The sequence below is a fragment of the Brevibacillus sp. Leaf182 genome (genome assembly GCF_001423865.2).
Classification (GTDB): domain Bacteria; phylum Bacillota; class Bacilli; order Brevibacillales; family Brevibacillaceae; genus Brevibacillus; species Brevibacillus brevis_C.
In genome coordinates, this window is the sequence record NZ_LMPN02000031.1 from 285,948 (window position 1) to 342,947 (window position 57,000).

General features: G+C 42.4%; 67 protein-coding genes and 2 pseudogenes (2 of these 69 running past the window's edge). 55 read left to right on the top strand and 14 right to left on the bottom strand.

Going from position 1 to position 57,000, the window contains the following annotated elements; genetic code table 11:
- The 28 genes from fabG to ASG16_RS31030 form a co-directional block, all read left to right on the top strand.
- Nucleotides 1-418: the 3' portion of a 3-oxoacyl-[acyl-carrier-protein] reductase gene (gene fabG, locus ASG16_RS22865; RefSeq protein ID WP_047068008.1), read on the top strand. Its footprint begins 323 nt before the window's first position; the window shows 418 of its 741 coding nt (coding positions 324-741); its start codon lies beyond the left edge, outside the window; the stop codon is at nt 416-418.
- Nucleotides 419-499: 81 nt separating this feature from the next.
- Nucleotides 500-733, top strand: a complete 234-nt coding sequence (acpP, locus tag ASG16_RS22870; protein ID WP_005834336.1) for an acyl carrier protein — start codon at nt 500-502, stop codon at nt 731-733.
- Between the two features lie 136 nt (nt 734-869).
- Nucleotides 870-2,111, top strand: coding sequence for a beta-ketoacyl-ACP synthase II (gene fabF / locus ASG16_RS22875; protein ID WP_048033575.1), 1,242 nt, complete (start codon nt 870-872; stop codon nt 2,109-2,111).
- A gap of 54 nt (nt 2,112-2,165) precedes the next feature.
- Complete coding sequence (gene rnc, locus ASG16_RS22880) at nt 2,166-2,852, top strand: ribonuclease III (RefSeq protein ID WP_026043146.1); 687 nt, start codon at nt 2,166-2,168, stop codon at nt 2,850-2,852.
- A gap of 259 nt (nt 2,853-3,111) precedes the next feature.
- Nucleotides 3,112-6,684: a chromosome segregation protein SMC gene (gene smc / locus ASG16_RS22885; RefSeq protein ID WP_056486456.1), complete on the top strand. Its 3,573-nt coding sequence runs from the start codon at nt 3,112-3,114 to the stop codon at nt 6,682-6,684.
- A gap of 45 nt (nt 6,685-6,729) precedes the next feature.
- A complete protein-coding gene (gene ftsY, locus ASG16_RS22890) occupies nt 6,730-7,737 on the top strand; it encodes a signal recognition particle-docking protein FtsY (protein ID WP_048033573.1) in 1,008 nt (335 codons plus the stop codon).
- A 143-nt stretch (nt 7,738-7,880) separates the two neighbouring features.
- On the top strand, nt 7,881-8,219 hold the full coding sequence (locus ASG16_RS22895) for a putative DNA-binding protein (protein WP_048033572.1): 339 nt from the start codon (nt 7,881-7,883) through the stop codon (nt 8,217-8,219).
- A gap of 10 nt (nt 8,220-8,229) precedes the next feature.
- Nucleotides 8,230-9,642, top strand: a complete 1,413-nt coding sequence (gene ffh / locus ASG16_RS22900) for a signal recognition particle protein (RefSeq protein ID WP_048033571.1) — start codon at nt 8,230-8,232, stop codon at nt 9,640-9,642.
- A gap of 113 nt (nt 9,643-9,755) precedes the next feature.
- The gene (rpsP, locus tag ASG16_RS22905; RefSeq protein WP_047067992.1) at nt 9,756-10,028 is read left to right on the top strand and encodes a 30S ribosomal protein S16; all 273 of its coding nucleotides are present in this window, start codon (nt 9,756-9,758) and stop codon (nt 10,026-10,028) included.
- Nucleotides 10,029-10,051: 23 nt separating this feature from the next.
- A complete protein-coding gene (locus ASG16_RS22910) occupies nt 10,052-10,279 on the top strand; it encodes a KH domain-containing protein (RefSeq protein WP_007719711.1) in 228 nt (75 codons plus the stop codon).
- Nucleotides 10,280-10,365: 86 nt separating this feature from the next.
- Nucleotides 10,366-10,803, top strand: a complete 438-nt coding sequence (locus tag ASG16_RS22915; protein WP_048035885.1) for a YlqD family protein — start codon at nt 10,366-10,368, stop codon at nt 10,801-10,803.
- Nucleotides 10,800-11,327, top strand: coding sequence for a ribosome maturation factor RimM (gene rimM, locus ASG16_RS22920; protein WP_048033570.1), 528 nt, complete (start codon nt 10,800-10,802; stop codon nt 11,325-11,327). Before ASG16_RS22915 ends, rimM begins: the two co-directional genes overlap by 4 nt.
- Nucleotides 11,328-11,340: 13 nt before the next feature.
- Complete coding sequence (trmD, locus tag ASG16_RS22925; RefSeq protein WP_056486459.1) at nt 11,341-12,072, top strand: tRNA (guanosine(37)-N1)-methyltransferase TrmD; 732 nt, start codon at nt 11,341-11,343, stop codon at nt 12,070-12,072.
- A 166-nt stretch (nt 12,073-12,238) separates the two neighbouring features.
- Entirely contained in the window at nt 12,239-12,586 is a 348-nt protein-coding gene (gene rplS, locus ASG16_RS22930; protein ID WP_015891886.1) for a 50S ribosomal protein L19, read from the top strand.
- 135 nt (nt 12,587-12,721) lie between these two features.
- Entirely contained in the window at nt 12,722-13,285 is a 564-nt protein-coding gene (lepB, locus tag ASG16_RS22935) for a signal peptidase I (protein ID WP_056486462.1), read from the top strand.
- A gap of 28 nt (nt 13,286-13,313) precedes the next feature.
- Nucleotides 13,314-14,207 carry a ribosome biogenesis GTPase YlqF gene (gene ylqF, locus ASG16_RS22940; protein WP_056486465.1) on the top strand — a complete coding sequence of 298 codons (894 nt, stop codon included), beginning with the start codon at nt 13,314-13,316 and terminating at the stop codon, nt 14,205-14,207.
- A gap of 85 nt (nt 14,208-14,292) precedes the next feature.
- Nucleotides 14,293-15,069, top strand: a complete 777-nt coding sequence (gene rnhB / locus ASG16_RS22945; RefSeq protein ID WP_056486468.1) for a ribonuclease HII — start codon at nt 14,293-14,295, stop codon at nt 15,067-15,069.
- A 40-nt stretch (nt 15,070-15,109) separates the two neighbouring features.
- Complete coding sequence (locus tag ASG16_RS22950) at nt 15,110-17,002, top strand: TP0910 N-terminal domain-containing protein (RefSeq protein WP_056486471.1); 1,893 nt, start codon at nt 15,110-15,112, stop codon at nt 17,000-17,002.
- Nucleotides 16,999-17,289 (top strand): EscU/YscU/HrcU family type III secretion system export apparatus switch protein, encoded by a 291-nt coding sequence (locus tag ASG16_RS22955; RefSeq protein WP_056486474.1) that lies wholly within the window; start codon nt 16,999-17,001, stop codon nt 17,287-17,289. The genes ASG16_RS22950 and ASG16_RS22955 overlap by 4 nt, the downstream gene beginning before the upstream one ends.
- Entirely contained in the window at nt 17,289-17,666 is a 378-nt protein-coding gene (locus tag ASG16_RS22960; RefSeq protein ID WP_056486477.1) for a YraN family protein, read from the top strand. Before ASG16_RS22955 ends, ASG16_RS22960 begins: the two co-directional genes overlap by 1 nt.
- A gap of 322 nt (nt 17,667-17,988) precedes the next feature.
- Nucleotides 17,989-19,833, top strand: a complete 1,845-nt coding sequence (locus tag ASG16_RS22965; protein WP_056486480.1) for an Ig-like domain-containing protein — start codon at nt 17,989-17,991, stop codon at nt 19,831-19,833.
- A 96-nt stretch (nt 19,834-19,929) separates the two neighbouring features.
- Nucleotides 19,930-20,706, top strand: a complete 777-nt coding sequence (locus ASG16_RS22970; protein ID WP_056486483.1) for a nucleotidyltransferase domain-containing protein — start codon at nt 19,930-19,932, stop codon at nt 20,704-20,706.
- Nucleotides 20,707-20,749: 43 nt separating this feature from the next.
- Nucleotides 20,750-21,304, top strand: coding sequence for an NADAR family protein (locus ASG16_RS22975; RefSeq protein ID WP_056486486.1), 555 nt, complete (start codon nt 20,750-20,752; stop codon nt 21,302-21,304).
- Entirely contained in the window at nt 21,301-21,630 is a 330-nt protein-coding gene (locus tag ASG16_RS22980; RefSeq protein ID WP_056486490.1) for a low molecular weight protein tyrosine phosphatase family protein, read from the top strand. The genes ASG16_RS22975 and ASG16_RS22980 overlap by 4 nt, the downstream gene beginning before the upstream one ends.
- A gap of 104 nt (nt 21,631-21,734) precedes the next feature.
- On the top strand, nt 21,735-21,926 hold the full coding sequence (locus tag ASG16_RS22985; RefSeq protein WP_007719678.1) for a hypothetical protein: 192 nt from the start codon (nt 21,735-21,737) through the stop codon (nt 21,924-21,926).
- Nucleotides 21,927-21,941: 15 nt separating this feature from the next.
- Nucleotides 21,942-22,097, top strand: coding sequence for a hypothetical protein (locus ASG16_RS31025; protein ID WP_198674257.1), 156 nt, complete (start codon nt 21,942-21,944; stop codon nt 22,095-22,097).
- A gap of 35 nt (nt 22,098-22,132) precedes the next feature.
- A complete protein-coding gene (locus ASG16_RS22990) occupies nt 22,133-22,678 on the top strand; it encodes an RNA 2'-phosphotransferase (protein WP_056486493.1) in 546 nt (181 codons plus the stop codon).
- Between the two features lie 101 nt (nt 22,679-22,779).
- The gene (locus tag ASG16_RS31030; RefSeq protein ID WP_198674258.1) at nt 22,780-22,926 is read left to right on the top strand and encodes a hypothetical protein; all 147 of its coding nucleotides are present in this window, start codon (nt 22,780-22,782) and stop codon (nt 22,924-22,926) included.
- A gap of 100 nt (nt 22,927-23,026) precedes the next feature.
- On the opposite strand, the gene ASG16_RS22995 is transcribed toward ASG16_RS31030, so the two are convergent.
- Nucleotides 23,027-23,335 carry a hypothetical protein gene (locus tag ASG16_RS22995; RefSeq protein WP_056486496.1) on the bottom strand — a complete coding sequence of 103 codons (309 nt, stop codon included), beginning with the start codon at nt 23,333-23,335 and terminating at the stop codon, nt 23,027-23,029.
- Nucleotides 23,336-23,539: 204 nt separating this feature from the next.
- Here ASG16_RS22995 and ASG16_RS23000 point away from each other — a divergent pair, with 204 nt between their 5' ends.
- Nucleotides 23,540-24,127, top strand: coding sequence for a magnesium chelatase domain-containing protein (locus tag ASG16_RS23000; protein ID WP_241970814.1), 588 nt, complete (start codon nt 23,540-23,542; stop codon nt 24,125-24,127).
- A 194-nt stretch (nt 24,128-24,321) separates the two neighbouring features.
- Here ASG16_RS23000 and ASG16_RS31365 read toward each other — a convergent pair.
- From ASG16_RS31365 to ASG16_RS23020, 5 genes and pseudogenes are all read right to left on the bottom strand, one after another.
- Nucleotides 24,322-24,480, bottom strand: a pseudogene (locus ASG16_RS31365) (recombinase family protein); the annotation flags it as partial.
- A 5-nt stretch (nt 24,481-24,485) separates the two neighbouring features.
- On the bottom strand, nt 24,486-24,968 hold the full coding sequence (locus ASG16_RS31370) for a recombinase family protein (RefSeq protein ID WP_241970815.1): 483 nt from the start codon (nt 24,966-24,968) through the stop codon (nt 24,486-24,488).
- Nucleotides 24,969-24,997: 29 nt separating this feature from the next.
- Nucleotides 24,998-25,231: a recombinase family protein gene (locus tag ASG16_RS31375; protein WP_241970816.1), complete on the bottom strand. Its 234-nt coding sequence runs from the start codon at nt 25,229-25,231 to the stop codon at nt 24,998-25,000.
- A gap of 1,437 nt (nt 25,232-26,668) precedes the next feature.
- Complete coding sequence (locus ASG16_RS31755; RefSeq protein WP_483296480.1) at nt 26,669-26,824, bottom strand: DUF7660 family protein; 156 nt, start codon at nt 26,822-26,824, stop codon at nt 26,669-26,671.
- A gap of 82 nt (nt 26,825-26,906) precedes the next feature.
- Nucleotides 26,907-28,523 carry a hypothetical protein gene (locus ASG16_RS23020; RefSeq protein ID WP_056486505.1) on the bottom strand — a complete coding sequence of 539 codons (1,617 nt, stop codon included), beginning with the start codon at nt 28,521-28,523 and terminating at the stop codon, nt 26,907-26,909.
- Nucleotides 28,524-28,971: 448 nt separating this feature from the next.
- On the opposite strand from ASG16_RS23020, the pseudogene ASG16_RS23025 reads away from it, so the two are divergent.
- Nucleotides 28,972-30,039 (top strand): annotated as a pseudogene (locus ASG16_RS23025) (YifB family Mg chelatase-like AAA ATPase); the annotation flags it as partial.
- On the opposite strand, the gene ASG16_RS23030 reads toward ASG16_RS23025, so the two are convergent.
- Together ASG16_RS23030 and ASG16_RS23035 are read right to left on the bottom strand one after the other, a co-directional pair.
- Nucleotides 29,987-31,627 (bottom strand): recombinase family protein, encoded by a 1,641-nt coding sequence (locus tag ASG16_RS23030; RefSeq protein WP_056486508.1) that lies wholly within the window; start codon nt 31,625-31,627, stop codon nt 29,987-29,989. The pseudogene ASG16_RS23025 and the gene ASG16_RS23030 overlap by 53 nt on opposite strands.
- Before the next feature lie 36 nt (nt 31,628-31,663).
- Complete coding sequence (locus tag ASG16_RS23035; RefSeq protein ID WP_056486511.1) at nt 31,664-32,155, bottom strand: ImmA/IrrE family metallo-endopeptidase; 492 nt, start codon at nt 32,153-32,155, stop codon at nt 31,664-31,666.
- 318 nt (nt 32,156-32,473) lie between these two features.
- Between ASG16_RS23035 and ASG16_RS23040 the strand changes: the two genes are divergently transcribed.
- The 6 genes from ASG16_RS23040 (at nt 32,474) to ASG16_RS23065 (ending at nt 41,112) form a co-directional block, all read left to right on the top strand.
- Entirely contained in the window at nt 32,474-33,106 is a 633-nt protein-coding gene (locus ASG16_RS23040) for a hypothetical protein (RefSeq protein ID WP_056486514.1), read from the top strand.
- A gap of 17 nt (nt 33,107-33,123) precedes the next feature.
- Nucleotides 33,124-34,323, top strand: coding sequence for a 7-cyano-7-deazaguanine synthase (locus ASG16_RS23045; RefSeq protein WP_056486517.1), 1,200 nt, complete (start codon nt 33,124-33,126; stop codon nt 34,321-34,323).
- Entirely contained in the window at nt 34,289-35,056 is a 768-nt protein-coding gene (locus tag ASG16_RS23050; RefSeq protein WP_241970817.1) for a TatD family hydrolase, read from the top strand. The genes ASG16_RS23045 and ASG16_RS23050 overlap by 35 nt, the downstream gene beginning before the upstream one ends.
- Nucleotides 35,057-35,234: 178 nt before the next feature.
- Nucleotides 35,235-36,617, top strand: coding sequence for a KAP family P-loop NTPase fold protein (locus ASG16_RS23055; RefSeq protein ID WP_056486526.1), 1,383 nt, complete (start codon nt 35,235-35,237; stop codon nt 36,615-36,617).
- A gap of 498 nt (nt 36,618-37,115) precedes the next feature.
- Nucleotides 37,116-38,471, top strand: a complete 1,356-nt coding sequence (locus tag ASG16_RS23060; protein ID WP_056486680.1) for an AbiJ-related protein — start codon at nt 37,116-37,118, stop codon at nt 38,469-38,471.
- A 112-nt stretch (nt 38,472-38,583) separates the two neighbouring features.
- Nucleotides 38,584-41,112, top strand: a complete 2,529-nt coding sequence (locus ASG16_RS23065; protein ID WP_056486529.1) for a DEAD/DEAH box helicase family protein — start codon at nt 38,584-38,586, stop codon at nt 41,110-41,112.
- Between the two features lie 322 nt (nt 41,113-41,434).
- Here ASG16_RS23065 and ASG16_RS31380 read toward each other — a convergent pair whose 3' ends face one another.
- Complete coding sequence (locus ASG16_RS31380; RefSeq protein WP_082517157.1) at nt 41,435-41,812, bottom strand: helix-turn-helix domain-containing protein; 378 nt, start codon at nt 41,810-41,812, stop codon at nt 41,435-41,437.
- Between the two features lie 153 nt (nt 41,813-41,965).
- Between ASG16_RS31380 and ASG16_RS23080 the strand changes: the two genes are divergently transcribed.
- From ASG16_RS23080 to ASG16_RS23135, 13 genes are all read left to right on the top strand, one after another.
- Nucleotides 41,966-42,202: a helix-turn-helix transcriptional regulator gene (locus ASG16_RS23080; RefSeq protein ID WP_056486532.1), complete on the top strand. Its 237-nt coding sequence runs from the start codon at nt 41,966-41,968 to the stop codon at nt 42,200-42,202.
- Nucleotides 42,203-42,218: 16 nt separating this feature from the next.
- Complete coding sequence (locus ASG16_RS31035) at nt 42,219-42,377, top strand: hypothetical protein (RefSeq protein WP_198674259.1); 159 nt, start codon at nt 42,219-42,221, stop codon at nt 42,375-42,377.
- Between the two features lie 184 nt (nt 42,378-42,561).
- Nucleotides 42,562-42,774 carry a hypothetical protein gene (locus tag ASG16_RS23085; RefSeq protein WP_056486535.1) on the top strand — a complete coding sequence of 71 codons (213 nt, stop codon included), beginning with the start codon at nt 42,562-42,564 and terminating at the stop codon, nt 42,772-42,774.
- A 443-nt stretch (nt 42,775-43,217) separates the two neighbouring features.
- Nucleotides 43,218-43,850: a helix-turn-helix domain-containing protein gene (locus ASG16_RS23090; RefSeq protein WP_056486538.1), complete on the top strand. Its 633-nt coding sequence runs from the start codon at nt 43,218-43,220 to the stop codon at nt 43,848-43,850.
- Complete coding sequence (locus tag ASG16_RS23095; protein WP_056486541.1) at nt 43,847-44,038, top strand: hypothetical protein; 192 nt, start codon at nt 43,847-43,849, stop codon at nt 44,036-44,038. The genes ASG16_RS23090 and ASG16_RS23095 overlap by 4 nt, the downstream gene beginning before the upstream one ends.
- Nucleotides 44,035-44,187, top strand: a complete 153-nt coding sequence (locus ASG16_RS30725) for a hypothetical protein (RefSeq protein WP_157966781.1) — start codon at nt 44,035-44,037, stop codon at nt 44,185-44,187. Before ASG16_RS23095 ends, ASG16_RS30725 begins: the two co-directional genes overlap by 4 nt.
- A 51-nt stretch (nt 44,188-44,238) precedes the next feature.
- Nucleotides 44,239-44,478, top strand: coding sequence for a hypothetical protein (locus ASG16_RS23100; RefSeq protein WP_056486544.1), 240 nt, complete (start codon nt 44,239-44,241; stop codon nt 44,476-44,478).
- Complete coding sequence (locus ASG16_RS23105; RefSeq protein WP_056486547.1) at nt 44,459-44,683, top strand: hypothetical protein; 225 nt, start codon at nt 44,459-44,461, stop codon at nt 44,681-44,683. Before ASG16_RS23100 ends, ASG16_RS23105 begins: the two co-directional genes overlap by 20 nt.
- Nucleotides 44,684-44,852: 169 nt before the next feature.
- Entirely contained in the window at nt 44,853-45,071 is a 219-nt protein-coding gene (locus ASG16_RS23110; RefSeq protein ID WP_241970818.1) for a hypothetical protein, read from the top strand.
- Between the two features lie 60 nt (nt 45,072-45,131).
- A complete protein-coding gene (locus tag ASG16_RS23115; RefSeq protein ID WP_056486553.1) occupies nt 45,132-46,001 on the top strand; it encodes a YqaJ viral recombinase family nuclease in 870 nt (289 codons plus the stop codon).
- Entirely contained in the window at nt 46,001-46,948 is a 948-nt protein-coding gene (gene recT / locus ASG16_RS23120; protein ID WP_056486556.1) for a phage-derived integrase/recombinase RecT, read from the top strand. Before ASG16_RS23115 ends, recT begins: the two co-directional genes overlap by 1 nt.
- Before the next feature lie 165 nt (nt 46,949-47,113).
- A complete protein-coding gene (locus ASG16_RS23130) occupies nt 47,114-47,470 on the top strand; it encodes an HNH endonuclease (RefSeq protein ID WP_241970819.1) in 357 nt (118 codons plus the stop codon).
- A 19-nt stretch (nt 47,471-47,489) separates the two neighbouring features.
- Nucleotides 47,490-48,482, top strand: a complete 993-nt coding sequence (locus ASG16_RS23135; protein WP_053079604.1) for a DnaD domain-containing protein — start codon at nt 47,490-47,492, stop codon at nt 48,480-48,482.
- Between the two features lie 42 nt (nt 48,483-48,524).
- Here the strand turns inward: ASG16_RS23135 and ASG16_RS23140 are convergent, their stop codons facing one another.
- On the bottom strand, nt 48,525-48,743 hold the full coding sequence (locus ASG16_RS23140; protein ID WP_041749502.1) for a hypothetical protein: 219 nt from the start codon (nt 48,741-48,743) through the stop codon (nt 48,525-48,527).
- A 496-nt stretch (nt 48,744-49,239) separates the two neighbouring features.
- Here ASG16_RS23140 and ASG16_RS23145 point away from each other — a divergent pair, with 496 nt between their 5' ends.
- Nucleotides 49,240-50,403: a DNA-methyltransferase gene (locus tag ASG16_RS23145; RefSeq protein ID WP_056486566.1), complete on the top strand. Its 1,164-nt coding sequence runs from the start codon at nt 49,240-49,242 to the stop codon at nt 50,401-50,403.
- A gap of 33 nt (nt 50,404-50,436) precedes the next feature.
- Here ASG16_RS23145 and ASG16_RS23150 read toward each other — a convergent pair whose 3' ends face one another.
- Nucleotides 50,437-50,790 (bottom strand): DUF3888 domain-containing protein, encoded by a 354-nt coding sequence (locus tag ASG16_RS23150; RefSeq protein ID WP_056486568.1) that lies wholly within the window; start codon nt 50,788-50,790, stop codon nt 50,437-50,439.
- 67 nt (nt 50,791-50,857) lie between these two features.
- A complete protein-coding gene (locus tag ASG16_RS23155) occupies nt 50,858-51,166 on the bottom strand; it encodes a hypothetical protein (protein WP_056486571.1) in 309 nt (102 codons plus the stop codon).
- Between the two features lie 676 nt (nt 51,167-51,842).
- Between ASG16_RS23155 and ASG16_RS23160 the strand changes: the two genes are divergently transcribed.
- Nucleotides 51,843-52,115: a hypothetical protein gene (locus ASG16_RS23160; RefSeq protein WP_056486574.1), complete on the top strand. Its 273-nt coding sequence runs from the start codon at nt 51,843-51,845 to the stop codon at nt 52,113-52,115.
- 14 nt (nt 52,116-52,129) lie between these two features.
- The gene (locus tag ASG16_RS23165) at nt 52,130-52,615 is read left to right on the top strand and encodes an ASCH domain-containing protein (protein WP_082517158.1); all 486 of its coding nucleotides are present in this window, start codon (nt 52,130-52,132) and stop codon (nt 52,613-52,615) included.
- A gap of 52 nt (nt 52,616-52,667) precedes the next feature.
- Here ASG16_RS23165 and ASG16_RS23170 read toward each other — a convergent pair whose 3' ends face one another.
- Both ASG16_RS23170 and ASG16_RS23175 read right to left on the bottom strand, forming a co-directional pair.
- Complete coding sequence (locus tag ASG16_RS23170) at nt 52,668-53,369, bottom strand: MltR family transcriptional regulator (protein ID WP_056486576.1); 702 nt, start codon at nt 53,367-53,369, stop codon at nt 52,668-52,670.
- Nucleotides 53,370-53,518: 149 nt separating this feature from the next.
- Nucleotides 53,519-53,722: a hypothetical protein gene (locus ASG16_RS23175; RefSeq protein WP_056486579.1), complete on the bottom strand. Its 204-nt coding sequence runs from the start codon at nt 53,720-53,722 to the stop codon at nt 53,519-53,521.
- A 136-nt stretch (nt 53,723-53,858) separates the two neighbouring features.
- Between ASG16_RS23175 and ASG16_RS23180 the strand changes: the two genes are divergently transcribed.
- The 3 genes from ASG16_RS23180 to ASG16_RS23190 form a co-directional block, all read left to right on the top strand.
- Nucleotides 53,859-54,251 carry an ArpU family phage packaging/lysis transcriptional regulator gene (locus tag ASG16_RS23180; protein WP_056486584.1) on the top strand — a complete coding sequence of 131 codons (393 nt, stop codon included), beginning with the start codon at nt 53,859-53,861 and terminating at the stop codon, nt 54,249-54,251.
- A gap of 156 nt (nt 54,252-54,407) precedes the next feature.
- Nucleotides 54,408-55,676: a hypothetical protein gene (locus ASG16_RS23185; protein ID WP_056486587.1), complete on the top strand. Its 1,269-nt coding sequence runs from the start codon at nt 54,408-54,410 to the stop codon at nt 55,674-55,676.
- Nucleotides 55,677-56,331: 655 nt separating this feature from the next.
- Nucleotides 56,332-57,000 carry the 5' portion of a hypothetical protein gene (locus ASG16_RS23190; protein WP_056486590.1) on the top strand. Its footprint extends 297 nt past the window's final position, so 669 of the gene's 966 nt are visible here — the first part of the coding sequence; it begins with the start codon at nt 56,332-56,334; its stop codon lies beyond the right edge, outside the window.

Here is a 57,000-nt window from a genome sequence, read left to right on the forward strand (position 1 = left end):
TGTCATTGCCACGAATCTGAAGGGTGTATTCAACTGCGTCAAGGCAGCGACACGCCCAATGATGAAGCAGCGTTCAGGCAAAATCATCAACATCACTTCTGTGGTAGGTGTTTTGGGGAACGCTGGACAAGCAAACTACGTGGCGGCAAAAGCTGGAGTTATTGGCTTGACGAAGACGGCTGCTCGCGAGCTGGCTAGCCGTAATATCACGGTGAATGCTGTTGCGCCAGGATTTATCGATACAGAAATGACTGCTGTATTGCCGGAGGATGTCAAAGCTGGGCTCACAAGCCAAATTCCGCTTGCCCGCTTGGGACAAACAGATGATATCGCATCTGTCGTGCTATTCCTGGCATCCGACGCAGCCAACTACATGACAGGGCAGACGCTGCACGTAGACGGCGGAATGTACATGTAGGAAGAAAACTATCGAGCATTTTCTGAAAACTGGTTTTTTGAAAGCTCATCCACTATAATACGGGAGAGGGGGTGAAGCAAGATGGCAGATACTTTGGAGCGTGTGAAGAAAATCATCGTCGATCGTCTGGGTGTAGATGAGTCCAAAATTACTTTGGAAGCTTCTTTCAAAGAAGACCTGGGCGCTGACTCCCTGGATGTGGTTGAACTCGTAATGGAACTCGAAGATGAGTTTGATTTAGAGATTTCCGACGAAGATGCTGAAAAGATCACTTCTGTTGGTGAGGTTGTTAAATACATAGAATCTCACAAGTAGGTTGATCTGTTGGAAGTCCCGTACCATACGGGACTTCTCCTTCAATAGTCACCTGTACATAATCCAAACAAATACACGTTTTGCATGCAGTGAATATAAGAAGCTGACTGCTGACTTTCATATAGAGGTGATTGTAATGAAACGCAGAGTGGTGATTACTGGCGTTGGTGTCGTTTCTCCAGTAGGGAATGACGCACAGACTTTCTGGAACAGCTTGCTGGAAGGGAAATCAGGCATTGACCGTGTGGCTGCCTTTGACGCTTCTGATTATCCAACACAAATTGCAGGCGAAGTGAAAAACTTCGATCCTGAGCAGTATATGGACAAGAAAGATATCCGACGTACAGACCGATTCGTTCAGTTTGGATTAGCTGCTGCCAAAATGGCTGTAGAAGATGCAAAACTGGAGATCACGCCAGAAAATGCGGAACGAGTGGGTGTATACATCGGGTCCGGAATCGGTGGTCTGACTACATGGGAAGAACAGCATTCCGTATTGTTGGAAAAAGGACCGCGTCGCGTGAGTCCATTCTTCATTCCGATGCTGATTGCGAACATGGCGTCTGGTGCAGTATCCATTCAATACGGAGCAAAAGGACCAACTTCCAGTGCGATTACCGCTTGTGCGACAGGTACAAATGCAATCGGTGATGCACTGCGTCTGATCCAGTTCGATCACGCAGATGTCATGATCGCAGGTGGAGCAGAAGCAACCGTGCGTCCAATGGCATTTGCAGGCTTTTGCTCAGCGAAAGCGATGTCCACCAGAAACGATGACCCGCAAAAAGCGAGCCGTCCGTTTGACAAAGATCGAGATGGCTTCGTAATGGGCGAAGGTGCTGGTGTGCTGATCTTGGAAGAGCTCGAGCATGCGAAAAAACGTGGAGCAACGATTATCGCGGAAGTCATTGGCTACGGGATGAGCGCAGATGCACACCATATTACTTCTCCATCTCCTGGAGGCGAAGGGGCAGCGCGCTGCATGGCAAGCGCACTGAAAGACGCTGGCGTTGATCCAACGGAAGTCCAATATATTAATGCACATGGTACTTCTACTGGACAAGGAGATATCGCAGAAACACAAGCGATCAAGAGTGTGTTTGGCGAGCACGCATACAAATTGGCTGTCAGCTCGACCAAATCGATGACAGGCCATTTGCTGGGTGCTACTGGTGGGGTTGAGGCAATCGCGACGGCATATGCACTGCGTGATCAAGTATTGCCTCCGACAATTAACTTGGAAAACCCGGATCCAGAATGTGATCTGGACTATGTTCCGAACCATGCGCGCAAGGCGACCGTCAATGTGGCTGTTTCCAATACATTTGGATTCGGCGGTCACAACGCAACGGTAATCCTGAAGCGATACGAAGCATAAATGAGCCCTACTGATAGAAAAAGTAGGCAGTCTCCTGGAATGGTGGTGAGGGTGATGAATTTTGCACAGCTGCAAGAAACGATAGGCTTTCGCTTTCGCGATGAAAGCGTTTTGCGGCAGGCATTCACCCATTCTTCCTACGTGAACGAGCAACGCGGCAAACGTATATCAGACAATGAGCGGCTAGAGTTTTTGGGGGATGCTGTGTTGGAGTTGACCGTCTCCCAGTTTTTGTATAAAACTTTTCCGAAGATGAGCGAAGGGGAAATGACGAAGCTGCGTGCAGCCATTGTCTGTGAACCTTCTCTCGTCAAGTTTGCTGAACTGTTGAATTTTGGCGATCTCGTATTGCTGGGAAAAGGGGAAGAGCTGACAGGTGGACGTCAGCGACCAGCCTTGCTAGCGGACGTTTTTGAGGCGTTTGTAGGTGCGCTTTACTTGGATCAGGGGTTGGACGCAGTTTTTTCCTTTATGGAAAAATACGTGTACCCGCGCATCGACAAGGGAGAGTTTGCCCAGGTAACAGACTTCAAGAGCCAGTTGCAGGAATTTGTTCAACAAGACAATCTGGGAGACATCCATTACCGAATTGTAGAAGAAAAAGGACCAGCTCATAATCGAGAATTCGTATCTGAGGTGCTCTTGAACAATCGTTCGCTTGGCATCGGCTCTGGCCGCTCCAAAAAGGAAGCGGAACAGCAAGCAGCTGCACGAGCGTTGGTCAAGCTGGGGGATAAATAATCACTCGTCAGCGAGAAGGGCTGCATCATCTGCTACAAGATGGTGCAGCTTTTTTCTTTCGGGTGGGAAACATAGGGAAAATACTGCGAGATGACCGCTATCTATGATACACTTACCTACAGATGACCATGTAGGCTCGTAGTAGGTAGCTCCTGTTCGATGCAGGGGCTTCTTTTCGGGTGCCATCCGATCCTTGCATGTTTGTAAGTCTGTCAGTTTGGCAGGCAGTCTGGATGGTTTCTTAAGGAGGACCGTACGTATGTATTTGAAACGCCTGGAGCTGGCTGGATTCAAATCCTTTGCCGATCGCACGGAATTGGAATTTGTACCAGGGGTAACAGCGGTAGTGGGACCGAATGGAAGTGGGAAAAGTAACGTTTCTGATTCGATCCGCTGGGTGCTGGGGGAACAGAGCGCGAAGTCGTTGCGTGGAGCGAAAATGGAAGACATTATTTTCGCGGGTAGTGACAAGCGCAAGCCAGTGAATTTCGCAGAAGTGACACTCACCTTGGACAATACAGATCGTTCGCTCGATGTGGAATATTCGGAGGTATCCGTTACTCGCAGGGTGTATCGTTCTGGTGACAGTGAGTACTACATAAACAACAGATCCTGCCGTCTAAAAGACATCATGGAGCTGTTCATGGATACCGGGCTGGGTAAAGAAGCGTATTCCATTATCGGTCAAGGTAAAATTGAGGAAATTCTCAGTACCAAGTCCGAAGATCGCCGTGGAATATTTGAAGAAGCCGCCGGAATCGTCAAATATAAAACACGCAAGCGCGAGGCGGAGAAAAAGCTCGATGACACCGAGCAAAATCTGGTGCGTATTCACGATATCGTCAGTGAAATTACGGAGCAGATCGGACCTTTGCAGGAGCAGGCAGAAACAGCCAAGACGTATAAGGAGCTTCATCGTCGGCTGGTTGAGCACGAAGTAGCTCTTTACGTGCAGCAAATTGAAGCAGCTCATACGAAGTGGGAAGCAGCCACAGGACACGTAGAGGAACTCAAGCATCTGTTAATCGGACAGACGACCGAAGCATCCAAGCAAGAGGCTGATTTGGAGCAGGCGCGTTTTCATGTCACCCAAATCGACCAATCTATCGAAGAACTGCAACAAGTGCTTTTGACAGTCAGTGAAGAGACTGAGAAAGTCGAAGGACAACGTGAAGTATTGCGGGAGCGTATGCGCAATCTCAATGCCAATCGTCAGCAGACGATGGAGCAGATGCATCGGATTACCGAGAAGCAGCACGGTCTTGAGGCCGAACTGGCTGAAGAACAAGAGAGGGCCAAGGAAGCGGATCGCCGCATGACAGAAGCCCACGCTTCGTTGCAAGAAGCAGAAGGTCAATTTTTTTCCATGGTGCAATCACTGACAGATGATGTCGAGCGTTTGAAGAGTGATTACTTCGAAAAGCTCAACGAAATGGCGAATCTGCGCAACGAAAATCGCCATCAAGAGCAGCTTCTCAAGACAAGCGAGGCCAGAGTCGAACGTCAATTGTCTGGAAAAAAACAGCTCGATGAAGAAGAAGAGCAGCGTCTAGCTCAGTTGAGTCAACTCCAAGATCAATTAGAGAAGATCGTTTCTACTATTCAAGAAACTGGCGTCAGATACAAGGAATTGGTCGAGGGCATGCGCGAAGGACAAGCCCGTCTTGAAACAGCCCGTCGAGAGCTGCGCCACTGGGAACAAAAGCGGGAAGCAGCGAAGTCGCGTTTTGACCTGTTAAAAGAAATGCAGTCGGAGTTCGCAGGGTTTCAGCAAGGTGTAAAAGAAATTTTGAAAGCACGCGAGCGGGGCTTCAAAGGAATTCATGGAGCGGTCGCTGAGCTCGTTGTCGTGCCACAGCAATACGAGACAGCGATGGAAGTCGCATTGGGTGGCGCACTGCAAAACGTCGTCGTGGACAACGAAGCATCCGGTCGCGCAGCCATTGCTCACTTGAAGCAGCACAATGCGGGTAGGGCGACATTTCTACCGCTCGATGTTATCCGTCCTCGCACCTTGCAGGCAAGCGATAAGCGCCAGTTGGAGGCGGAGAGTGGAGTCGTCGGAATTGCGAGTGAGCTCGTGACCTTTGAGGAAACGTACCGACCCATCCTCGAAAGTTTATTGGGCAATGTCATTATTACGGAAAAGCTGGAGCAGGCAAACCGTGTGGCCCGTACGCTTGGCTACCGCTATCGTGTCGTGACACTGGAAGGCGATATCGTGAATGCGGGTGGCTCCATGACAGGGGGGGCCTTGAAAAAGAACACCACGAACCTGCTTGGACGCAACCGTCAATCAGAAGAGCTGGAAGCGCAGCTGGTAGAAATCGACCAGGCAATTTCTGGGCATACTACCCTTATGGAGCAATTAACGAAGGACCTGGGGCAAATGCAGCAGGAGCAAGAAGCTCTGCGTACTGAAGGCGAAAGTCTGCGATTGAAAGAACAGGAAGTAAAAGGGCTCTTGCAGCAAAAAGAATCGGAAGGCAGATCCTTGGGCGAGCGAGCAAAGCTTGTTGAACAAGATATTGAAGGCTATCGCCGCGAGATGGAAGAAGCCAAGCGCAAGCAAGAGCAGTTGCAAGCCTCTTTGGCTGCCATGGAGCAAGAGGAAAAAGAGCTCGGGGCGCAGATCGCAGAAGCAGAAGCTAAACGCCAAGAGCAGCTCGAATCCAAAGAAGAAATGAATCAAAAAATAACAAGTCTCAAGGTACTGAATGCGCAGGTCAAGCAAGAGTATCAATCACGCTTGGAGCAAACAGAGCGTTTGCTGGAGCAAAAAAGCCAATTGCAGCGCGAATGGGAAGAACAAAACGCGAACTTGGCATCTCTTGATGAGCTGGAGCGTACGAACGAATCGTCCGGGCTTGAGCTGGATCAGCGCATTAGCGAATTGCGTCAGGATAAAGACCGTGTGGCTGGATTGATTCAAGAACGGCGAAGTGAGCGGGCGACGCTCTTTTACAAACAGGAGCAAGTGGAACAACAGGTGAAGGAAATCCGCCGCGAGGTCAAATCGCTCGAGGAAAAGCTTCATCAGGAAGAAGTGAAAGTCAACCGTAATGAGGTAGAGCTCGATCATCTGTTGAACAAACTCTCCGAAGAATACGAAATGAGCTACGACCTGGCGAAGCAAAAATATCCGGCACGTGGCGAGATTCAGGAAGAGACACAAGTGGTCAATCGTCTCAAAAAGCAGATTGGGGCACTTGGCACTGTGAATCTTGGCGCGATTGAGGAATATGAGCGCTTGTCCGAGCGTCAGCAGTTCTTAAGCTCGCAGGAAGCTGATTTGAATGAAGCAAAGGACATGCTCTATCAAGTGATCCAAGAAATGGACGCAGAGATGTCGCGCCGCTTCAAAGAAACATTTGATGCGATCTCGGAGCAGTTCCGCGACGTGTTTGTCCAACTGTTTGGCGGTGGACGCGCAGATCTTGTGCTCTCCAACCCAGATAACCTGCTTGAGACGGGCATCGATATCGTGGCCCAGCCACCTGGCAAGAAGCTGCAAAATCTTGCGCTCTTATCCGGGGGCGAACGTGCTTTGACAGCCATGGCCTTGCTATTTGCCATCCTGCGTGTGAAGCCAGTGCCATTCTGTGTATTGGACGAGGTAGAAGCGGCTTTGGATGAGGCAAACGTTAACCGTTTCGCCGAGTACATGCACCATTTCAGCAACCAGACGCAGTTTATTTGCGTCACGCACAGAAAAGGCACCATGGAGAGCGCAGACGTGCTATATGGTATCACGATGCAAGAGGGCGGCGTGTCCAAACTCGTCTCCGTGAAGCTTGAGGACAGTGACAAGTTTATCGAATCAGCCTCTTAAACGGATTTGCCATTCAATTGATACTACCCGCAAAGGAAGATGAACATGAGTTTTTTCAAGCGCCTTCGTGATGCTATTGTCCAAAAGTCCGAAGAGGTCACCCAGAAGTTTACGGATGGTTTGGCTAAAACGAGAGACCTGCTAGTAGAAAAAGTAGAGGATCTGGTACGTCGCTACAAAAAGATCGACGATGACTTTTTCGATGAACTAGAGGAAATTTTGATTACGTCCGATGTGGGCGTCAATACCGTAATGGAGCTCATTGACGACCTGCGGACAGAGGTGCGCAAGCAAAAAATCGAGAATGCGATCGACCTGCAGCCGATTCTCTCAGAAAAACTGGTTGCCCTTTTGAAAAATGATGCTGCTGCGGATACGACTCTGAACGTAGAGGATGGTCGTCTGAACGTGATTTTGTTCGTAGGGGTAAACGGAGTAGGGAAAACGACCACAATCGGTAAAATGGCGCATATGTTCAAGCAGCAAAATAAAAAAGTGCTGCTGGCAGCAGGCGACACGTTCCGTGCAGCAGCGATTGAACAGTTGGAAGTCTGGGGAGAGCGTGTAGGAGTAGACGTAATCAAGCAGCAGCAAGGCTCTGATCCGGCTGCAGTGATCTACGATGCGATTCAGGCAGCGAAATCCCGACAGGTCGATGTGCTCTTGTGCGATACCGCAGGCCGTTTGCAAAACAAAGTCAATCTCATGGAAGAGCTGGCGAAGGTTCACCGCGTATTGCAACGCGAATTGCCAGGAGCTCCGCACGAGGTCTTGCTCGTTTTGGATGCTACGACTGGGCAAAATGCGCTTTCGCAGGCGAAAACGTTTGGACAGTCTGCTGGTGTAACAGGTTTAGTCCTGACCAAGCTGGATGGGACAGCAAAGGGCGGTATCGTCATCGCGATCCGCAACGAGCTGAACATTCCGGTGAAATACGTCGGTTTGGGTGAAAAAATGGATGACCTGCAACAGTTCGATCCCGAGCAATTTGTTCATGCATTATTTGCTGGATTGATCCAAAAAGATGAAACGGAAGAGCAGGAAAACGCGTAAAAACATAGTGTTTCTGCTATAAAAAAATGATGTCAATAAAAAACCTTGACACTAGGTGTGGAATTAGGTACTATAATCTACGTGCTGTAAAGAAAAAGTCTTTACAGTTTGAAACGAGTACCTCATAGCAAAGGATTGGTTTCATGTTAGAAAAGACCAATCAAGTCAATCTCTTGTTTGACTTTTACGCGCCGCTACTCAAGGGCAAGCAGCGAGAATATCTTGAGCTGTATTATCTGGACGATTTATCGCTCGGAGAAATTGCCGAGATGCATGAGGTCAGCCGCCAAGCTGTTTATGATCATATCAAGCGGGCAGAGAAGCAACTGTTTGAATACGATCAGAAGCTTCGCCTCGCTGAGCGTCATGAAAAGCGCATGGACGTGTTGAATCGCATGAACGAACTTGTAAGTGAGCTTTCGGAGAGCGAGACAAGAGACGAGCTGAACACTTTGCTCCACCAACTGTCAGAGATGGATTAGGAGGGCTCGCATGGCGTTTGAGAGCTTAGCCAATCGGCTGCAAAACGCGTTTGACAAACTGCGCGGCAGAGGGAAAATAGACGAGACCATCGTGAATGAAGCGATGCGTGAAGTTCGTCTGGCCCTGCTGGAAGCAGACGTTAACTTTAAAGTAGTAAAAGACTTCGTTGCTCGTGTCAAGGAGCGCGCAGTCGGTCAGGAAGTCATGAAAAGCCTGACGCCTGGTCAAATGGTGATCAAGATCGTGAATGAAGAGCTGGTCGCTCTGATGGGTGGCAACGTTGCTCAGCTCACGATGGCGCACCGCCCGCCGACCGTCATTATGATGGCAGGTCTGCAAGGGGCAGGTAAAACAACCACAACCGGTAAGCTGGCCAAGTACTTGCAAAAGCAAAACCGCAAGCCGCTTCTGGTAGCGGGAGACATTTACCGTCCTGCTGCGATCAAGCAGCTTCAGGTTTTAGGGGAGCAACTCAATGTTCCCGTCTTCACTCTCGGTGATCAAGTCAGTCCTGTCGATATCGCTCGCCAAGCGATTGAACACGCGAAGACGAATCATCTCGACGTAGTCCTCATCGATACCGCAGGTCGCCTGCATATTGACGAAGCGCTGATGGACGAGTTGAAGCAGATTCGCGAGGTAACCAAGCCCGATGAGATTTTGCTCGTCGTGGACGCGATGACAGGTCAAGATGCCGTCAATGTAGCAGAGAGCTTTAACAGCCAGCTCGAACTGACTGGTGTGGTTCTCACGAAGCTCGACGGTGATACCCGAGGCGGTGCGGCACTGTCCGTCAAAGCTGTCACTGGCAAGCCGATCAAATTCGCGGCGATGGGTGAAAAGCTGGATGCGCTCGAGCCGTTCCATCCGGATCGTATGGCCTCCCGTATTTTAGGTATGGGGGACGTACTCAGCCTGATTGAAAAAGCACAGGCATCCGTGGATGAAGACAAAGCACGCGATATGGAACGCCAAATGCGTCAAGGTGAGTTTACCTTCGACATGTTCCTGGACTCCATGCAGCAGCTTCGCAACCTGGGTCCTTTTGAAGACATTCTCGGCATGCTGCCAGGAATGAACAAGATGAAGGGCAAAATGAACGTGGATGAAAAGCAGATTGCCCGCGTTGAAGCGATCGCCAAATCCATGACCAAACAAGAGCGCGCGAATCCAGACTTATTGAATGCCAGCCGTCGCAAGCGCATCGCAAGCGGAAGCGGAACGAGTATTCAAGAAGTCAATCGTTTCCTCAAGCAGTTCGAGGAAATGAAAAAGATGATGAAGCAATTCTCAGGCGCTGCCGACAAGATGGTCAAGAAGTCGAAGAAAAAAGGCTTCGGATTACCATTCATGGGAAAAGGCGGAGGCAACAATCAGGGCGGGATGAACTTCCCCTTTAACTTCAAGCCACCGTTCAAGTAAGTAGGCATGATCTCTTCGCGACACTGACTTGTCAGTTGGCCGCGATGGTTCAGATATAGTAGCACCAACGCAGATGCTCTTCTAGCGTTGATTAATACAGGAGGTGACACAACATGGCAGTAAAAATCCGTCTGAAGCGTATGGGTTCCAAGAAAGCTCCTTTCTACCGTGTAGTAGTAGCTGACTCCCGTTCCCCACGCGATGGCCGTTTCATTGAAGAAATCGGTTACTACAATCCGGTTGCTCAACCGGCAGTGGTGAAAATTGATACCGACAAAGCGGTACAATGGATCCTGAATGGTGCAGCTCCAACTGACACCGTTCGTAACCTTCTCTCCAAAGAAGGCGTACTCGCAAAAGTACACGAAACCAAATACGGCAAATAAGTCGGTCATCTGGAGGTTTGATGATGAAAGCGCTGGTCGAAACGATCGCTAAAGCTCTCGTCGATCATCCGAATGAGGTTCGTGTTAACGCAGTGGACAAAGAGCGAACTCTCGTCTTTGAATTGTCGGTGCACCCTGATGATATGGGGAAGATCATCGGCAAGCAAGGTCGAATCGCGAAAGCCCTGCGCACGGTCGTGATCGCCGCATCCGTGGAAACGGACAAGCGTGTCACGGTTGAAATTGTATGAGAAAAGGCTGGGAGCTTTCCCAGTCTTTTTTCTAGTATCCAAGATGCTCATAGACCATGATGGTTTTTCCGAAAGGAGTGGCGAAGGTGCTTACTATATTTCGGACGGTACAGGTTAAACTGATTATTACGGAAGCATCACGGGCTGCTCTCATTGATCAGTATAGCCAACGGCTTCGTTTGCAGCGTAAAGAGTGGGAGCAGTGGCAGTTTCAATCGAAAAAGCTATTAACCGAGGCGAAGAAAAAGTCTGCGGATACATATGCGTTGGCGCAGGAAAAAATCGCGCAGGAAGAGCGTCGACGCAAGGAAAAGATAGATCACCTGACATATACCCTCCAGCAGGTAGAAAATCTCCCAGAGGGAAGCGAGATCGATTACCAGACTGTTCAAAGCCCTGTCACGATTCAAGAGGGCGATGTATGGGATGAAATGATGTCCGGAACGGAAATCATGATAAAAGATGGCCTGGTACATGAGATTCGGCTACAAAAGAATAATGGGAACAAAGAAAAGGAGGAATGAACACGTTGAGTCAAAATAGTTTTTACGGAGTAGGCAAACTGGTTAATACGCATGGTCTGCGTGGTGAAGTACGTGTAACACCAACGACTGACTTTCCAGATCAGCGTTTTCGCAAAGGAAATGAGTTGTACCTGTTCCATCCGACACTCAGTGAGCCGCTCAAATTGAAAATCGCTTCTCGTCGCTCGCATAAAAATTTTGAGATTGTGAGCTTTCAAGGCTATGAGCATATTAACGACATCGAAAAGTACAAGGGCGGAGAGTTGAAAATTCCAGAGGAAGCGCTGATGGAATTAGAAGAGGACGAGTTTTACATTCATCAGCTCGTCGGCTGCGTCGTTGTAACGGACGAGGGCGAAGAGCTGGGGAAAATCGTGGATGTCATGCAGCCAGGAGCAAACGATGTGTGGGTAGTGAAGGGAAAACGCGGAGAAATCTTGCTGCCTTATATCGATGAGTGCATCAAGGAAGTGGACATCGCGAACAAACGTGTGGTCTGCCATCTGATGGAAGGCTTGCTGTAGGAGGAACTTTCAGATGCGGATCGATATTTTTACGCTCTTTCCCGAAATGTTTACAGGTGTTTTATCCAGCAGTATTTTGGGGAAGGCAAGCGAAAAAGAACTGGTTGATTTTCACGTCACCAATTTTCGCGATTTCTCTGAGAGCAAGCACGGTACGGTAGACGACACCCCTTATGGCGGTGGCGGAGGAATGGTGTTGAAGCCAGAGCCTTTGTTTCGGGCCGTAGAAGCCTTGACGGGAGAGAAAAAACCCCGAGTGATTCTGATGTGTCCACAGGGTGTGCCTTATCATCAGAAGCTTGCAGAAGAGTTAGCACAAGAAGAGCACCTCGTCTTCATTTGCGGTCATTATGAAGGGTACGACGAGCGAATTCGGGAGCATCTCGTCACGGATGAGATCTCGATTGGCGACTACGTCTTAACTGGGGGAGAGCTTGCGGCGATGGTGGTCATTGACAGTGTCGTTCGCTTGCAACCAGGGGCGTTGGGAAACCAGACGTCAGCTGTTGAGGATTCCTTTTCAACAGGACTGCTCGAATACCCTCATTACACAAGACCGGCTGAGTTTCGCGGCTGGAAAGTGCCAGATGTACTGTTGTCAGGGCACCACGCCAATATTGAAAGCTGGCGGTTAAAAGAATCACTGCGTCGAACGAAAGCACGACGTCCAGATTTATTGGAAAAGCTTGCACTGACAGATGAAATGAAAAAGCTATTGGCTGAATTGGAGCAGGAAAAAAAGTAGGGAACAAATAGGAGAAGAGTCTTGTAGTTTTGTGCCCGCTGTGTTAATATACTTCTTGTGGCAATTTTGCCCGCTGACTAAGGCGGTCCGCTACTCGTAACGCAGCCAAACGGCTGGACCTATGGGTTAGACGAGTAAGAACGTCTATCGGAAGGAGGAAATTCAAATGAACCAAATTATCCGTGAACTGGAAAAAGCGCAATTGAAACAGGACATTCCTGCGTTCCGACCTGGTGACACTGTTCGTGTACACGTTAAGGTTATCGAGGGTCAGCGTGAGCGTATCCAGCTGTTCGAAGGCGTATGCATTCGCCGTCGCGGTACAGGTATCAGCGAAACATTTACAGCTCGTAAGATTTCTTACGGCGTAGGTGTTGAGCGTACATTCCCAGTACACACGCCTAAGATCGACAAGATCGAAATCGTGCGTCATGGTAAAGTACGTCGTGCGAAACTGTACTATCTGCGCGATCGCGTAGGTAAAGCAGCTCGTATTAAAGAAATTCGTCGATAAGCGTAATGCTTAGAAAGAGGACTGGCCTGCTTGCCAGGCCTCTTTTTTCCATTTAACGATCTTGAAATAAAATAGTTCATCTTGACATATGTTACAGCTAAGGTTGGACGAGCTTTCATGGGAGGATCGTAAGTTATGAGCGAAGAAATTACCTCCAGTCATAAGAAGAAAAATGAACTATGGGAATGGATAAAGGCACTTGGGATTGCTTTAGTCTTGGCGTTTCTCATTCGTACCTTTTTGTTCGCCCCGTTTATTGTAGAAGGCGAATCCATGGAAAGTACCTTACATAACAGCGAAAAATTAGTGGTAAACAAGGCGATTTACTTTTTGCAAGATCCGAAGCCTGGTGAAATCATCGTGTTCCATGCTGAAAAGGAACGGGATTACATCAAGAGAGTCATTGCTGTTGAGGGTGATACAGTAGAGGTCAAAAGCGATCAACTGCTGGTTAATGGCAAAGTGGTAGAGGAACCGTATCTTGCACAATTAAGAGAACAAGCGAAGCAGCAGGGAGAGCCGTTCTTTACCCACGATTTTCCCCCGGTCCAAATACCAGCAGATCATATCTTTGTGATGGGCGACAACAGGTTGAACAGTCATGACAGCAGAGCCATCGGTCCTGTTGCCGTCAGTACGGTTGTTGGTAGAGCTGAATTTACTTTTTGGCCGGTTGCGGGAATTCGCTTGACAAGATAACGTAAAGCTTCAAGGTAGGTGAGACATCATGACGATCCAATGGTTTCCTGGCCATATGGCTAAAGCACGTCGTCAAGTAACGGAAAAGCTGAAGTTAATCGATGTAGTCATTGAGCTTCTCGATGCACGTCTGCCGCTTTCCAGCCGTAATCCGATGATTGACGAGATTGTCAGTGATAAACCACGTTTGATATTACTTAATAAAGCAGATTTGGCAGATGATCAGGCAACAGATGAGTGGATTACTTATTTTCGCAAACAAGGCATTCGCACATTGCCGATTGATGCCCTGAGTGGAAAAGGTGTCAACAAGCTGCCAGAAATGTGTAAGGAGCTAGCTGCGGACATGCTGGCAAAGCGCAGTGAGCGGGGGATGCAAGGTCGTGCCATCCGCATCATGATCTTGGGAATCCCCAATGTCGGCAAGTCTTCCCTCATTAACCGCTTGTCCAAGCGCTCGGTAGCGGCAACAGGTGATCGCCCGGCGGTAACCAAGGCGCAACAATGGGTGAAAATGGGCGATACACTGGAGCTTCTCGATACGCCTGGTATTCTTTGGCCGAAATTTGAAGATCAAATGGTAGGTCTGCGATTGGCAGCAAGTGGGGCAATTAAAGACGAGCTCATCGATTTTACGGAGGTAGCATTATTTGTCATTAGCTACATGATGCACTACTATCCGGAACGCCTGATCGAACGCTTCAAGCTAAAAGAACTTCCTGAGGATCGAGTAGAAATGCTCGAAGAAATCGGGAAGAAGCGCGGATGTCTCATTTCTGGCGGAAATATCGACTACGACAAGGCGGCGGAAATTTTCTTGCGTGAGCTGCGTTCCGGCAAGCTGGGAACGATCTCTGTCGAGCGCCCGATTGACTGGGAAATGGACGAACCGATTGGTAAGCCAGTATCTTTTCCAGAATAAGCTTTCCAGTCATCAAAAACCTGTCTATCGACATATACGGTAGGCAGGTTTTTTACTATGAAGATCGGTAAGGAGAAATGAGTCAATGAATCTAGCGGATATGTCGATAAAAGAAATACGAGTGACGATGGAAAAGTTGGACGAGGTACCCAAAGATTTTTTACAATTGCTGAAAGAAGATAAAAGAGCAGGTGTACAGGCTCTGGCGAAGCAAGCGGAAGCAGCGATTGCACGTCAAGAAAAGCTCGCACAGATGTGGACTGACATGACCGTCTATGAGAAAGCCATGTTTGAGAAGGGGCATCAGTACATATTCGGGGTAGATGAGGTTGGAAGAGGTCCATTGGCTGGTCCAGTTGTTGCGTGTGCCGTGTGTCTGCCCAAGGATTTTTACTTGCCAGGCCTGAATGACTCGAAGAAGATACCCGTTTCCACTCGGGAAGCTTTTTGCGAAATCATTCAAAGAGATGCACTTGCTGTGGGAATCGGAATTGTCGATGCAGCAAGAATCGATGCGATCAATATATTAGCTGCTACAAAAGAAGCAATGAAGCTGGCGATCCAACAGGCGGGTCAATCTCCAGATGCTTTACTGATTGACGCCGTGCAGCTAACCGGAATGGATTGCGAGCAGGTTCCGATTATCGGGGGAGATGCCAAGAGCGTCTCGATTGCAGCCGCATCGATTGTAGCGAAGGTTACCCGTGATCGATTGATGGCCCAGTATGCCGAACAATATCCAGCCTATGGCTTTGACAAACACGCAGGCTATGGCACTCCTGAGCATCTGGCAGCAATCGCTCGATTTGGACCAACGCCGATTCATCGCAAGACATTCACTGGCGTAAAAGAACACGCCTAAAAAGTACTAGTAACATACGAGCTACAGGAGGAGGATCTGCATGTTTTCCCCGTCGCAACTTATTCAATCATTCGTGCAAAAAGCACCCATATCCGCTCCGAAGCCGGTTGAGCTTACTCCCGGACAAGTGTTTAAAGGCACGGTAATCAAGCATTACCCGGACAATATGGCGCTCGTACAAGTCGGGGGAATGCAGGTTCAGGCTAAAATGGAAGCAAGTTTGGAACCGGGCCAAAAAGCTTGGTTGCAAGTCCAACCATCGACAGGTGTCGTCACTTTGAAGGTTTTGGAAAGCGTCGGGGAAGGAGCTGGCAAAGAAGCATCTCTAGAAGGGCTAATGCGTTCACTAGGGATTGCCGATACAAAAGAGAACAAAGCGATCGTGCAAGCTCTGCTTGGTGCCAATCTTCCTGTGAATAAAGAAACCATACAAGCTTTTTCAGCCGTTGCTGGGCGATTAGGCGTAGACAATGCCACTATTGAGGCATTCATGACTGCCATGAAGCGAAGTTTGCCACTGACTCCCGATACAATCGGAGGGCTAAAAGCTTTTTTATCAGACAAGCCAATGGGTCAGCTCATACAAAACCTGCTGCAGCAAGCCTCGCTTTTTTTAGAGGGAGAGGGCCAGCCTTCACAAACGACAGGTCAAATGTCTCAAAGCCAAACACAGCAAGTCGCCGGACAAGCTAATGCAACAACAGGAGATGTCAAACAGCTTGTTAGTCAGTTAAAAGATAAGGTGACGGGACTCTCCTTACTTATCGCGGGGAACGATGCTACAGACGAGGGACTGGCAGTCAAACAAATGCCACAAGGCAATCAGCCCAATCAAGGTGCTTCGCAGAACGCGACTGGAGGAAGTCAGACACAGCCGCTGCCTGCGCAGAGCGGTCAGCCTACATCGCAAGTGCAGACATCGCCCCAACCATTAACGCAGGCTTTCCGTAACATTCCATCGCCATCACAAGCTGTTTCGTCAACTGTTACCACTGAGACAGTACCTGTACCAAACACCGCCGGTAAGCAGGTGGAATCGCAGCAAAACGCCATGATTGGAAAGAGTAATCAGTTGCTGCCTAACCAAACCAGTGATCCAAGCGTCGAGTCAAAAGTTGCTCGAAACGAGCCATTACCTATTCCTCAGTCATCACAGACGAATCAGGAGCCGATCCAAAACAAGCAGGTTTTAGAGCAAAGGGCCGTAGTGACAGAGGCGGGGCAAAAAGTTATTCCACAAATGATGTCTCAAGCCTCTGGTGCAGCGAATGGAGCTACAACTGCTAACCCGATTGCTGAATTGTTTCGTCATTTAGGCATAACTCACGAGAGAGAATTGATGGGACAGGCATTTTCACAGGGGGCAATCGATTCGCATTCATTAAAGCAGATGGATACAGTCAAATCCCTCTTGTTGCAAATCAGTCAAGCGTCAGCTCAGACACTTCCAACCGCCTTACGTGAAGCGGCAGATCAACTGCTGCAACAAGTGACCGGACAACAGTTGATGATGGTACAGCCCTCTAACCAAGCTTTGTCTCAAATCGTTATGCAAATTCCGATTCGCCAAGCAGATGGGGATGAGACGGCTTTTGTCCAAATTGAGTCGAAAAAGAAAGGCTCTGGACAGCTTGATCCGGAGAACTGTCGTCTTTTCTTTCATTTGGAACTCCAAAGTATGGGGACAACTATGATTGATGTCAGTATCGTTAATCGAATTGTTAACTTGCAAATTTTTAATGATACACCATGGGTGGAGGCACTCATTCAAGGCTCCAAGGATCGTTTTGCTGACCAATTACAGGATGTTGGTTACCATCTATCCGCTATGCGGGTCCAGCAAGTCCCGGCCGATCGCGGGAAGTCGACAAGTCCGATCCAAACCAAAGGCCCCATCCTGGCTGACTATAAAGGGGTTGACCTTCGCGTATGAAGCCGCCATCCTCTTCAGAGCAAAAACGCAAACAGGCAGTTGCGCTAAAGTACCAGGCGGGTATCATGGAAGCGCCGAAGGTTGTGGCAAAAGGCAAGGGGTACGTAGCGGACAATATACTGAAGACCGCTAAGGAACATGATATACCGGTACAAGAGGACCCATCGCTTGTAGAGGTGTTGGGCAAGCTGGATTTGGATCAACAAATTCCTCCGGAGCTGTATCAAGTTGTGGCAGAAATCCTTGCTTTTGTCTATCGTATCGATAAAGGCGGAGGAATCAAATAATGAGCGATCGCCGCCGTCTTCTTGGTCAAAGAGGAGAACAGCTTGCTGAAAGCTATTTAGTGAACAAGGGTTTCCGCATTGTCGATCGAAATGTTCGAACAAAACGTGGGGAAATGGATTTGATTGCTCTAGACGGAAATTGCTTGGTTTTCATTGAGGTCCGAACGAGGAGCAGCCAATTTTTTGGAACAGCGGGCGAGTCCATTACTTGGAAGAAGAAACAGAAGCTGCGCGAGCTTGCCGTCGAATACTTGCAAAAAAGCTCACAGCCAATCCCTGCCTTTCGTTTTGATGTCATCGCGATATACACAGGGACATCAACGCAAGGTGGAGACATCATGAAGCCAGTCATTGAGCATTATGAGAGTGCTTTTTAGGAAAAACGGGCTCTCGACTACGGATATATTGGGGATACGTCTACAGCATCAGTCGCAGAGCCAGCGTACTATGTACTGTACTCGACGCGATGAAACTCCTCCAAGCATCAATATCCGCTTTCCGGCTCAAAAGCTGGGAAGCATTTTTTTGAATGAGACGCAGACAAGCCTATGACTAGTATCATTTTTGCTTTTGAAATCGGGTTACAAACAATCGTTTGAAAAAAAGACAAATGTTTTTCAAAAAAACAGCATATTTGGTGTGACATTTTTCCATCTCATACGTCAATAAAAGTATAGGAAATAATTTGGAGGTAAAAACATGAAAAAGATCAAAAGCAACTTAATGAAAAACGTCTCCTTAGCAGTTGCAACTATTTGTACTGTTCAGTTTTCAGTTACAGGGATCGCTTCTGCACAAGTCACGACACCACAACCTTTACAAGCCTATAGCGTTGTAGCAAGCACTTCTGGCCTGAAAGCCAACTCTGGTGCAATGAATGTCTCCGTAGGTTCAAAAGAAACCATTCGCCTTACGTATAATGGCAGCTCCATTGATAATGGACTGGTTGACTGGGAAGTAGGGACTTCTAGTATCGCAACTGTTAACAATGGAGTCGTGACAGGTAAGAAGGCAGGATCGACTATTGTTACAGCAAGATATAATGGAGATAAAGTAACAATCAGAGTCACTGTTTCAAAAGCTGAGATTTTGGAAGCAAATCGTTCTGAAATCAATATTAAAAAAGGTAAGAAATCGACAATTAGTTTGAAATATGCTGATAAGACATTAGCTGGATCAAAGGCAGATTGGAGTACGGAGGATAAATCCATTGCTACCGTGGATGATGGTGAAGTAAAGGGTGTATCTTCTGGAAGCACAATCATTACTGCGGAATATAGAGGCCAAAAAGTAGAAATTCAAGTAAATGTAGGTCAAAGCAACTCAGATGGGAAGTTAGAAGCAGACGCCTCAAAACTTAAGATGGAAAAAGGCGATAAAGAAACAATCAAATTGACTTATGACGATGATAAACTGTCTGGTTCCAAAGCAACTTGGAAATCGTCGGACACTTCCGTAGCAAGAGTCAGTGATGATGGGGTCGTTACTGCTAGAGCCAAAGGTACAGCTACGATTACAGCCAAATACAAAGGCGACGAGGTAGAAATTGAGGTCTATGTCGATACAGATGACTCAGGTAGACTGGAAGCGGATGATACTAGTATTTCCTTGAAAGACGGACAAAGAGAAACTGTTCAGTTAAGATATGACGATGAAAGATTGTCGGGTTCCAAAGCAACTTGGAAAACATCCAATTCGTCTGTCGCAACTGTAAGTGACGGGGTTGTAACAGCTAGAGGTAAAGGAACTGCTTACATTACAGCTGAATACAAAGGTCACAAGGTAGAGATTCAAGTAAAAGTTGATGCAAATACTTCAGGTAAGCTGGTAGCGGACGACACGAAACTCTCCATGAAGAGAGGAAATCGTGAAATCATTATTTTGACTTACGATGGTGCTGTGATCAGTAATTCCCAAGCAACCTGGAAAACTTCTAAATCTTCCGTAGCAACTGTCAGCAGCAGCGGTACTATTACAGCGACAGGTAAAGGTAAGGCAACGATTACAGCTAGTTATAGAGGCGAAACAGTAGATATTGATGTTACTGTTGATGGTTCCTCCTCATTACTGGAAGCTGATGATACCAGCATCTCCTTGGATAAAGGTGACAGAGAAATCGTTGTATTGAAGTATGATGGCGACATCATCAGTGGCTCTAAAGCATCATGGAAATCCTCTAAAACTTCTGTAGCGACTGTCAGTAGCAGTGGTACGATTACTGCCAAAGGAAAAGGTACGGCAACGATTACCGCTACGTATAAAGGCGAAAAAGTAGAGATTGAAGTAAAAGTTGACGGATCAAGCTCAGGCAAGCTGGAGGCAGATGACGACACCATTACGGTCAAAAAAGGTGACTCCGAGAGAATCAGACTCACCTATGATGGCGATGATATCAGTGGTTCCAAAGCTACATGGAAGTCCTCCAAGACTTCAGTAGCTACCGTATCAGACAATGGAACTGTAAAAGGGAAAAAGAAAGGTAAGGCCACTATTACAGCAAAATACAAAGGCTATACAGTGGAAATTGAAGTTACCGTAAAATAAGATAGAACAGAAAGCTCGCTGAATCTTAATTGGTTCAGCGAGTTTTTTTCAAAGTGTAAGTAAATCCTGTAATTTGTTGTGAAGGAGGAATGAACCTTGCGAGAGATCATCTTGGAAAAGTTAAAAGAAATTGAGCAAGAGCATGACTTGAAAATATTGTTCGCTGTTGAATCAGGAAGCCGGGCATGGGGATTTCCGTCAAAAGATAGCGATTATGATGTACGTTTTGTTTATGTGAAGAAACCCGAATGGTATTTGTCCATTGATGACAAACGGGATGTGGTGGAAGTATCGATCAATGATCTCTTAGATATAAACGGCTGGGATATCCGAAAAGCTCTCAAGCTATATCGAAAATCGAATCCACCTCTACAGGAATGGCTTGTGTCAGAGATGGTTTATCTTGATGCGCTAGGCTTTCGAGATGAGCTGGTAAGGCTGCAAGGGGAGGTATTTTCCCCAAAAGCTTCCTTGCATCATTATCTCAGTATGGCAAAAGGAAATTTTCGCGACTATCTGCAAGGCGAGCATGTCAAAATCAAAAAGTACTTTTATGTATTACGCCCGATCCTCGCATGCATCTGGATCGAAACGTATCAAACGAATCCTCCCATTGGATTTGATCGGTTAGTTACAGAACTGATAACTGATTCTACGTTAAAAGGTAAAATTTCTGAGCTACTCCAAAGAAAAATAGCTGGGGATGAGTTGAACTTCGAGCCAAGAATCGAAGAGCTTCACCATTTTATTGAGGAGCAAATTGAGCGTCTGACTGTACTGACTGGCCAATATGTAAGTGATCTGGAGGACCCAACGGACAAGCTGGATGAGATATTTCGGAAGTATTTAGAGAAGGCGTGGATTGTCAGTTAGTCATGATGGAAACGTAACGCTAGATTGGGAGGTATAAGTATTCATGCAGGATCATATCCGAAAACATATACAGCACCCCCTCGAAATTCACTTCGATCAACCAACGAAACCTTACGGCTGTTTCTCCAATTTCTCCAGTCATCCAATAGAGTTGGAGGGGGAACGATGGAAAACCGCGGAACACTATTTGCAGGTCAAGAAAGTTTCAGGAACTGTCCATGAAGAAGAGATCATACGCAAGGCATTGCAAGCAAAAGTAGAACAGTGCCCTATCATTCGTGAAATTCTGCTCTCTACTGGAGATGCAGTCTTAATCGATCGTACGAGTAACGGTAAAAATTTACTTGGGGAATTGTGGATGGAAATACGTGAAAGCTTAGAAGAGTATCAACCACATTTCTATTTGCCGCCATGGATTGTGTTTCCGGAAGAACATCCTTACAGTTTGTTTTGGCGGATGGGTTTTGGAGAGGACTATGTCATGCATTATTGGCCATGGCTAGAGGAAATGAGCGAGGATGCCAGGAAAGAGTATGACGCTTATTTCCCGGTACCAAAGGAATGGCAGTTTGAAGATTTGGATGAGGAGGAAGAATGAAGCTACTGTTCATTTGCAGCAGAAATAAATGGAGAAGCTTGACGGCAGAAAAAATTTTTCATGGGATCAATGACTATGAAGTAAGATCAGCAGGTACTGAAACCGGAGCGCGTGTCAAAGTAACAAGTGGTCTTATCGGCTGGGCTGATCTCATTTTTTGTATGGAGAAAAAACATGTAAGGCGGTTACAGGAAAAGTTTAGCTCAGAACTGATGGATAAAAGGATCATTTGCTTGGGCATCCCTGATGAATACATGTACATGGATGAGGAACTGATCGAGATATTAAAATCAAGTGTTTCCGCATATATAGAGATTTTGGATTAAGCTGTTAGTACCCGTTGTCGATGTATACCGGATTATTATGTATAATGGGGATGATATGGCTCGATCGCACTATCTATTCTTATCGTAAAGCGAGGATTTTCACCATGAAGAAAAAACTTGTACTGGTTCTAGATGTTGAAGTAGCAGACAAAGCTGATATGCAGCAACTGGCCGATTCTATGTCCACAGCAATTCAATCCGTGGAAGGGATTGCTTTGCAAGATCTGGTTATGTTTGATAACGATGAAAACAATGCTGACAAGCTAATTGCTAACATAAAAAAAGAAATGTCCTAAAGAGGAGAGCAGTCTGTGTTTTTCGTTTATGTTCTAGCTTACCTGGTCGTTGCCCTCCTCTATGGATTTTGGACGATGAAAAGCCAACAGCTCTGGGTTCGACTAACAGGAAACTTCATCGTTCACCTATTTATTGCTGCAATCGTGAGTCTCGGTTACTTTTTAGTGTAAGGAAGTGGCTTTGACCTGTACTGGGAGATGAGTGTATGGATTATCAAAAATTGAGTAAAGAATTGTCCTATGCGCTTCGTCATGCACCCCATGAATACGAGCTTGAGTTAGACGAACAAGGATGGGTACCTATCAAGCAGTTGCTTTTGTCACTTCATGAACAGCGCAAGTGGCGAGCGGTTACCGAAGAAGATTTACATATGATGATTGCATCATCAGAAAAAAAGCGCCATGAGATCAATCAAGGGAAAATTCGCGCCCTCTATGGACATTCAGTGCCGCAAAAGATCCAGAAGGAAGAAAAAGAACCGCCTGCGTACCTTTTTCATGGCACGCCGCAAAGATTCCTCGATTCTATTTTGGCTAGCGGGCTTGTTCCAAAAGGAAGACAGTATGTGCATCTGTCTGAAGACGTCCAAACAGCACAGCAGGTTGGGAAAAGACGAGACGAACATCCCGTACTTTTGCGAATCGATGCGAGGCAAGCTTGGCAAGATGGTGTGAAGTTTTACCATGGAAACGAACTCGTTTGGTTAGCAGATCAGGTGAAAAAAGAATACATCTCTGTCTATCAGAAGTAGCTCGATCTGCTCAAGAAGAATCTACACAGCATGAGAAAAGACTCGCATTCGATCGCGGGTCTTTTTTATATCAACGTTCATCGTAAGGAGGTAAAAGCGACATGGAATGGTTGTTTGCTTTTCTACTATTGGCAGGACTTTTTGCAATCTACGACGCGATTCGGAAGCTGAACCAGAACATCGTAACGAAAGTGGATCAAAACCAACGAATCATTGAACTGTTGCATGAATTGAAGAGAAAGCAGTGAGGTGAAGGGTGACAGAGCACGAGTGCGCAGTTGTCACAACAGCAATAATACCCGTTCTAAATCGTTGGATAAAGTGATGAAGTCCAGTTCACGCTCTTTCTTACGCTTTTTCATAAAGATAAAGAATGCCATCGTCGATCGACCAATTACGTAAAGAATGTCTCCAATCACTTGATTGCGAGGGTAAGTATTTTTCGAGATCATTTACGATTTTTTCCCAATCTTGATCACTATCACTAATCTCAATAAACTCACCGTATACCAAGTCAAAAACGAGGTACCCCATTTCGTACTCAATGCAATCGATCTTATAGTAAGAAACACTGTATATTTCGTCCCAGTCGATCTGAACAGGTTCAGCATGCTCGTAGTGAATGGAAATTTGATGGCGATCAACAGTTAAAATCAAATAGAACCATCTCCTTATCTGTTTATTTGCAGTATACCTGTTGGAGTGAAAGTTTTCCATAAATGTGTGGTGGAGTGGTTGTAGTTTGGGGAGAGAGAAATTCTTACTTGCCCACCCCCCTCTATCTTTTCTTACCCTGCAACCAGAGGGGGAGAGGACACGTACGCGTGCAGCTATTCAGGCACAGTACTCGGCATAGATGGAATGGTAGTCACTGTAGAAACAGACATAGTAAATGGCTCACCTCAATTCGATTTGGTCGGACTTGGCGGTTCAGCAGTAAAAGAGGTGAGAGATCGAGTTCGTGCTGCCTTGCGCAATGCAGGATACGACTACCCAATGCAGCGGATCACCGTCAATCTGGCACCAGCAGACCAGCGTAAGGAAGGCTCAGGCTTTGACCTTGCTATTGCGTTTGGAATTTTACTCGCCTCTAAACCTAAACAAATGCTATCCAGAGAGGAACGAATTCTCGTTCTAGGAGAGTTGGCATTAGACGGTTCCCTTCGCCCTGTAACGGGTGTATTTCCCATCTTACTAAAAGCCAAAAATGCAGGATTTACCCACGTGATTCTCCCGGAACAAAATGCAGCGGAAGCCCGGCTCGTCGACATTACCGTATTGCCTGCGAGCAATCTGGAAGAGGCCGTGAGCTATTGGAAAGAAGGACTTGTCCGTATTTCTTTTATGCGTTGCTCGAGGAGCTCTTTCTCTAGATTGATTTTTTGGATCTGTTTCTCTAAATCGGTAAAAGTGATGATGCTTTTACGGAAGAGGTCCAGGATACTTTGACGTTCTACATCTTTATCATCGATACTCTTTTGAATAAGTGCTATTTCGGACTCCAAATCGACCTTCTCAGTCTGTTCTTCTCTAGCTGCAGCAATCTCCTGAAGGGCTTCCCCTGGCTGGTTTATAAAGGCCAAGCAATCTCTCCACACAAGGTCCTCGATCCAATCTTGCGGTAAATTCTTGGATGTACACTTACCTTGCATCGGTCCCTTAAATGCTTGTTTACCGGTACAAACATAGAAACCTTTCAATGCTCGTTTACTCCCTGGATAATGAATTCCAACATAAGTTAATCCGCAACACTGACATTTTAGTAAGCTACGTAGTAAATATTGATTCTTTGTATTACGCATTGCTTCTATTTGGTTGCTTCGAAGGACTTTCTGCGTTTTTCCCACGTTTCTACATCAACGATGGCTGGAACTTCACGTTCGATGATATCGCGCTTTCGTGTGCTCCGTTTTCCATAGAAATGTACTCCCTTGTAAGAGGTATTCGTAATGATCCCACGTATTCTTGAGGGGCGCCAGATGCCCGCAGTATTCTCTTTTCGTTTCCCTCGAGTAACTTTCCGATCATCTTTTGCGTAAGCCGTAGAGACACCAAATGCATTTAGGTAGTCAGATACTTTAATGCAAGAATGGCCTTGGTTAGCAAGCATGTGAAAGATTAGCCTTACAACTCCTGCCTCTGTCATGTCTGAATAGGGGAGTAGTTCTTCACAAATCTCTAGATAGCCTTCACTGTCCACTCGATAACCGTAGGGGACAATACCTCCTATCCATTTCCCGGATCGCGCAGCGCGGTTTGCACCGACCATAGACGTTCCAGAATGTCCCACGTTCCAAGTCAGCACTCCTGCTAGAATAGTTAGGAGGAAGTCCAGAGGGATCTCCTGTGTCGAAAGGCTCCGTCATAGAACAGATTCTTCACACCGTCACTTTCTAGCTCGTGAACGGAATTCAGGATGTTTCTAGCGGATCGTCCAAGTCGGTCTAACCGGTAAATAAGAAGGAGATTTATAATTCCGTTCTTAGCATCTTGTAACAGTTCACGGCCTGCTGGAAGAGCATCTAGTGGAATGGTTCCAGTAACTCGGGTCATCCTTGTACCACTAAACGATTTCTAACTGATAGAGATCTGCATACTTACGAGTAAATTCTAGCTGATTTTCAATAGTACCTCGTTCAGCTTGATCGTCAGAACTTACACGTGTGTACATAGCGAGTCTCATCTTTGATATCCCACCTTAGAATAAAATAAAGTTCAAATACAAGGGTGTATGTTCTGGTTCTTAAATAAAGAAAGTCTGTTATGGACGAATGTAATTACGAATTCTTTTCTTCTTTTTCGAGAAATTAAAAAACTTATTTGCAACCAAACCAAGTATTAGTAAGTCAATAGCTTTAGCAAACAGTACATGTACTATTTGGATTATACTTAGAACAGAGCTTTTGTTAACAAGTTCCTGAAGCTTAGTAAAAATGGAGTCACCTGTAAAAGGAATGGCATAATGAATTGAAAAGGTAAAATAAAAGATGTTATAAAATGCTTCAATAGTCTTAGTATTAAAAGTTTTTTTGATCTCGGTGAAATTTGGCTTATTAGTTAAATAACCGAAAACGTCACCTAACAATATGACAGATGAATATATTATTGAAAATACAATGTCAGTTAAAAGAACAACCAGAACTATAAAAATGATCGTAATAGTAAAAGTCTTTTTAAAATCTGTTACTTTTATTTTATTTAGACTATCAATGATTTCGTACATAGACTCAATTAAGGCATTAAGAGCGAATACAAGTGGGAGCACTAGACTTATAACCATAAAAGATAGTTTTAGTGTAGTGTTTTCACCGAAAAAAAACATGCTAAGAAGTGAATAAAGTAATAGTAAAGCTCCCCAATAGAAGACTAGCGCACAAACTTGGATGCTAACTCTTAAAGAAAGAGAAAGTGTAGACAAAGTAGCACATTTATAAAAGATCAAAGTTGATAAAATACAGAAGTATAAAATAAAGGCATATATGAAAACTTCCAAAGTGATCATTAGTGGTAAGAAAGAATAAAATAGTAAAAATGAAAAGATAAAATATTTACTATAGAACAGTTTAAATAGTTGTATTTTTAAAATATAGAGGTCCTTTTTGATTTCACTCAATAGCATTTCAGTCCAATCATGATTTAAATTTCTAATTAGTATAAATGAAAGGCAAGAAACTGGAAAGATTTCCTGGTAAAAAATGGTTGCATAGGTATTTTTGTATACAATTTATTCCTTATCTTCTCTAGTCTTTCATTATACAGATCTGAAGAGACTTTAAATTTCTCGGAGAATACTTCGACGAACTCTGGCAGTTTAAACTCATAACTCTGAAGCATGTGTAGCGGTAAAGCTGCATACCTCGTAAAATTCCTGGCATCATAATTTGACGACCAGCATGCCTAAGGATATGGCATGGCTCATGATAAAAATGCTCCCTCTGTATAAGTGAAGAGAGTCTTTTGTCTATCGTAATACTTTTGAAACGGCCAAATTCAGGGCTTATCTGGCAGATATCCCATATCTACTGTATCTTCCATCCAGGATTCCATTGCTTCTAAAAAGGCAGTGAGCGAGAGGTTTTCCCATTCACTTGGGTTCACTTGAAGATCGTGTCTTAATGACTTTATGAATTGAATAAGCTCAACTATGAATCAACATTCTCGCATTTCTCAAAAAGGTCCATATTAAGATATTCTCCCTAAAATTAAAAGTCTTTATTATATAAATAGGCTAAATTCTAATTTCATTTTCTGATTGTATAGTATTAGGGTTCCAAGCATAAAGTATGTTGCCAATATGCTCTTTAAGTAGAGGAACCCAAGCTACGTCAGGTAATCCACCATTTTTTAGAAAAGAGACGCCTGGTGAATTGTATTCGGCATATAGTAAGAAATTATTGTTCGACGTAAATAGACTTTTGTTTCTTATTCTTATATTACCAAGGTAAACATTTAAATATATCGAGTCTGCAGGAATATCTCCATGTTTCACTTTAATTTGTGGAGTTGGAGGATTAAACATGCTTTTTAATTTTCGTATTGAATCATTAACAATCCGTATGTATTCCTTCTTTGACATTTTCTTCTCAATAAATAAATCTGCTTTAAACCTTTTAAACTCTTTAGTACTGCAATCAGATATGTTAGCTAACCTCCACCCATTTCCCTTGGTGATGGGGAATCGATGGTATTTAATATAATCCAAATCAAGTAATTCATTGTTAGGCTCCCAGAAAAGGACATCTCCACGACTTTCGCTCATCGTGTACAAGTCGATGATATCAATCTCACTATTGGCTACTGCATCGAGATCTATTGCAGAATACCTTGCCCACCCTGGTAACATTCGCTCATTAGAAATTGAAACAAAGTAAGAATCATAAGATGGATAAATAGCCCTAGCTATTGAAGCTACTTCAATAGAAAATTTCACAAGTTCTCCACGTTCATTAAATCTTGTATTAAACATCATATTTAGTTGAGTTCCATCTGGTGATTCAGAAATTACTCCGCATGTTGCACCCGGCAAAGAGAGTAATATTTTGACAAGACCGTTTTTAATAAATGTATCATCTTGCATTATCATCTCTATAGAAGACATTATATCAGGATAGATCGAGAAGAATCTAATAAAGGCGACTATCATTCCACTTACATCGTCAAAAAGATTCTCAATTGTTCGGTCAAAATCAGAATAGGTCATTTCTTTTGTTTCTTGTTTACCTTTTTTATAAAAGTAAAATTGAGCCTTTATGTCAGTTAAAAAAATGCCTCCATGATTAATTGCATTACGTAGATCAACATCAACATTTTCGCATAATTCTGGGTATCCATTACTTACAAGCATTTCATAAAGACCATTAAGCCTTGTTTGTGATTTTAAGTCTTTTTCAACGATCAAATCTAGCAAATCACGGAACGACTTATATAAATTTGTTAGACATCCTTCAATTAATCCATTATAAGTGGGGATTCGATACATTCTCGTTTTTATTTCTGGGCTATCGTTCACGAATGAAAGATCTTCTATTATCTTAATTAGTTCCTTATAACATGCATACGAGATTAAAAAATGTGTCAGGACAGATTTTAAAGCCTGTTCTATATCAACACTTTTATTATAAATGTTTTGGAGTCCTTCAAAAGTTCGTGCAGCAACTTTTTCATTCCACAAAGAGTAGGGTTCAGTACAGAGGAAATCATAATATGATGATAAGAACAAGAGTGGAATGTCTTCTAATGAAGGATCGATTTTCATTTTTGCTAAATCTAGTAGATCTTTTAATTCTATTTTTTCTTCTAATCTGTGAATATAATGTGATCGCATGTACATGTAATATTCTTGCATCTATGATTCACCTTTCTTTTAGTATTTAAAATAAAATAAAGGCACGCTTACTCTAATGCGTGTCTCGTTGTCATTTCTTGTTATTCTGCTCCGCTAGATAACTCGAGTACCTTACATGCTCCAAAGCCGTCTTTTATCTTCCTTTTGCATAGCTTGTCCTGTTCGAAAGAGAAGAAGTTTTCGAATTCTGATAGGTGCTTGTCCTATTTAGCTGAAGATGTAAGGGGGGATCGCCCCATTAATAAATTGTTTGATTCATTATTACAAGACTTAAGTAATTCTAGAAATATATACAATACTAGGAGGGGTGTAATGTAATCGTGCTCCCAATTAGAGGATTTCTGTTGAGAAATGTTAACACCATTAGCAAAGTGTTTTTGGTCCAGCTCCAATTTACTTGCCCACCCCCTCTATCTTTTCCTACCCTATAACCAGAGGGGGAGAGAACATGTACGCATGCAGCTATTCAGGCACAGTACTCGGCATAGATGGAATGGTAGTCACTGTAGAAACAGACATAGCAAATGGCTTGCCTCAATTCGATTTGGTTGGACTTGGCGGTTCAGCAGTAAAAGAAGCGAGAGATCGTGTTCGTGCTGCCTTGCGCAATGCAGGATACGATTACCCAATGCAGCGGATCACCGTCAACCTGGCACCAGCAGACCAGCGTAAGGAAGGCTCAGGCTTTGACCTTGCTATTGCGTTTGGAATTTTACTCGCCTCTAAACAAATGCTACCCAGGCAGGAACGAATTCTCGTTTTAGGAGAGTTGGCATTAGACGGTTCCCTTCGCCCTGTAACGGGTGTACTCCCTATCCTGTTAGAAGCCAAAAATGCAGGATTTACCCATGTGATTCTCCCCGAACAAAATGCAGCGGAAGCACGGCTCGTCGACATTACCGTGTTGCCTGCGAGCAATCTGGAAGAGGCCGTGAACTATTGGAAAGAAGGGCTTCATTGTAAAGACCTCAACCTGATTTTTCACGAAACACAAACAGGCAAGACTAATACCAACCAACTGCCTCCCGATTTTGCCAATGTTTACGGACAGCAATTTGTAAAACGTGGCCTGGAGATCGCAGCAGCCGGATTTCATAATGTGATATTGGTGGGGCCTCCAGGTTCAGGGAAAACTCTTTTAGCTACTTGCCTGCCTGGTATTATGCCGAACATGACCATTCATGAATCTTACGAAGTGACGAAAATATACAGTATTGCTGGTCAATTAAAGCGGGAGAGTGGGCTTGTCGAGGAGAGACCTTTTCGTGCACCGCATCACACAATTACGGCCACCGCATTGATTGGCGGTGGCGCACAAATCCCACGTCCCGGAGAATGTAGCTTGTCTCATGGTGGAATTCTCTTCCTCGATGAAATGCCTGAGTTTTCTCGGCATGTATTAGAGGTATTGCGCCAGCCGCTGGAATCAGGGATTGTCACGATTGGACGATCCAAGCAGGTTTTTACCTTTCCTGCTCGGTTTCTGTTAATTGGTTCGTGTAATCCTTGTCCGTGTAGATAATATCCTTGGAAAAACAATACTGAACGGTGACAGAAGCACGAGGGCGTTTTGATCCTTCACTAGGGGTTGTATGCACCTGAATGCGTTGTACCAGAGCCTTCACAATTTCACGTCTCGCTTCAAATGATGGATTGTCACCTAGTTTGTTTCGTAGTGATGTGAGTAATTGAAAAGCATTCATTACCTTAGTAGAGTAATCGCGGTCAACTTGTAGCGAGGTCCGTATTTCTTTTATCCGTTGCTCGAGGATCTCTTTCTCTTGATTGATTTTTTGGATCTGTTTTTCTAAATCGGTAAAAGTAATGATGCTTTTACGGAAGAGGTCCAGGATACTCTGTCGTTCTACATCTTTATCATCGATGCTCTTTTGAATAAGTGTTATTTCGGACTCTAAATCGACCTTCTTAGTCTGCTTTACTTCCCTAGCTGCAGCAATTTCCTGAAGGGCTTCCCCTGGCTGATTAATAAAGGACAAGCAATCTCTCCACACAAGGTCCTCGATCCAATCTTGCGGCAGATTCTTTGATGTACACTTCCCTTGCATTGGACCCTTAAATGCTTGTTTACCGGTACAGACATAGAATCCTTTCAAAGCTCGTTTACTTCCTGGATAATGAATCCCCACATACGTTAATCCGCAGCACTGACATTTTAGTAGGCTTCGAAGTAAATACTGATTCTTGGTGTTACGCATAGCTTCTATTTGATTACTTCGGAGGACTGCCTGTGCTTTTTCCCATGTTTCTAAATCAACGATGGCTGGAACTTCACGTTCTATCAAATCGCGTTTTCTTTTGCTCCGTTTTCCATAGATATGTAAGCCATAGTAAGTGGTACTCGTAATGATCCCACGTATTCTTGAGGGGCGCCAAATACCCGCAGTTTTCTGTTTTCGTTTTCCTCGAGTAACTTTCCGATCATCCCTTGCATAAGCCGTAGGAACACCTAGGGCATTTAAGTATTCTGAGACTTTTATGCATGAGTGGCCTTGGTTAGCAACCATATGGAAAATCAGCCTAACAACTCCTGCCTCTGTCATATCTGAGTGGGGGAGTAGCTCTTCACAAACCACCAGATAGCCTTCACTGTCTACGCGGTATCCATAGGGGACAATACCTCCAAGCCATTTACCAGCCCGTGCAGCGCGGTTTGCACCGTACCACAAACGTTCTATGATGGTCTCACGCTCTAAGTCAGCTACCCCTGCTAGAATGGTTAGAAGAAACCGACCAGATGGGTCACCAGTATCGAAGGGCTCAGTCATGGAACGGATTTTTACACCGTCACTTTCTAGCTCGTGAACGGAATTCAGGATGATTCTAGCGGATCGTCCAAGTCGGTCTAACCTGTAAATAAGAAGGAGATCGATAATTCCGTTCTTAGCATCTTGTAACAGTTCGCGACCAGCTGGACGAGCTTCTAGTGGTATTGTTCCAGTAACGCCGTCGTCCTTGTACCACTTAACAATTTCTAACTGATGGAGATCCGCATACTTACGAGCAAACTCGAGCTGGTTTTCGATCGTACCACGTTCTGCTTGATCGTCTGAACTGACACGTGCATAAACTCCTAACCGCAACATGGTTCCCTCCTATTTTTGAATTGTGCTTTAGATATGTTACGAGATGAATTGAATAGGGTTGCATGACAATTTTGATTTGATTCTCAGCAACCTATCTGAACAAAGTTCCGGTGTAACCTTAAACTGATCTGATAAGATATCTAGTATTTCAGGCTGCTTGTAATCATAGTGCTTCAACATATGTAGGGGTAAGGCAGCGTATCTTGTGAAATTCCTTGCATCCCATTCCTGTAATTCACGAAAGGCAGCGGGCATCATTAGCTGGCGTCCGGAATGACGGAGGATATGGCACAGCTCATGATAAAAATGCTCCCTTTGCACAAGTGAAGGGAGACGTTTGTCTATCGTTATACTTTTGAAGCGGCCGAATTCATATGCCATTGATGGGATCTCTTTGTAAAAGAGATGGATGTCTAGTGATCTTGCTATACGATGTTCATCTAGTTCTTCAGGTGTGTTTATCCCTAGCCGTTTGTAAAATTGACTTATCCAGATTTCGAGCGGAGTAGGAGAATAGGACAATTTCATTGGTTCACCCCTACAGGAACGTTTGTTCTATTTATCTTGCTAATATATCCTATATTCCATCTATCTTCCAGTGTATTGTTTGTGTCACTCCTAATCTTTGAACAGTACGGGGGTGTAATCTGAGGAAGAAGGGGTTATATATAGGTGGATTTAACCCAGTATTAAAAGTTCTATAAGGTAATAGAAAGGGACAAAAAGATAGTGTTAAAAAATAAATTTTACATCTTAATAATTTGTGATTGAATGACAAAATGGAAAAAACAATGGTATATTCTAAATAGGTAAAAATAACTAATATTTGGTATTTGGAGGAAGGTTATGGGAACTTCAAAGCGTAAATTAAATGAGAAAATAAAACAGTTGATTCAAAATAATTCAAGCAAAGACATTAAGGAATCTGTTCCAATAGCTACATCAGAAATTATTACTGAAAAAGAACTTGATAAAGTGTTCAAAGAGGACTCTTTTAGACTATTTGTCGTGGCAGGAATTAATGGGATTAATCGGGTAAGGGCTGGCGAGTTTGGAGAAATTGATTTCGAAGAAGTCAAAATCAATGAAGTAACATTACAGGAAATAATCCAGCGAATTCTTGATATTGTCGAGGAGACAGTAGACACTGATTTTGCTGATGTAATGTTAAGGGCTTTTAAACTTGCTCTTACAGCAACATTGAAGGAAGATAAGGCAATTTTAGAATTTGTCTTAGACTTCTGTTTTTATCTAATTTTTCTTTTGGTCCAGGGAGAACTAATTGAAGCATTTAGTGATGTCTATACTGATTTTGGTCATGATCAAATTAATGACTTAATTAAACAGCAGGTGAGGCTGGTTGTTTCAGAAGAATTGAATGACCTCATTACGGACTATGTTGATGGGAAAGTTCAACTTAAAGTACTGTTAAAGCAAATAACATCCAAGGCAAATGCTGTTAAAATCGGTGAGTTCTGATAAAAGGGGTAAGAACTTTGACTACATTGGATCAGTTACCGCATGAGCGATTGTTAGAGAATTTAGGAAATAATTTTATCACAGATAACGATCAGAAAATTCTAGATTTGGTCGACGTTATCAGTACAATTTACATTAGAGATATCCAAACAAAGAGACGAGATTCGTGGTCAAGAAAGTTTGAGGTTAGTGTTCCAGTTACAAATGTTTCTTTGTGGGAACAAGCTAGGCCAATTCTAAGTAGGTTAATAACTTTTGTCAGTGGAGATCAGGTAGAGATTACATATACTCAACGAGAAAAGGAGTTTAGAACCGGTTTATTCACTGACCTTACAAAGGGAAACTTTAAAGCCGTATCACTACTTTCTGGTGGACTAGATTCATTTAGTGGAGCATACCATAATATAGCTAATGGTATACCTAGTTTATATAATGGGTATCAGAACAGCAACAACTCTGAGCACAAACGTCAGAAGTTAGTGAGTGAATTTATTTGTTTACAGGATCCATCAGCAGCTTCAAAAATATCGCCAAATTTAAAAGTGACAAAGATTGAGCCCACACAGGCAACGCGTTCCCTTCTATTCTTGGCATTAGCTTGTGCTCTGGCATATTCCTATCAGATTAAGGATGTCTTTATATATGAAAATGGTGTGTTATCTTTGAATCCAGTAATTAATCATCGTTTCACTACAAAGACAACACATCCAAGAACTATTTCACTATATAATCAATTATTGAAGGTACTTGAGCTAGATATTATGATTTCGAATCCGTTTTTATTTGAAACAAAGGGTGCTATTATTGATCGTTTAAGCAACACTTTTAAAGTTGCTATTACTAATACATATACATGTAGCAGGAGTAGACAAAATATTTATGTGGGGAAATTCCAATGCGGGCACTGTATACCGTGTATTTTAAGGAAAATTTCCTTAGCTGCATACGATAATGAACACTACGACGTTGAGTACGATGTTCCTTATGACTATAAATTGCGTAGTATTAAGGACAAGTATGTTCAAAATGAGTATAAGTCTTCTGTGGATTATTTCAGAGAGTTAAAGGGTAATATTGATAATGGGAGTATTTACTCTTACATCGATATCCGACCTCGGGATTATGAGACTGGGGACTATAACGAGAGGACGACAATAATGTTAAAGGAGTTCAGCCGCGAATTTGAAAGGTTCTGGTCCAAGTATGCGATTTATTGATTTTCATGTGCATATTGATCATTACCCTGATCCTATTCGAGTCGCAAACGAGTATGAAACTCATAAGATATATGCTCTGTTTGTCACAAACTTGCCGGAGTTATTCGAGAAACATTATGCCAAGTTCGCAGCGTACAAATTTGTAAAGCTTGCGATTGGCTATCATCCTGATCTTACTGGAGAGTTTCCGTTTAACAGGGACCTTTTTGACAAGTTAGTTCAAACAACAAGTTATATTGGTGAAGTAGGAATTGACATCAGCAGGGATACGAAAGAATTGATTAATAAACAAGTTGAGAATTTTGAATTCATAACACAACCTAAGTATAATTTTGGAAAGATCTATTCTATCCATTCGACAGGTGGAGAAGATGAGGTCCTTGAGATTTTAAAGAAGAATAAAGTAAAGCAAGCAGTTTTTCATTGGTATAGTGGTAAGCTTAGTACACTCGAAAAAATTATTGAATGTAACTATCTTTTCTCAATAAACCATAGCATGTTGTCATCTAAGAAGGGTCAAAAAATAATAAGCCTAATACCAAAGGACCTTATGCTTTTTGAAACAGACGGCCCATTTGCTAGATACAATAAACAACTAGTAACACCTAAAAACATTCAAGAGATCTATCAAAAGTTTAACGAATGTATATCGAACTTTGACCAACATGTATTTCGTAACTTCAAAAGAATGCTTATTGAAAGAGACTTATACAAAATAAATTCAAAAAATTAAGGGTATGTGTTTTGCATATCTTCTTAGTTTTATTTAAAACACCCTCTTGATCACTGATCAGGAGGTTTTGGCGTTTTATGCTGACTTAACTCGTTTGGAATAGGAAGGTAATGGGGACTTTTTAACGAATTTATACCAGGAAAAATGTTAATGAAAATGAAAGCCAAAGGGGAATATTATGAGTTATTTAACATTTGAGAATGACGATAAGCTAAATCGAAAGACATTTGCGATTCAATTAACAAAAGTGTTATCAGAATCAAAAGAATATGTTAATGAAGGTTCTTTAGTAGTAGCTTTGAACTCTCCTTGGGGCACTGGAAAGAGCACCTTTATTAACATGTGGAAGAGTTATATTTCTGATGAGTTTAAAGAAAGTTTTGACACGTTTTACTATAATGCTTGGTCTTTTGATAATTGGGACAATGCATTGACCCCAATTGTAAACACATTAATAACACAGTATAAGTTTACTGGAATAAAAACTAAACTTAAAACGAACCTGATGGAGAAGGCTTTAGGAATTTCAAAGCATTTGACAGTAAGCACAGTGAAAAAATGGAGTGGCGTCGACCTAAATGAGATTGCGGATATTTTAGGAACTAGCGAAGCAGAAGTAATAGATTCTCTTAAGACTGATAGTAATTATGATCCATTCAAAGAACTTGAAGAATATGAAAAGATAAAAGATGAGTTTAAAAGTGTACTTACTGAAATTAGTAAAGAGAAAAAAATCGTACTATTCATTGACGAGTTAGATAGATGCAAACCACTATATGCAATTGAGACATTGGAAGCAGTGAAGCACTTTTTTGATATAGATAATATTATATTTGTTTTATCACTTGATATGGAGCAATTATCACATTCGATCTCAACAGTGTATGGTAATAATATGGACTCTCAGGGGTATTTAAGAAGATTCTTTAATTTAAATTTTAATATTCCTAGCCCAACAGTAGAGGAATATACGGAATTTATTTTCGAGCAAAAAGGAATAATAATAGAAAGCAATCTATGTAGTTTCTCTGTTAAACTTTTTAAGAGTTTAAAACTATCGTTAAGGGATATTAACACTGTCTCAACTAATATAAAACTATTATTTAATACTATTTTTGAAAGTGATACTGATATTAAAATGTTGGAAATTTATTTTTACCTTATAACCTTAAAATATAAAAAACCTGAAATTTATAAAACAATACTCACTAATAGATATCTAACATCAGAAAATAGATCAACTGGGAATTACGATACTCTTGAAACGTATTATTACAGATCAAATGAGTTTAACGATAACATTTTAAGGTTTGTCAGAATATTGGAAAACGATGGTTCTCAAAGAACATTACTTAGTTTGATACAAGATAATAAAACCCAACAGGAATTAATATCTAATGAAAGAACTTATACTGCTAAAGAATATCAGGATATTTTTAAAAGATTTGATATTTACTTTGTTGACGGTAAAGATATTTTCATTAATAAAAATTTATTGCAAACATCCATTTCACAATATCTGGATAGGAAGTTAGAATTGTTTTATTCATGGGAGACGTAGTACTTCTAGCGTGGTAGTACTTGTTTCAGAATAAGTCTACGGATCATGGGTTAAGCAACTACTTAAACTGTTTTTTATTAATATATTTTTTTAGCTAACTAGATCAATTAATTCTTGGATATTAAATTTATTATGCAAAACAAACGCAAGAAATAGTGCCTCCTTGATCACTGATCAGGAGGTTTTGTCGTTTTATGTCAGATAAACTCGATCGAATGTTGTAGGTAATTCGTACTAAAAAGCGAAATCTGTATTATTGACAATAAAATAATAATGGTTGTTGCGAGGCTGTGGTGGACCGAGAGTACTAATGGCCTCATGGGGGATGTTAGCGGTTCTATTTGAGCCTCCCTATCTCTCAAGTTTAAATCCAAAATAATAATTGAGGTGGTCAATCTTAACTTCGAGGTGCGTCAAGAAATAAGTCACGCTTCATGTTTTTTTCACTTATTCAAGAGAATAAACGCGATGCAAAGTTGCTCTAAAATGGGGGGAATTATGGCGAGTATCAATGAGCTTATTGATGAGATAACTCTGGTACTAAGAGAGGAAAAAACATATGATTTACCGACTGTTTGTACCCGATATGGATTGGAAAGTGGAGACGAATCTGAGGCTTTTCAAAGCAGACGAGTTTATATCCAAAAAAGACTTAAAGGTAAAGATCAATTATTTCTATTGGACTTAGCTAAAAGGATTATTAGTGACTATGGATCGAAAGCTAACGCATTGCTTAAGTTAGTGCGTCGCCTCAATTCAACTGGACTTTTTATGATCAGTGAGATAACCAGGCGAAATATCATGGACGAGTTATACGCTAGGAACAATATTACGGGAAAATATGAATTGGTCGAGTTTCTCAACAGGATATGGAATCTAGACAGTATGCCTTCAACAGACTACAGGTTTAAGACAGCAGCGGGTGATGTATGGCAACACATGGTCAATAATTCTGACTGGGACGATGTTTACTTATTTGAAAAGTATTTAGAATTAATGATTGCAACCGATGAATTGTTTGTCAAATTTATTGAGCAGGTAGTGCATCCATTAGTGAGACCGCAAGTTGAGCAGGGTGAGTATATTGAAGCTATAAATAAGCACTTAGTTCATGATGGATTTAGTTTAATATTGGCAGAAAATATTTCAGGGTTTCCAGTCTATAAAATAGATAAGGTGCTCAATGGAGTAAAAGGCCATGTAAAAAACTTGATATTCGCGGCAGTTGGGCACAAGCCGGAAATTGTTATAAGTGATTCAATCAATAACGACATTAAAATCGTCAAATATGAAGATAACTGCTTGATTTATGATCGCCCTATTCCAAACACGGGGTTGTTTTGGACAGACATTGTTTTTTGGTGGGCAGAAATGAACGATATTCAAAATCTTAGTAGAGAGACGGAAATTGAACTTTACAAAAGGCTATTCAGTTCCTTAGATTCTTTACCGGAGAAATTATTGTTTAAAAGCTATTTTAAGTATTTCAGGGAACAGTTTGACAAGAATTTCCCTGCTTTAATACCTCAAGTTTATTTACATTATGATCCTTACACTATTAGGCAAAGATCAGGAAAAGTGTACTTGCCGAGACAACGTATGGACTTTCTCTTGTTATTCTCAAACAAACAGCGAGTAGTCCTCGAAATAGACGGAAAGCAGCATTATTCCGATGGCGATATTTCCAATCCCAAAAAATATGCTGAGATGGTACAAGCAGATAGGGAGTTAAAACTGAACGGATATGAAGTGTACAGATTTGGGGGGTACGAATTGATGGACGAAGAAAGAGGGTCGGAAATTATAGTGGAGTTCTTCGAAGGATTATTCAAAAAACATGCTATTAGGTCATAATCAGTCTAATACAGCTATATAAGTACAGAAAGGTTTTGAAGATACTAGATATAGGATAATTGTCATCTGTAAAGTTTTTAATGTATAGGATTTACAATTGGAGGAATGTAAAGTGAAGATTAATTTCGATATGCTTGGTGGAGATAATTCTGCCGATACAGTCATAAACCCACGTGAGATATTCAGTTTATTACCAAAAAAAGATCCAATTTATAATTATCCTAGAGATGTCCAGACAGAGGTATGGAATAAATGGTTTGACGATAACGTTAGGAACAATGAGTACAATTTAATTAAAATGAATACAGGCAGTGGAAAAACAGTTGTTGGCCTGCTAATTCTTAAGAGTTGCTTAAATGAAGGAAAAGGTCCTGCTGTATACATAGTACCTGACCCCTATCTAGTCTCCCAGGTTTTTGAAGAAGCTAGAAAGTTAGGTATTGAGGTTACAGACGATGAAGACTCTATTAGTTTTAAGAAAGGTCAAGCAATTTTAGTTATTAATGTTTATAAGCTTTTTAACGGTAAGTCATCGTTTGGAGTTCACGAAAAAAGAATACCGATTGGAAGTATTATTATCGACGATGCCCATGCTTGTTTAGATATAACAGAGTCGCAGTTCACTATGGAAATCCCATATTCTACAGACCTCTATACCAAACTATATCGAATTTTTAAAGGTCCACTTACCGAACAATATCACACTGGAATTTTAGAATTGGAAGCTCAAAGCCCTACTGTAAATATGCTAGTTCCGTTTTGGTCTTGGCAAGATAATATTAAACAAGTGACAGAAATACTGTATGAAGCATATAGAATTGCAGAAGAAGATTATAGAAAGGGAAAAGCGGTCAAGGATTTCGATTCACTTCGATTTTCTTGGCAGTTACTTAAAAACTGTCTACCATTGAGTAGTTGTGTTTTCGGGAGTGATAAAATAGAAATCTCACCCAGATGCGTACCAATCGATTCTATTCCGAGTTTTGTAGATTGTAAGAGAAAAATCTTTATGAGTGCTACCCTGGCTGATGACAGCATACTAGTTTCGCATTTTAATATCGACACTGAAAAAATTAAGCTTACAATTACTCCAGAGTCTACGGACGACATTGGCGATAGAATGATTGTTATACCGCAAGAAGTGAATCCTGATATAAAAGATATTGACATTAAGGAATTTTTAAAGGAAGAGTCAAAAAAACATAATGTTGTTGTTATCGTCCCATCCCACTATCGTGCTCACTTTTGGAGTGACAGTTGTGATTTAATCCTTACAGCTTCAAACCTTCAAGAAGGCATAACAAGGCTTAAAAATGGCCATGTTGGACTTGTTGTACTTATAAATAAGTATGATGGAATTGATTTAGCTAAGGAAGCTTGCGAGATATTGGTTATTGATGGTTTGCCAGATGTTCGTAGACAGATAGACAAAATTGAGCAGGGAGTATTATTTGGCACAGATGATACTCTGTCAAAAACAATTCAAAGAATTGAACAAGGAATGGGAAGAGGAATTCGTTCTAAGGATGACTACTGTGTTGTTTTCCTAATGGGAAGAACACTCATTAACAATCTTTATGGTGAAGGTGCGATTGATAAATTTACCCCTGCGACTAAAGCGCAGATCAAGCTTTCCGAACAATTAGCTAAACAGGTTAAAGGGGCAAGTATATGGGAACTAAAGGATGTCATAAATTATAGTCTATATAGAAACACTTCATGGATCTCCAAGAGTAAAGGGGTACTATTACATCTCAAATATGATGCGACCTTTAAGGTAAATTCAGTTACTAAGAAACAACGCGAGGCTTTCAATGCTGCCTTGATTAGGGATTACACTAAGTCTGTTCAGCTTATCAATGAAGCGGTAAATGAAACTGCTGATTTGAAAAGTAAGGGATATTTGAAGCAACAGTTAGCTGAATATTTATATTTTATTGATCAAGAAGAATCACATGTTACCTTAAAATCTGCAGTTAATGATAATAACTTGGTTCTTCATCCACTAGAAGGCATTCAATATGCAAAGTTGCAGAGGTTTATAGGTAGTCAGGCAGTACAGGCTTCAACCTTCTTGGGTCAAAAATACAACACTACTAACAAGCTTGTAATAGGTGTAAATAAGCTACTAGAACAATTAGTCTTTAAACCTGACTCAGCCTCTGTGTTTGAGCAAGCATGCAAGGAACTGGCATATCATTTAGGATTCTCGGCACAAAGACCGGAGGCTGAGTACAAGAAAGGGCCAGATGTTTTATGGGAAATTGGAAATCTTGAGTATATCGTAATTGAGTGCAAGAATGGGGCTACCGCTCCAACAATAAATAAACATGACTGTAACCAATTAAATGGTTCCATAGTCTGGTTTCAAGAGAAGTATGATAGCTCTTGCAGATTTACGCCAGTCATGATCCATCCGTTTACAGTTTTTGAGTATGCCTCATCTCCAAATCCTAATATCCGGATTATGAATTCGGAGAAGTTGGAGTTATTAAAGTCAAGGGTGCTTGGGTTTACAAAAGCCATAGCGTCACATGGCTCTTTTCAAGATACAAGAAAAATTGATGAATTACTTAACATGTACTCGTTAAATGCTTCGATATTTATTCGAGAGTACACAGTTGGGTTCACTGTTAAATGAAGAATATGTAATTACGGAAACATTATTTCCTATAACCAAATTTTGTAATGTATCGTAAGGCCCCTGTTGAGAAGCACTCACCGGGGCTTTTTATTGCTTGATAAAACATATACTCACGAAGGGGTTAAGTGGTTGTTAAGGTAAATACAAGCGAAGGCTTATATCTCGTAGGAGTTTTAGAGCTTTTTTGCATGCTACAAAACATCATAGATCTACCCAAATATCTGCAATTCGGTTTTATTATCTTTATACTTCATTCTCTGTCCACAAATAGTCTTCTCATACAAAAACAAGGAGACACTCCAATCCGAGTGTCTCCTTCTCATTTCTGTTGCTCCGCAAGATACCTCAGGTACCTTACATGCTCTAAAGCCTTCTGTTTATCTTCCTCGCTTAGCTTGTCCAATTCGTAAAAGAAGAGGTTCTCAATATCTGAAAGTTGCTTGTTATTTAGAGAGGAAGAAGATGTACTATTGTTTGGTTTTGATTCAATTCCGTATCCTGCAATTTTCATTATTTCATCGTAATCACAACTCAAACCATCAGCTAGTTTTTTTATAGTATCTGGCTTAGGGATTCCACGTTGTCCTGATTCTAACTGGGATATGTGAGCAACTGAAACTCCAGAACGTCTTGATAGCTCCCTAACTGAAAGGCCGCGAATATCACGTAATTGTTTAATGTATTTACCAAATTCCACCGCGATCCCTCCAAAAGTTAGCATTTGTGAGCATTATCATTTTATCATGTTAGCGTTTGAAAACAATTGTTTTCAAAAAGGAACAAAAATGATTGCAAAAAGAAACGCATGGTGTTATTCTGTTTACAGAAAGAAACAAGGGAGGTGTTATCAATGAAAATTAGAGTAAAGTCTCATGAATTTGCTCAAGCGAGAATCATTAAGGGATATTCTCAGCGCGGCCTAGCTACAGCATTAAAACGAGCAGTATCTTATATTTGTCAGGTTGAAAACGGACACCGTAATCCAAGTCCACAAGTTGCAAGACAGATTTGTGAAGTACTAGAAGTAGATTTTGAAGTCATTTTTTTTATAACAAACGTTCACAAAAGTGAACAAAAATCTGCCTGAAGAAAGGAGGCCCACAATGATCAAACCACCTAAAGGTATTGAATTCCATCGCGAGTTCGCACCTGATATGAAACGAATGGTCCATGCTTTAGAGGTTTTGCTTAAGTCAAAACCAGCAGAACCAAAGGAAACCACTGAGACAGATCAACCTGTAAAGAAAGAGGAAACAGCCTAAAGGAGTTCTGGACACACTCACACAACTGCATAGAGCGCCGAAGAGCGGGAGCGAGCGAAGATATGAGCCGCGCCTTAATACATTCCACCAATTCACCAGGTAAGGGTGATAACAAGGTCAAGGTGGGGTCACTGCCAAGACTCGACGCTGCATGCAGTTGTGTGATGAAAGTGAGGTGAGAACTATGCAACAGTTATCCAATATTATTGCAACCGCAGAAGCACTTAAAAAGAAAGGGGCACTTTTGGAAAGCTTCTGCGGCGCGGAAAAAATCAATCAAATCACTCAATCAACTTTAGAACAACTGCGTTCTAACATGATTACACCAGCGATTGCACGAGATTTATTGGAGTTTATATCCGAAATTTATTCGCTGGAACATAAGTTTCCTCAATAGAAACACTGAACAAAGGTTCTTGTCGTTCGGAGTGATACTTCTTGAAGTGATAGTTCAGATCATGAACAGTAGCTAATGCATGTATTACGTCCTTAGACATCTTCTCATCCATTTCAACAAGACAATGTGGACATTTGAATTGTCTATCACCTGAGTTGATTGATGAAAAGTAAACAATAAATCGGTTATCACAATTTTTGCAAAGTATGTTAGCTGCAGTACTCACGTTTTCACCACCTTCCGTTTCTGGCATCTGAAGAACGCCACTCGCCAAAGTTCACGTTCTTCCGACAATAGATTCAACAGAGGTTATGGAAAGTCCTACCAATTGCTTCTTGTTTCGCTTTTATAAGAAAAAGCCCCATCGTGAGCCACGAGGGGGGTCTGAAAGATGAGCACAGTTTCATTGTAATTCGAAAACCAAATAGAAAAGAGGAGAACAGATGGGGAACAACAGTACAACGATTTCACTATATTCTCGCTCTCGGATACATGACATCTGCGAATATGCTTATCAGAATCAGCGTACAGGCGAACAGCTGACGTACGAATCACTTGGGAAGAGGCTTGGAAGATCGGCACGCTGGGTATCGGATGTAATTAATGGCCGAGCGACGCCATCCCGAGAGGATGCGGAAGCGTTCGTGAAGGAATGCGGCAATCACCGATCGGTTCGGATGTTAAAACATCTGTTTGGCGATGCACCACCACCGACTGACCCGCGCTTGATGGTTAATCTTACAGCTACTTTATATAACCTCATCAAACAGTGCCAGGATGTAATCCATGAAGCACAGGCATTGATTGAATGGGAGCGTAAAAGGCGACCATGGGATTCGTTATCGACAGATGAAGAAAGTCTCTTGAAGGAAGCGGGTAAGCAGATTGAAGACCTATTCCAGGCGTGTGATGACGTACATATCTTGATGGATGAACGCTACGGTATTGATCCAGCCATTCATCAACACAACTGGTTATTAGAAGCAAGAGACCTGGAGATAGTCATAACCGATCCACGCGAGTTAATGCGCCGCGAACGACAAGAAATGTTATTTGCGGGAGGGCGGACTCAATGAAAACAAATCAAGACTGGAATCGGAGAATGCTCGAAGTACTTGAAAACACTTACCAATATGACGCTGATATGACGGAAGTTCTGATGCCGGAGGTCGCAAAGCAATACACGACAGCAGACGAACAAAACGAAAACTATCGTGATCGGTTGCTTCTATTTAAAGAAGATTTAGAGGAGGAGAAGGCATGAAGGAACTAACAACTGCACAAGGTGTAATCGAGTTAGTATGCGATGGAGATCATCCAGTTGGACGCAAGGTGATTACTATAGGCGAGATGGTTGAATTAGAGCGAATGGCAGAAAAAGAGAAAACCGCCCGCGGCGAACGGACGGCTTAGAAAAACAAATCTATTCGAAGAGTACCATACCTGATTGAGGAGGACAAGTCTTTGAAAAAGTCAGTGGCTTCTCAAATAGTAGAGCTGCAGCGTGAACTTGAAAATGCAGAACAAGCATATCGACAAGCTGATGATGATTGGCGAGCGGTAGATGTGCAATACGTTCAAATGAAACGTCTTCGTGAAGAACTAGATGTTCATAAACGTGATTTGGCGCATGAGATAGAGTGGCGTGTACGGGAGATCGCAGCATTAGAGGAGGAGATTAAGTATGAGCGCACCATTGCTTGATTTTCAAGAATATGTAGAGAAAACGGAACTGAGCAGGCAGCGTTCGATAGAAGGTCTGGCATTTGATATCGATGACAGTGGAATTGAATGGACCGTACGGGATGTTATCGAGGAGCTAGAGCTATTAGTTGATGGGAAAGCAACAATGGACTTTGAGGATTTCGTAGATGGAATCAGAGAACAGGCAAGGCGCTTACTCAAATAGTCGAAACTGGGGCAACATTGCCTCAGTCTGCCGGGAATAACCTACCGGCACTGATGAGACAGGTTACATAGCGAGGGAGAAAGAGCGTGGCGGCAGTCAAGGGAGCTGCAACGGCCGCGTAGGGGTTGGGACGCGGCACCTCGTATCCAAAAAGGAAAGGAGGATGGAAGTGGTTTGGAGCAGGCCGGTCAATGTAAAGAAGCGTGAGGACTTAATCCGGAGAACAGGGACTCTGAAGCACAAAGTCACTATCGTTGACGCAAAAGAAGAATTCCATGGTGTCGATGTCAAGGTACGTGATTTCAGGGGGGAAGAATACTGGACCACATTAGATGACGTTGAGCTGGACAATGAAAAAGACTCCGCGGCAACGGAGTCTAACGGCTAAAACTTGGTTATTTCTAGCGTAACTCGTTTACCTCTAAAAAACAAGAGGGAGGGACAGAGCATGCAAGCCATTCGTTTGGTGAATACGCTAAACATGCAGCATGAAGATTGGCTGGAACATCGACGTCTTGGAATTGGTGGTTCCGATGCTGCCGCGATATGCGGGTTAAGTCGCTACAAATCACCGATGGCAGTTTATCTAGAGAAAATGGGAGAGCTACCACCGGTAGAGGACAATCCAAAAATGAAGGCAGGGCGACTTCTGGAACCTGTTATTGCTGATTGGTTTGCAGAGGATACCGGGTACAAAGTATGGCGACAAAATGCGATATTTCAACATCCGGAGCATCCCTTCATGCTAGCTAATATTGATCGCTGGTTGCCTGGACAGAATGCAGGCTTGGAATGCAAGAACACATCGGAATATTGCAAGGATGACTGGTCGGGTACGCAGGCTCCAACGGAATACATTCTTCAATGCAACCATTACATGGCTGTTACTGGGGCAGATAGATGGTTTATCGCCGTTCTGATTGGAGGCTGGGATTTTCAATGGCGGGTAATCGAACGGGATGAAGAGCTGATTAAGAACCTGATTACTATCGAAAAAGGATTCTGGGAAGAGCATGTGGTGGCAAAAATTCCGCCAGTCTTCTCTCATCAAGATACTGACTATCTCAAGAATGCATTTCCTGAATCTATTTCGGATTCTTCAATTGAGCTACCTGAGGAGGCATACCCGATTATCCAAGAGTTGCATCTAGCAAGAGTAGCTAAAAGCCAAGCCGAACAGCGAGAGGAAGCAGCAAAGAATCAGATCAAGGGCTATATGCAGACAAGCGAAAGAGCGTATTTTCAAGGGGATCTTCGGTTTACATGGAAGACCGGGAAGCGCGGCCGTATATTTCGGGTAATTGGAGGGGATGAGTAATGTCTGAAGATAAGAAAGTTAATCAGTCGGCCTTAGCCGGGCAACTAGCTCAGCGCACGATGACTAAGGCTGAAAACTTCAATGCAGTCATCAAGAAAGAGCTTGCAGACAACTTTCAAGCGATCAAATCGTTAGTACCAAAACATATGACGCCTGAGCGTTTAGCTCGAATCACGTTAACAGCCATCAGTAGGACGCCTGCACTTATTGATTGTACACCTGCATCAATTGTGGGAGCTGTTATGAACTGTGCAACGTTGGGACTGGAGCCTAATTTAATCGGACACGCCTATTTAGTTCCGTTCAAAAACAACCGTACTAAGCAAATGGAATGCCAGTTTCAGATTGGATATAAAGGACAGATTGATTTGATTCGGCGCACTGGTGATGTTTCTAAGATTTATGCTGAGACCGTCTACGAAAACGACTTGTTCATTTACATCAAAGGTGAGGACAAGCGTCTAGTCCATGTTCCTTTTGATATGCTGCACCACCTAGAGAACTTCACTCCGAGTAAGGATGATTTCATGGACATAATGATGGCTCAAGCTATCTCAGCCATTAAATCTAGGGGAGCAAATGATCAAGGGAAGCCAGTTCGTTACTATTCAGCTTATCGACTAAAAGATGGAGCTTTTGATTTTGTAACCATGACGGCCGAGCAATGCCAAAAGCATGCCATGACGCATTCTGCTGCCAAGAAAGACGGGAAGCTGATAGGTCCATGGAAAGACCACTTTGAGAGTATGTGTAAGAAAACCTGCATCAAGGAAATGGCGAAATATATGCCGATTAGCATCGAAGTGCAGGAGAAGCTTTCGACTGATGAAGCCGTTCTGAAGCTTCGGAAAGATAACGGAATTGAGTCAGACAACATTTTCGATGTGGATTATAAGGTCGTAGAAGAAGATCAAGCTGAACCCGATGAAGTGGCAGCTGAGCAATGATAGAGCGATGGTTTCTACTCCCCGACATGTATCGAGTGTTTGAAGATGCCGAGACGCTGAAACGATTCGCAGCGGCATTCATGAGGAGGTACTATCCGGAATGGACTCCAATCAAGATAAAGCAATACAGAGTACTTGCACAAAAGGAAGGCGATAAAAATGAGCATGTTCAATGAGGTTCGAGCCGTTCCTAAACCTACATTTAAGCGAAGAGTTAAGAAACAAAAGGATCGCGGGAAGATTTCTTCCAAAGTTCTCGCCGAGGTGTGGGAACGGGATAAGGGCTGCTGTGTACTTTGCAAGAAAAGTAGTAAGCAAGTATGGACATTAGAAGGGCACCACATCATCTTCCGAAGCCAAGGAGGAACTGGGGAACCATGGAACGTTGCACTGGCATGTGGACCAGTTACTCAGTCAGGTACGTGCCACTGGAAGGCTCATAACACGCGAGCGGGTCGCTTAGCGTTTATTGAATACCAACAAAACACTCTCCTTCCTTTCTATCAGGGAGGAGCATCATAGCCGGGAGGAGTTGAGGGAAGTGGCTAGAGCAAGGAACATCAAACCAGGATTTTTTAAAAACGAGGACCTGTCTGATCTCAGTCCGCACACAAGATTATTGTTCATCGGATTGTGGTGCTTAGCTGATCGTGAGGGGTTTTTAGAGGATAGACCAAAACGAATAAAGGGTGAGCTTTTCCCTTATGAGAATGTCGAGGTAGACCAGTGCTTGCAGGAATTACATCACGCTGGTTTTATCATCAGATACGAAGTGGATGGAGAGCGCTTCATTAGTATTCCAAAATTTAAGGACCATCAAAATCCTCATCATAGAGAAGCAGCGAGCAAAATACCAAAGCCCGAAGTAGGTAAGGACAAGCCTAGGGCTGTGACCGACCAAGGTAAGGCACAGCCTCAGAATAGCCTAGGGCTTTCCTCGGAAATTCCGTACCTAGGTAGTGACGAGCCTACTAAAAGCCCTGCTGATTCTCTGATTCCTGATTCCCTTAAACTGATTCCTGATACCACTACTACTGATTCCAAGGAACAGCATAAAAGCGTGGTGGTGGTCGGTGGAAGGGACCTGCAAGTTTTCAATAGCGTAATTGATCAATACAAGCATTATTTCAACTTCGACCCTAATCCAACTATCATGCAGTTACTACATAGCTATCTCGAAGACGGGGTACAGTTGGACTTGTTGGCTTGGGTAATGCGATATGCAGCAGAAAAAGGCAAGGCTTGGGATTACGCAAAAGGGACCCTGGAGAAGATGTTCGTTCAGGGGGTGCGGACTGCTGAACAAGCAGAGATTGCTAACCGGGAGTTCCAACAAAAGCAATCGCATAAGGTTGTACCTATCAGAGATAGCAAGTTAAGAGTAGACAGTCTCCCAGCATCTGTTCAGTGGCAAATGGAGCAAGAAAGGGCAGGAGCGTTCCAGTCCCGGGAATCACCGCGCTTATTACGTGATGACCCGGAACTAATGGGAATGCTAGACCGCATGAGACGGTCAAGGACAACAGGTAGCTAGACCACTGAATGTTACGACAGACTGGGCGTTTTACCGAATGAATTATCTGGGGTAAGCTCGCCCATGGCTGCCAAATAGCTCATGAATATGGCGATAAACCCTAACATGCATATCAGGGAAAACAAAAGCAACGTCTCCAGGAGTAAGCTTCAACTTATCTGACGGCTGCTCGATAGCAAACGGTATCTCCATAGATTGCAATGTTTCTTTCAAGTAACCCACTTCGGACCAAGATACCGAGTAATAAAACGACTTTTCCACGTGACCAACTCCTTTGTGAATATTATGCCACGCGGAGTCGGGACAAAAAAGGAGACGGGAGAATTGCATCCGTTTATAACTAGGGATAAAGTTGAACACCCGGAATTAGGTCGGGGAGTGGTCATACAATGGCAGCCCGCCAAGCTACTTGTTAAGTGGGAGAAGTCCGGTAAGGTGTCGCTAGTACCTAAGTCAGAGGTACGACTGATTTAGGAATAGTGCACACGAGCCCAATTAAGTTAAATCACTCGTCGATTTTGCTAAATTCCGTATAAACGCTCCATAGTCCAATAGCTAAAAAAATGATACCAAGTAAACCGTACTTCAGGCTAGTTGTCATTAAATAAAGACCATTCAAGCAGATTCCAATTGAAACTATTTTGCGCAAAGTTGTTTTTTTCATAAAACTCACCTATATACAGTATTTTACAAAAAATGTATCACGATATTTGTTTATTTACAAATTGCTCAGGGAGATAAGAAAGGAGGCCGCCAGGTGCAACTGGATCAGATTATTCAAGGGAACACACTCGAAGTAATGCCGAAGCTGCCGGAGAAGTTCTTCCATTGCTGCGTGACCAGTCCGCCTTATTGGGGGTTGCGCGATTACGGATTGCCTCCGACAGAATGGCCAGAAGTCACATACACGCCAATGACCGGATTACCACCATTAACAGTACCAGCTTGGACAGGATGCCTCGGGCTGGAACCTACACCTGAAATGTTCGTTGCTCATATGGTGCTTGTTTTTCGGGAAGTGTGGCGGGTGCTACGGGATGACGGAACCCTTTGGATAAATTTTGGAGATAGCTACGCGGGCAGCATGAAAGGACGAAACGCTGACGGTCAGGGCAATCCTGGAGGATACCACAAACAAAGTGGAGGACAGTCAGGCGGAAACATTGATTACAAGCAGTTTGATTTTAGTTCTCTAAAGTCAAAAGATTTGATCGGGATTCCCTGGCGCATAGCGTTCGCATTACAAGCAGATGGCTGGTATCTCCGAATGGACAACATTTGGAACAAACCAAACCCAATGCCAGAGAGTGTAAGGGATCGACCGACCAAGGCCCATGAATATATGTTTCTTCTTAGTAAAAATGAGCGCTACTATTACGATTCTGAATCAATTAAAGAGCCTATAAGCCAATCAAGCATTGAACGTTTGTCACAAGATGTTCAAAGCCAAAGGGGTTCTAGTCGGGCAAATGCTGGGGGGAAGACTAACGGTAACTTAAAGGCGGTTGGAGGATCAAAAGGAGCATTCGGCCCAGAGCAGTCGCGAAAGAGAAGTGGAAACAAGGAGAGAAAAAGCGGTGAGCAAAGGGGACGTCCAGATTCTCATTTGGGTGGGTCGATTCCTTGGGAGGGTTCGACAAGAAATAAACGGTCTGTCTGGACGGTGGCCACTGCAAAAACTGGTGAAGCTCACTTTGCCACTTTCCCAGAGAAACTTCCTTGTCCGTGTGTGCTTGCTGGCAGCCCGCAGGGAGGCATCGTATTTGATCCGTTCATGGGATCCGGAACGACAGGAATTGTCGCCAAAAAACTCGGGCGTAAATTCATTGGAATTGAGATGAACCAGGAATATATCGAGCTTGCAGAGCGGCGAATCAAGCGTGAGACGGCCCAGATGAACATTTTCGAATTTGGTACTTAACACGATGTGTAGTTTGTCAATTGATGAGAATACTCATGGTTTAAGCCACTTGATATTGTAGTTAATTACTTCTCCCTCGGGCAGCTTGATCGTCATCGTTTCAAGTGCATAAGGTGGATTGTGTGGTCCGGCAAATGTTTGAACTCGGATGGTCACGTTAAAGTGGGTGAGTTTTCTTGGGTCTGGTCTACTTACATCTAGAATTTCTTCCACGCCTCTATACCACAAACGATTCGTACCATTTATACGTACTGCGTTCCCTATCTTATCTAACATTGCTTCTATAAAAGCACGTTTCATTAAGTCGCATTCAGTTTTACTTTCAGTAGCATGGACAGGTTGTGAAAAAAGCAGGGTTGTTAGTACGAAGATAATTATTTTTTTCATGAAGAGTCCCACCTCAGTTTTAGGGGATAGGTTCTCCAGTAATACTAACCGTTATTTAACAAAATAGTTACTGAGAAAATATCAGATCTCGAAGTTGCGTTAAAACACTAGGTAAGTATTCTTGTGGATGCATAAGAACCGCAATCAACACACTTATGGTTATGGCTGCAATCCAAATAAAACTTTTGGATCCTCTTGATTTTAATTTTTGAGTGAGAAGCAGAGAGAATAACAAAATAGCAATATTTAAAATTAATGTTATTGGAATACTTACAATTCGGCCAAGACCTGTATAAGGAAAGTATTCGATCAATAAGAGTATGGTAGCTATACTCGGAATCATGGCTAATAAGAAAGTTATTACTGGTTTCTTCATTTGGTGAACTCCTTATCTGGTTGTTTGCAGTTTCACTTAATTTTCATACCCCAATTCCCATAATAAGGTATTCGTGAAATAAAAAAATCAATCCTGCCCGTTAAGGTAAATTGTCTTCAGTCTCAAACTTTATTTTCATCGAATACTCGGAGAGCAAGTCATTACCAATATCGATCTGCCAAGCTGCTATAAAAGTGACTGCTTAACACAACGGTAATTGTATGAAACGCTAACCTAATGCCCAGTCCAATCTTCGTTCATATACGGAAGGGCTAGTAAAAACAAAAAAATAACAGTAAGGGTAATTAACAATACGTATATCCATCTAGCTTGGAGAGACTCTGCATTCAGGATTAGAATCCATCCAATAAAAAGGATCAATATGATTGTCATATGAGAGTGCTCCTTTCGATAGGAATTACGGAAAATGGTGATTATTGGTTACAAAACACACGATTTGTTAAACAGGGAGGGATACTAGGATGAATACCTATACAATCAGATATGTACGAGGACACGAACCAGGTACATACGTAACCTCGATTCGAGCAAATTCCGAAGAAGAGGCAATAAACATTTTTTACGCAAACAATCCAAAATGCTATGTTGTCTACCAATAGAATCGCAGCAGAAGGATGAAAATAACATTACGTTTGTACTCAGGGAGGGGAACAAGATGGATGGGTTGTGCTGCCCAAAGTGTGGGGGCGAAAAGCTATGTCATTACGGCGGTGCGATCGGTGTCTACGAATGCACCTTATGCGGAAGTAATGTTGACCAGCATGATTTAATTCCAACCGAGCAGTTTTTGGAACAGGATATGTCCGTGAAGGAAATCAGAGCGTTGATAGATATCAAACTGGATATGATGCTGCTCTTTCCGGAAGACAAGCAAGCGCTTATTGATGACATAATGAAACTGCGAAGCAGGCTTATTGAAGTCGCTTGAGTGGGGGGAACCAAGTGAAAGCCATAACCATTCACCAGCCATGGGCAACGCTGATCGCCCTTGGGGAAAAACGATTTGAAACACGAGGCTGGCCGACCAATCACCGCGGGCAAATTGCGATTCACGCTGCCAAGAAAGCGGACAAGGAGATCTGCCTACAAGAGCCTTTCCGCAGCGTGCTGGATTTGCACGGGTATACGGCAGACAATCTGCCAACAGGGGCGATTGTGGCAATTGCCGATCTGGTGGGTTGCCATAAAGTTATCGGGAATAAAGGTAACGTATCCGCGTATCTCAACAACTCTAAAGTTGTAGACGGGCACGAATTGCTCTTTGGTTATTTCGACTTTGGACGTTACGCCTGGGAGATGACCGATGTAAAGCGGATTGATCCGGTGCCTGCGAAAGGCCAGCAAGGACTATGGAATTGGAAATGTATCACCTGCATCAACGGCGAAGAAGACAAAGAACTGTTACCACTAGATGATGAGCAAGGGTAATAAAAAAAAATAACCCTCTATTTTATCAGAGGGGGAGACATTAATACCCTGCCTATTTAGTTGAACTGGATATTTCATGAAGTTTTTGTTCAATAATGCCCTCGACACTCTTGATGTGCTCTTCAGTCTTAGAGGAATAGAAATTATCAGTAGCCATTGATCGTCTTTTTAACATGATACGAGTGCCATTTATTTGACCAGCAATAATAAATGCAACACGAATAAATTTTACTCTAGTAGACTGTTTTTGATCATGCTCGGGTGTAAAGCTTAAGTCATTGCAGCGATCTGAGATACCGCTTGTATCAAAACTGATTTTTTGAGCGGAATGAGCAAACTTATTTCTTATTTTCCTTATCAAATTTAAGTCCCGCTTAATACTGGGACTAATGAGGCCAAGTAAGTATGCCATTTCTATTCTTGAAGAAAATGAAGATAGTCCTCCAGTACCACTAAATAGGTTATCAAAAGAGCGCTTGTCATCTACCAAAAAGTCTTTAAGGAGGTATTTAATTTGATCGTCAAGAAAAGCTCCTGCCATTAAAGCGCATCCACGGTCAGTTTCATCTGTCAACGTTCTTCGAAAATCTAACGCATCTGATGTTGAAGATGCCATTTTACTTAGTATCTCAGGATTACATTCTAATTCCGCAATTCTCTTGAGTAGTAAATCACGGTATTTTTCTTGGAAATCAGGTACATCTTTAGCGTCTATACTTTGAAGTAGTTCTAGTATAGATGAATTAAAAAACATAAATAACCCTCCTCGTTTTTTTAATTCAATTGTACTAGAAAAGAGTTATATCGAGAAGTTTTAGGAATTTAATTAATTGCAATTTATTACTATATTCCGAGGACTAAGTAGTTGGAACTGATGCCCCAAGGAGCACCAACCCTACTGATTTACTTTTCTAAGTGTGACTGATTATCTGCATCAAGCAAATGTCTCAAGATGGCTTGACTCACCGCAGTAACGGGCTCGAAAACAAAAACAAATAGGTCCTCATGTGACTGCAGATAGTAGTTCCTATAGCCAAGCAAAATCAGTTCTCGATTGAGTCGGGCTGCATCTTCGAAACTTGCGTAGAAGTACAAATGTTTGGGCATGGTAATCACCTCCTCCCGCACAAAACCGTAGCAGAAGGAGGTTGGGACAAAAAAAGAAGCCCCCAAATAGGAGCCCGTATATATGTTCGCCTAAACTAATTATATCATGGGCTTACCGCGAGGGGGAATTGGAAAGATGAGCACACAGGTACAAGAACAACTGTCATTTCTGCAACCAGTTAATGAGAGAGAAGTCAGGAAGGCTGTTGTGAAAGAATTGAAATCATATAAAGCCCTTCGTGTTGCAGTGCAGAATAAAAAGGAGCAAGAGGAGAAGGGTATCGATCAATTGTTTCCTCGTTTGAAGCTTTCAGATACACAGAATGAGTTGAAAGCGAAGCAGATAGAAAGAGCACTCGAATATTCACTCGACGAGATAGAGCGTCAGATCATCGAAGAGAAGTATTTGAGCACATCCAGGGTGAAGGACATCACCGTATATCTGGACTTAGGGATTACAAAGGACCAATTCTACTCAAAAAAGAAAGAGGCAATTATGCAAATTGCTACGGCACTCAGGATGATCTGAGTGTCTTTTTATTAGAAAAAAACTGTGACGACAACAATTTTATATAAATTTGCGAATCATTTTACCTTATCATTGCAATTTTGAACATTAGTCAAAATTTCTAAATTCCAGTAAAATTGGATATTGTACATATAAAAAAACATGGGAGGCCTCAATTTGAATATAAACTGTTTTTTAGAATGCGAAGTGTGTGAAAATAAAATTCATTTAAAGGTTTATGCTGGATATGTAGAATTTAACCCATTCAGTTATTATTGTCCTGAATGCGGCATTACTATAGACGGCCATATTTTGTTAAATTTATCGCACGGGATTATCGATCGAAAGTTCTTTAATAATGCTAAAGAGATTCCACGAGAAAGCAATGTAAGTCATCTTTTACAAGTATCAAGTGATTTTTTTACCGACAAGATATCTGGTTATAATCCAACAAATCCGAAATTGTTTTTTTCACCGTATATGATGAATGTAGTAAAACACGGTGGAGAAACTACGCAATTAAAAGCTTCATTTGCGGAAATATTTACAAGTAATGTCCAAACGGATTTCAACATCAACCATAGAATATGGCAGTTATATAAGAAGAAGAAAACAAAGTATCTAAATGCTCAATTAATAAAATACAAATTTGTGGCTCCAGTTATACTGGGCCAGGTACTTAAAGTGGATCATGACGATGTGATTTTAGACGTTTTATATAAACCATTTAAAATCCTGTTAAAGCAAAATGGATACTACAGCGAGATTCTTGATTTAAGGAAAGAATTAAAAAAAATCAAAGATAAATACCCTGATCAAGTATTGCAATTGCACCTTGAGCTAAAAGAGTTGATTAATGATATGGAGAATAGCCTGGTACATTTACTTGAAAACTTTGTTGAGTTTTATAAATTCATCTTTCCTACTATCTTATCTTCCGCATTTAAGACAGATGATATTGAGGAGATTAAAAACCAACAAGGAATATTAACAACAAATTTTGAGCAATTGAAGAATTACTACGTTGATGCTTATGAAATTTTATGTTCAGGATTGGTTGGTTTCGTTGGTCTACAGAACATCAAATTGAGAGGTGACAGGAATTCTTTTCATGACGAATACCGGAAGTCAGCTAAGAATATTACATCTATTGTTGAATTTATTGATAAAGCAAACAACAAAGGAAACAGGGTTAAGTATTTTTCAACAGAAAACATATACAATAAGTTTTTTGATATTTGTAGCATTTTAAACAATGGAATTAGAAACAGTATTGGTCATTACTCTTATAGCTATGATACAGATCAACAACTAATTACATTTAAAGATAAAAGTGATGAGATTAAGTTATACCTTGTTGAATTTAGCGATATACTCTATGAAACTTTTTATGGAACAATAGTTTCTTTAGAGGTATTTCATTTTATTAAAACCTGTAATAAATAGTCGTCTTTTAGTGTGAATATATAGAAAAGTAAAGTGAAAAAGGAAGTAGCTTCTAAATTGAACAAACTGGAAAGTAAACCACTTTAGGTGGTTTTTTTCTTGTAAGAAGAACCAAAATCATAACGGTTTCTTGAAAAACTCGATAAAAAGATGGACAAAGCCCGGATAAAATTAAGGATAATACGCTGGACGTTTTTGCCAACGCGAATCGGTAATCTTGAGTCAAGAGCAAGCGACATCGGCTCTTGGGAGATACCGCCTATCCCATATCAATGGTGTACCTGAGCGAATCTATGGGTGATGACGAATGTGACCTTACGAGAGGGGGACATTTTGAGCCTGAACGCACTAGTTGCGACGAGCGTAGCAGGGAACCATACAATTATTTTTCATTGTATGCATTACAGCGGTTTTCAAGTTTTGGGAACCCCTCTCGGAGCTTTGAAAAATCGCGAATTACTCTGCTGGGATTTACCGGACAGGGGATTACTTTTAAGCGAGGTATACGGCTCAGGCCTCTCGCCCCTTGTCCGATACCGCCCATATTAAACTAGCTAACACCTTTAAGCTCTTAGTACAAGAGAGTATAGATTTTTCTATTAAATATAGAAATAAAGTATATAATGGAAAATAGCCAGACAAAAAGGGGTTAATTATGATAAAAAAGGTCTTGTTTTTTTCTTTTTTTATATTTAACTGTTTTATAGGTACGGTATTTGCTGAAACAGTGAATAAATCTTCCATACAAGAAAATGCCGTTCAAGAAAATGCCGTTTCTAAAGATGATCTTGATAAAGTTATCCTTGAACTGAAGTTAGAAAAAAGTGAACAAACTCAGAAACTATCTCAAGAAATCATTAACCTGCAAAAAGAATCCTTATCAAATAAAGAGGAACTGTATAAGGCTTTAATTGAGACCAAGAATGACAGAATTGGATTACTACAAGGAAATATATCATCGATATTATCTGTACTCGGAATTATAATAGCGGCATTAGCCCTATTTGCATTTTGGTTGGCTAAAAAAATTAAAGCAGCAACTGATAAAATACAGAAACTAAAGGAACAAGTAGATGATACAAACCAAAAATTAAGTGAAACCCAAGATAAAATAGATAAGCAACAGAGTCAAGCGGATCAAATTCAAGAAATACTTGAAGTGAGCCAACAACGAATCAACGAGAAAATTCTTGTTGAATTTAATAAAAGTGGTAAGGATATTCCACCGGAAGTACAGAATGTATTTAATAATGATCTCAAGTCAACTTTAATAGTGAGACAGCCAGATAACAAAAGTAAGAGAGTAAATAGCTATAAAGATTTA

Excerpts from the sequence above, each read along its gene's own strand:
- ASG16_RS23170 (WP_056486576.1), bottom strand. The coding sequence starts at position 53,369 with ATGTTTTTTAATTCATCTATACTAGAACTACTTCAAAGTATAGACGCT.
- ASG16_RS23030 (WP_056486508.1), bottom strand. The coding sequence starts at position 31,627 with ATGTTGCGGTTAGGAGTTTATGCACGTGTCAGTTCAGACGATCAAGCA.
- rpsP (WP_047067992.1), top strand. The coding sequence starts at position 9,756 with ATGGCAGTAAAAATCCGTCTGAAGCGTATGGGTTCCAAGAAAGCTCCT.
- ASG16_RS22985 (WP_007719678.1), top strand. The coding sequence starts at position 21,735 with ATGAAGAAAAAACTTGTACTGGTTCTAGATGTTGAAGTAGCAGACAAA.
- ftsY (WP_048033573.1), top strand. The coding sequence starts at position 6,730 with ATGAGTTTTTTCAAGCGCCTTCGTGATGCTATTGTCCAAAAGTCCGAA.
- lepB (WP_056486462.1), top strand. The coding sequence starts at position 12,722 with ATGAGCGAAGAAATTACCTCCAGTCATAAGAAGAAAAATGAACTATGG.
- ASG16_RS23180 (WP_056486584.1), top strand. The coding sequence starts at position 53,859 with ATGAGCACACAGGTACAAGAACAACTGTCATTTCTGCAACCAGTTAAT.
- acpP (WP_005834336.1), top strand. The coding sequence starts at position 500 with ATGGCAGATACTTTGGAGCGTGTGAAGAAAATCATCGTCGATCGTCTG.
- ASG16_RS22975 (WP_056486486.1), top strand. The coding sequence starts at position 20,750 with ATGCAGGATCATATCCGAAAACATATACAGCACCCCCTCGAAATTCAC.
- ASG16_RS23000 (WP_241970814.1), top strand. The coding sequence starts at position 23,540 with ATGGTAGTCACTGTAGAAACAGACATAGTAAATGGCTCACCTCAATTC.
- rnc (WP_026043146.1), top strand. The coding sequence starts at position 2,166 with ATGAATTTTGCACAGCTGCAAGAAACGATAGGCTTTCGCTTTCGCGAT.
- ffh (WP_048033571.1), top strand. The coding sequence starts at position 8,230 with ATGGCGTTTGAGAGCTTAGCCAATCGGCTGCAAAACGCGTTTGACAAA.
- ASG16_RS22950 (WP_056486471.1), top strand. The coding sequence starts at position 15,110 with ATGTTTTCCCCGTCGCAACTTATTCAATCATTCGTGCAAAAAGCACCC.
- recT (WP_056486556.1), top strand. The coding sequence starts at position 46,001 with ATGTCTGAAGATAAGAAAGTTAATCAGTCGGCCTTAGCCGGGCAACTA.
- ASG16_RS23095 (WP_056486541.1), top strand. The coding sequence starts at position 43,847 with ATGAAAACAAATCAAGACTGGAATCGGAGAATGCTCGAAGTACTTGAA.
- ASG16_RS23150 (WP_056486568.1), bottom strand. The coding sequence starts at position 50,790 with ATGAAAAAAATAATTATCTTCGTACTAACAACCCTGCTTTTTTCACAA.
- ASG16_RS23040 (WP_056486514.1), top strand. The coding sequence starts at position 32,474 with ATGGGAACTTCAAAGCGTAAATTAAATGAGAAAATAAAACAGTTGATT.
- ASG16_RS23175 (WP_056486579.1), bottom strand. The coding sequence starts at position 53,722 with ATGCCCAAACATTTGTACTTCTACGCAAGTTTCGAAGATGCAGCCCGA.
- smc (WP_056486456.1), top strand. The coding sequence starts at position 3,112 with ATGTATTTGAAACGCCTGGAGCTGGCTGGATTCAAATCCTTTGCCGAT.
- fabF (WP_048033575.1), top strand. The coding sequence starts at position 870 with ATGAAACGCAGAGTGGTGATTACTGGCGTTGGTGTCGTTTCTCCAGTA.
- ASG16_RS23105 (WP_056486547.1), top strand. The coding sequence starts at position 44,459 with ATGAGCGCACCATTGCTTGATTTTCAAGAATATGTAGAGAAAACGGAA.
- ASG16_RS23020 (WP_056486505.1), bottom strand. The coding sequence starts at position 28,523 with ATGCAAGAATATTACATGTACATGCGATCACATTATATTCACAGATTA.
- ASG16_RS23060 (WP_056486680.1), top strand. The coding sequence starts at position 37,116 with ATGGCGAGTATCAATGAGCTTATTGATGAGATAACTCTGGTACTAAGA.
- ASG16_RS22965 (WP_056486480.1), top strand. The coding sequence starts at position 17,989 with ATGAAAAAGATCAAAAGCAACTTAATGAAAAACGTCTCCTTAGCAGTT.
- rimM (WP_048033570.1), top strand. The coding sequence starts at position 10,800 with ATGAACACGTTGAGTCAAAATAGTTTTTACGGAGTAGGCAAACTGGTT.
- ASG16_RS22895 (WP_048033572.1), top strand. The coding sequence starts at position 7,881 with ATGTTAGAAAAGACCAATCAAGTCAATCTCTTGTTTGACTTTTACGCG.
- ASG16_RS23090 (WP_056486538.1), top strand. The coding sequence starts at position 43,218 with ATGGGGAACAACAGTACAACGATTTCACTATATTCTCGCTCTCGGATA.
- ASG16_RS22910 (WP_007719711.1), top strand. The coding sequence starts at position 10,052 with ATGAAAGCGCTGGTCGAAACGATCGCTAAAGCTCTCGTCGATCATCCG.
- rplS (WP_015891886.1), top strand. The coding sequence starts at position 12,239 with ATGAACCAAATTATCCGTGAACTGGAAAAAGCGCAATTGAAACAGGAC.
- ASG16_RS23035 (WP_056486511.1), bottom strand. The coding sequence starts at position 32,155 with ATGAAATTGTCCTATTCTCCTACTCCGCTCGAAATCTGGATAAGTCAA.
- ASG16_RS22955 (WP_056486474.1), top strand. The coding sequence starts at position 16,999 with ATGAAGCCGCCATCCTCTTCAGAGCAAAAACGCAAACAGGCAGTTGCG.
- ASG16_RS31030 (WP_198674258.1), top strand. The coding sequence starts at position 22,780 with ATGGAATGGTTGTTTGCTTTTCTACTATTGGCAGGACTTTTTGCAATC.
- rnhB (WP_056486468.1), top strand. The coding sequence starts at position 14,293 with ATGAATCTAGCGGATATGTCGATAAAAGAAATACGAGTGACGATGGAA.
- ASG16_RS23080 (WP_056486532.1), top strand. The coding sequence starts at position 41,966 with ATGAAAATTAGAGTAAAGTCTCATGAATTTGCTCAAGCGAGAATCATT.
- ASG16_RS22990 (WP_056486493.1), top strand. The coding sequence starts at position 22,133 with ATGGATTATCAAAAATTGAGTAAAGAATTGTCCTATGCGCTTCGTCAT.
- ASG16_RS30725 (WP_157966781.1), top strand. The coding sequence starts at position 44,035 with ATGAAGGAACTAACAACTGCACAAGGTGTAATCGAGTTAGTATGCGAT.
- ASG16_RS23160 (WP_056486574.1), top strand. The coding sequence starts at position 51,843 with ATGGATGGGTTGTGCTGCCCAAAGTGTGGGGGCGAAAAGCTATGTCAT.
- ASG16_RS23155 (WP_056486571.1), bottom strand. The coding sequence starts at position 51,166 with ATGAAGAAACCAGTAATAACTTTCTTATTAGCCATGATTCCGAGTATA.
- ASG16_RS22960 (WP_056486477.1), top strand. The coding sequence starts at position 17,289 with ATGAGCGATCGCCGCCGTCTTCTTGGTCAAAGAGGAGAACAGCTTGCT.
- ASG16_RS23130 (WP_241970819.1), top strand. The coding sequence starts at position 47,114 with ATGTTCAATGAGGTTCGAGCCGTTCCTAAACCTACATTTAAGCGAAGA.
- ASG16_RS22980 (WP_056486490.1), top strand. The coding sequence starts at position 21,301 with ATGAAGCTACTGTTCATTTGCAGCAGAAATAAATGGAGAAGCTTGACG.
- ASG16_RS23115 (WP_056486553.1), top strand. The coding sequence starts at position 45,132 with ATGCAAGCCATTCGTTTGGTGAATACGCTAAACATGCAGCATGAAGAT.
- ASG16_RS31035 (WP_198674259.1), top strand. The coding sequence starts at position 42,219 with ATGATCAAACCACCTAAAGGTATTGAATTCCATCGCGAGTTCGCACCT.
- ylqF (WP_056486465.1), top strand. The coding sequence starts at position 13,314 with ATGACGATCCAATGGTTTCCTGGCCATATGGCTAAAGCACGTCGTCAA.
- ASG16_RS23055 (WP_056486526.1), top strand. The coding sequence starts at position 35,235 with ATGAGTTATTTAACATTTGAGAATGACGATAAGCTAAATCGAAAGACA.
- trmD (WP_056486459.1), top strand. The coding sequence starts at position 11,341 with ATGCGGATCGATATTTTTACGCTCTTTCCCGAAATGTTTACAGGTGTT.
- ASG16_RS23085 (WP_056486535.1), top strand. The coding sequence starts at position 42,562 with ATGCAACAGTTATCCAATATTATTGCAACCGCAGAAGCACTTAAAAAG.
- ASG16_RS31375 (WP_241970816.1), bottom strand. The coding sequence starts at position 25,231 with ATGACCCGAGTTACTGGAACCATTCCACTAGATGCTCTTCCAGCAGGC.